Annotated in this window: 45 protein-coding genes and 1 tRNA gene; 22 read left to right on the top strand and 24 right to left on the bottom strand. The window is 33.0% G+C overall.

All coding sequences use genetic code 11. The features are described from left to right. Positions 1–137 precede the first annotated feature (137 nt). From YW9_RS0104135 to YW9_RS0104110, 6 genes are all read right to left on the bottom strand, one after another. Positions 138–527, bottom strand: coding sequence for an HU family DNA-binding protein (locus tag YW9_RS0104135; RefSeq protein ID WP_013997442.1), 390 nt, complete (start codon positions 525–527; stop codon positions 138–140). Positions 528–663: 136 nt separating this feature from the next. Further along, positions 664–1917, bottom strand: a complete 1254-nt coding sequence (locus tag YW9_RS0104130) for a pyridoxal phosphate-dependent aminotransferase (RefSeq protein WP_018278925.1) — start codon at positions 1915–1917, stop codon at positions 664–666. 60 nt (positions 1918–1977) lie between these two features. Then, on the bottom strand, positions 1978–2409 hold the full coding sequence (locus YW9_RS0104125) for a hypothetical protein (RefSeq protein WP_155848723.1): 432 nt from the start codon (positions 2407–2409) through the stop codon (positions 1978–1980). A gap of 18 nt (positions 2410–2427) precedes the next feature. Then, positions 2428–3849, bottom strand: coding sequence for a DUF389 domain-containing protein (locus YW9_RS0104120; RefSeq protein WP_018278923.1), 1422 nt, complete (start codon positions 3847–3849; stop codon positions 2428–2430). 15 nt (positions 3850–3864) lie between these two features. After that, positions 3865–4743 (bottom strand): mechanosensitive ion channel family protein, encoded by an 879-nt coding sequence (locus tag YW9_RS0104115; protein ID WP_018278922.1) that lies wholly within the window; start codon positions 4741–4743, stop codon positions 3865–3867. A gap of 33 nt (positions 4744–4776) precedes the next feature. Further along, positions 4777–5622 carry a transketolase gene (locus YW9_RS0104110; protein ID WP_018278921.1) on the bottom strand — a complete coding sequence of 282 codons (846 nt, stop codon included), beginning with the start codon at positions 5620–5622 and terminating at the stop codon, positions 4777–4779. A 211-nt stretch (positions 5623–5833) separates the two neighbouring features. On the opposite strand from YW9_RS0104110, the gene YW9_RS0104105 reads away from it, so the two are divergent. From YW9_RS0104105 to YW9_RS0104075, 7 genes are all read left to right on the top strand, one after another. Then, complete coding sequence (locus YW9_RS0104105; RefSeq protein WP_018278920.1) at positions 5834–6316, top strand: hypothetical protein; 483 nt, start codon at positions 5834–5836, stop codon at positions 6314–6316. Between the two features lie 60 nt (positions 6317–6376). Beyond that, positions 6377–6449, top strand: a tRNA-Pro gene (locus tag YW9_RS0104100). Positions 6450–6616: 167 nt separating this feature from the next. Next, positions 6617–7666: a tRNA preQ1(34) S-adenosylmethionine ribosyltransferase-isomerase QueA gene (queA, locus tag YW9_RS0104095; RefSeq protein ID WP_018278919.1), complete on the top strand. Its 1050-nt coding sequence runs from the start codon at positions 6617–6619 to the stop codon at positions 7664–7666. Positions 7667–7910: 244 nt separating this feature from the next. Then, the gene (gene rpsA / locus YW9_RS0104090) at positions 7911–9665 is read left to right on the top strand and encodes a 30S ribosomal protein S1 (RefSeq protein WP_018278918.1); all 1755 of its coding nucleotides are present in this window, start codon (positions 7911–7913) and stop codon (positions 9663–9665) included. 176 nt (positions 9666–9841) lie between these two features. After that, complete coding sequence (locus tag YW9_RS0104085; RefSeq protein WP_018278917.1) at positions 9842–11116, top strand: glycosyltransferase family 4 protein; 1275 nt, start codon at positions 9842–9844, stop codon at positions 11114–11116. A gap of 1 nt (position 11117) precedes the next feature. After that, on the top strand, positions 11118–12434 hold the full coding sequence (locus YW9_RS0104080) for an MATE family efflux transporter (RefSeq protein ID WP_018278916.1): 1317 nt from the start codon (positions 11118–11120) through the stop codon (positions 12432–12434). A 40-nt stretch (positions 12435–12474) separates the two neighbouring features. Continuing rightward, positions 12475–13017: an RsmD family RNA methyltransferase gene (locus tag YW9_RS0104075; RefSeq protein ID WP_018278915.1), complete on the top strand. Its 543-nt coding sequence runs from the start codon at positions 12475–12477 to the stop codon at positions 13015–13017. Between the two features lie 56 nt (positions 13018–13073). Here YW9_RS0104075 and YW9_RS0104070 read toward each other — a convergent pair whose 3' ends face one another. From YW9_RS0104070 to YW9_RS0104005, 14 genes are all read right to left on the bottom strand, one after another. Continuing rightward, positions 13074–14354: a Glu/Leu/Phe/Val family dehydrogenase gene (locus YW9_RS0104070; protein WP_018278914.1), complete on the bottom strand. Its 1281-nt coding sequence runs from the start codon at positions 14352–14354 to the stop codon at positions 13074–13076. A gap of 182 nt (positions 14355–14536) precedes the next feature. Continuing rightward, positions 14537–15340: a CPBP family intramembrane glutamic endopeptidase gene (locus YW9_RS0104065; protein ID WP_026193797.1), complete on the bottom strand. Its 804-nt coding sequence runs from the start codon at positions 15338–15340 to the stop codon at positions 14537–14539. Positions 15341–15370: 30 nt separating this feature from the next. Beyond that, positions 15371–17722 (bottom strand): TonB-dependent receptor, encoded by a 2352-nt coding sequence (locus tag YW9_RS0104060; protein ID WP_018278912.1) that lies wholly within the window; start codon positions 17720–17722, stop codon positions 15371–15373. Between the two features lie 287 nt (positions 17723–18009). After that, on the bottom strand, positions 18010–19146 hold the full coding sequence (locus YW9_RS0104055) for a helix-turn-helix domain-containing protein (protein WP_018278911.1): 1137 nt from the start codon (positions 19144–19146) through the stop codon (positions 18010–18012). Positions 19147–19272: 126 nt separating this feature from the next. Continuing rightward, positions 19273–20331: a nucleoid-associated protein gene (locus tag YW9_RS0104050; RefSeq protein ID WP_018278910.1), complete on the bottom strand. Its 1059-nt coding sequence runs from the start codon at positions 20329–20331 to the stop codon at positions 19273–19275. Positions 20332–20430: 99 nt separating this feature from the next. Further along, positions 20431–20940 carry an IS1096 element passenger TnpR family protein gene (locus YW9_RS0104045; protein WP_018278909.1) on the bottom strand — a complete coding sequence of 170 codons (510 nt, stop codon included), beginning with the start codon at positions 20938–20940 and terminating at the stop codon, positions 20431–20433. Positions 20941–20948: 8 nt separating this feature from the next. Further along, positions 20949–21827 carry a bifunctional methylenetetrahydrofolate dehydrogenase/methenyltetrahydrofolate cyclohydrolase FolD gene (gene folD, locus YW9_RS0104040; protein ID WP_018278908.1) on the bottom strand — a complete coding sequence of 293 codons (879 nt, stop codon included), beginning with the start codon at positions 21825–21827 and terminating at the stop codon, positions 20949–20951. 74 nt (positions 21828–21901) lie between these two features. Then, positions 21902–22324, bottom strand: coding sequence for a DUF2750 domain-containing protein (locus YW9_RS0104035; RefSeq protein WP_018278907.1), 423 nt, complete (start codon positions 22322–22324; stop codon positions 21902–21904). Positions 22325–22381: 57 nt separating this feature from the next. Next, positions 22382–23713 carry a signal recognition particle protein gene (gene ffh, locus YW9_RS0104030; RefSeq protein WP_018278906.1) on the bottom strand — a complete coding sequence of 444 codons (1332 nt, stop codon included), beginning with the start codon at positions 23711–23713 and terminating at the stop codon, positions 22382–22384. A gap of 162 nt (positions 23714–23875) precedes the next feature. Then, entirely contained in the window at positions 23876–24415 is a 540-nt protein-coding gene (locus tag YW9_RS0104025; protein ID WP_018278905.1) for a DUF4199 domain-containing protein, read from the bottom strand. A gap of 91 nt (positions 24416–24506) precedes the next feature. Then, a complete protein-coding gene (locus tag YW9_RS0104020) occupies positions 24507–26909 on the bottom strand; it encodes an efflux RND transporter permease subunit (protein ID WP_018278904.1) in 2403 nt (800 codons plus the stop codon). 174 nt (positions 26910–27083) lie between these two features. Next, positions 27084–27614 (bottom strand): DUF4136 domain-containing protein, encoded by a 531-nt coding sequence (locus YW9_RS0104015; protein WP_018278903.1) that lies wholly within the window; start codon positions 27612–27614, stop codon positions 27084–27086. A gap of 126 nt (positions 27615–27740) precedes the next feature. Continuing rightward, the gene (metK, locus tag YW9_RS0104010; RefSeq protein ID WP_018278902.1) at positions 27741–28991 is read right to left on the bottom strand and encodes a methionine adenosyltransferase; all 1251 of its coding nucleotides are present in this window, start codon (positions 28989–28991) and stop codon (positions 27741–27743) included. A 235-nt stretch (positions 28992–29226) separates the two neighbouring features. Beyond that, positions 29227–29760 (bottom strand): hypothetical protein, encoded by a 534-nt coding sequence (locus tag YW9_RS0104005; RefSeq protein ID WP_018278901.1) that lies wholly within the window; start codon positions 29758–29760, stop codon positions 29227–29229. Positions 29761–29928: 168 nt separating this feature from the next. Between YW9_RS0104005 and YW9_RS0104000 the strand changes: the two genes are divergently transcribed. Then, positions 29929–30696 carry a murein L,D-transpeptidase catalytic domain family protein gene (locus tag YW9_RS0104000; RefSeq protein ID WP_018278900.1) on the top strand — a complete coding sequence of 256 codons (768 nt, stop codon included), beginning with the start codon at positions 29929–29931 and terminating at the stop codon, positions 30694–30696. A gap of 53 nt (positions 30697–30749) precedes the next feature. On the opposite strand, the gene YW9_RS0103995 is transcribed toward YW9_RS0104000, so the two are convergent. Next, positions 30750–32429: a L,D-transpeptidase family protein gene (locus tag YW9_RS0103995; RefSeq protein WP_018278899.1), complete on the bottom strand. Its 1680-nt coding sequence runs from the start codon at positions 32427–32429 to the stop codon at positions 30750–30752. Between the two features lie 45 nt (positions 32430–32474). Further along, complete coding sequence (locus tag YW9_RS0103990; RefSeq protein WP_018278898.1) at positions 32475–33878, bottom strand: aromatic amino acid ammonia-lyase; 1404 nt, start codon at positions 33876–33878, stop codon at positions 32475–32477. A gap of 158 nt (positions 33879–34036) precedes the next feature. On the opposite strand from YW9_RS0103990, the gene YW9_RS0103985 reads away from it, so the two are divergent. Then, on the top strand, positions 34037–35398 hold the full coding sequence (locus tag YW9_RS0103985; RefSeq protein WP_018278897.1) for an MFS transporter: 1362 nt from the start codon (positions 34037–34039) through the stop codon (positions 35396–35398). A 57-nt stretch (positions 35399–35455) separates the two neighbouring features. Next, a complete protein-coding gene (locus YW9_RS0103980; protein WP_018278896.1) occupies positions 35456–36103 on the top strand; it encodes a hypothetical protein in 648 nt (215 codons plus the stop codon). Positions 36104–36172: 69 nt separating this feature from the next. On the opposite strand, the gene murB is transcribed toward YW9_RS0103980, so the two are convergent. After that, on the bottom strand, positions 36173–37192 hold the full coding sequence (murB, locus tag YW9_RS0103975) for a UDP-N-acetylmuramate dehydrogenase (RefSeq protein WP_018278895.1): 1020 nt from the start codon (positions 37190–37192) through the stop codon (positions 36173–36175). Between the two features lie 251 nt (positions 37193–37443). Between murB and YW9_RS0103960 the strand changes: the two genes are divergently transcribed. The 5 genes from YW9_RS0103960 to YW9_RS0103940 all read left to right on the top strand — a co-directional run bounded on the left by YW9_RS0103960 (position 37444) and on the right by YW9_RS0103940 (position 41847). Then, positions 37444–37758, top strand: coding sequence for a YbaB/EbfC family nucleoid-associated protein (locus YW9_RS0103960; RefSeq protein WP_018278892.1), 315 nt, complete (start codon positions 37444–37446; stop codon positions 37756–37758). A 57-nt stretch (positions 37759–37815) separates the two neighbouring features. Continuing rightward, positions 37816–38583, top strand: a complete 768-nt coding sequence (locus YW9_RS0103955) for a ParA family protein (RefSeq protein ID WP_018278891.1) — start codon at positions 37816–37818, stop codon at positions 38581–38583. A 9-nt stretch (positions 38584–38592) separates the two neighbouring features. After that, positions 38593–39534, top strand: coding sequence for a ParB/RepB/Spo0J family partition protein (locus YW9_RS0103950; RefSeq protein WP_018278890.1), 942 nt, complete (start codon positions 38593–38595; stop codon positions 39532–39534). Beyond that, the gene (locus tag YW9_RS0103945; RefSeq protein WP_018278889.1) at positions 39527–40135 is read left to right on the top strand and encodes a DUF5683 domain-containing protein; all 609 of its coding nucleotides are present in this window, start codon (positions 39527–39529) and stop codon (positions 40133–40135) included. Before YW9_RS0103950 ends, YW9_RS0103945 begins: the two co-directional genes overlap by 8 nt. 65 nt (positions 40136–40200) lie before the next feature. Further along, positions 40201–41847, top strand: coding sequence for an OstA-like protein (locus tag YW9_RS0103940; RefSeq protein ID WP_018278888.1), 1647 nt, complete (start codon positions 40201–40203; stop codon positions 41845–41847). A gap of 390 nt (positions 41848–42237) precedes the next feature. Here the strand turns inward: YW9_RS0103940 and rlmD are convergent, their stop codons facing one another. Next, positions 42238–43647 (bottom strand): 23S rRNA (uracil(1939)-C(5))-methyltransferase RlmD, encoded by a 1410-nt coding sequence (rlmD, locus tag YW9_RS0103935; protein WP_018278887.1) that lies wholly within the window; start codon positions 43645–43647, stop codon positions 42238–42240. Positions 43648–43934: 287 nt separating this feature from the next. On the opposite strand from rlmD, the gene bshA reads away from it, so the two are divergent. The 7 genes from bshA (at position 43935) to YW9_RS0103900 (ending at position 51744) form a co-directional block, all read left to right on the top strand. After that, positions 43935–45071, top strand: coding sequence for an N-acetyl-alpha-D-glucosaminyl L-malate synthase BshA (bshA, locus tag YW9_RS0103930; RefSeq protein ID WP_018278886.1), 1137 nt, complete (start codon positions 43935–43937; stop codon positions 45069–45071). Between the two features lie 21 nt (positions 45072–45092). Next, positions 45093–45353, top strand: a complete 261-nt coding sequence (locus tag YW9_RS0103925) for a thiamine-binding protein (protein WP_018278885.1) — start codon at positions 45093–45095, stop codon at positions 45351–45353. Continuing rightward, positions 45337–46011, top strand: coding sequence for a nicotinamide riboside transporter PnuC (gene pnuC, locus YW9_RS0103920; protein WP_018278884.1), 675 nt, complete (start codon positions 45337–45339; stop codon positions 46009–46011). The genes YW9_RS0103925 and pnuC overlap by 17 nt, the downstream gene beginning before the upstream one ends. Continuing rightward, a complete protein-coding gene (locus YW9_RS0103915; RefSeq protein ID WP_018278883.1) occupies positions 45975–46541 on the top strand; it encodes an AAA family ATPase in 567 nt (188 codons plus the stop codon). The genes pnuC and YW9_RS0103915 overlap by 37 nt, the downstream gene beginning before the upstream one ends. After that, positions 46534–48081 carry a DUF4301 family protein gene (locus YW9_RS0103910; RefSeq protein WP_018278882.1) on the top strand — a complete coding sequence of 516 codons (1548 nt, stop codon included), beginning with the start codon at positions 46534–46536 and terminating at the stop codon, positions 48079–48081. The genes YW9_RS0103915 and YW9_RS0103910 overlap by 8 nt, the downstream gene beginning before the upstream one ends. 102 nt (positions 48082–48183) lie before the next feature. Beyond that, positions 48184–49227, top strand: coding sequence for an endolytic transglycosylase MltG (mltG, locus tag YW9_RS0103905; protein WP_026193793.1), 1044 nt, complete (start codon positions 48184–48186; stop codon positions 49225–49227). A 96-nt stretch (positions 49228–49323) separates the two neighbouring features. Beyond that, positions 49324–51744 carry an alpha-ketoacid dehydrogenase subunit alpha/beta gene (locus YW9_RS0103900; RefSeq protein ID WP_018278880.1) on the top strand — a complete coding sequence of 807 codons (2421 nt, stop codon included), beginning with the start codon at positions 49324–49326 and terminating at the stop codon, positions 51742–51744. The last annotated feature ends 107 nt before the right edge of the window (positions 51745–51851 follow it).

The following is a 51851-nucleotide window of genomic DNA, read 5'->3' as shown; positions in this document are numbered from 1 at the left end:
TATATATAAAACTTAGTCAACTTGTATATATATTTTTAGAAACTTATATATACTTTTTTGATAAGATATATACATATAATTTTAAGAATATATCTATCTGTATAACAACAATTTTATATTTCTTTCCGAAAAGAAAACTATTTTTTATATTTTTCGTACTTGATAACGCGTTGCATTTCCTTTAAATCTATTCCAGGGGTAAACTGAATTTTATTGCTTTTAATTAAAGCAGGATTGAATTTCTCCGCGGTTTCTGCTCCCTCGCTCGAAATAGTAATTCTAAAACTTCCGAAATCACCCAAACGAACAATACGTCCTTCTGAAAGATGTTTTACTAATACTTTAGTTAAATCATTGAGAACCGCCAAAACATCTGTGTCCGATACGGTTGATGAACCTGTGGCGATTTCTTTGGCAAGAGCACGGAAAGATATTTCACCATCTGCCTTCGCACTTGCATAAAATTTAGGTTGAGCTTCTTTATCTAATAGGTTTTTTCGCTCTACGATGTTGTATTTTACTGCCATAATAAATAAATTTTTTAGTGATACAATATATATAAGGTGTAATATTTCTATTTTTATAATAAAGCAAACAAACCGAGCAAAGCCTGATTGCTTGTATTTTTCTTTTTAGACTTTACTCTATTTGTTGCTTATCCTTTTATTTTAGTTCGCTCAAAGCCTTCTCTAATCTTGGGAGAACGTCCTTAATATCTTGCAAAGAACATCCACCTGCAGAAGCTCTAAACCAAGGCATTGTTCGGCTATTTCCGAAGGCAGAAAACGGAACTAATGCCATTCCTGCTTCCTTAATAAGGTAGAAAACCAAGTCAGTAGTATCGTTAAGTTTGTCGCCTTTCGGTGTAGTTTTCCCAACATAATCCAACTGAATGGTCAAATACAAAGCTCCCATCGGACGAATACTCTCCACCGCATATCCCTTTTGTTTCAATGCCTGAATGCCTTCGTGCAGGGTTTCTAAGCTATGCTTAATCTTCCCTTTGAAATCATTTACGAACGCGTCAACCGCTTTTGTGTTAGTAAGGAACTGAGCCATCGCCTGTTGTTCAGGTTTTGGAGCCCACGCCCCAACGTGCGTAAGTAGAGCCGCCATCTTTCCGATGATTTCCGAAGGACCAAAAGCCCAGCCCACGCGAACGCCCGTAGCCGCAAAACATTTGGAAGAACCGTCAATAAATATCGTATAAGGCTTCATCTCAGGGACTAAACTTACCGGATTAAAGTGTTTTTCTCCAAAGGTAAGCATCGCATAAATTTGGTCATACATTAAGTAAAGAGGCTTTTCGTCGGCTCCACGTTTGCGGTTTTCTTCCACAATAAGTTCACAAATTTCTCTGAGTTGATGCTCGGAAAACATCGTCCCTGTCGGATTAAGTGGCGAACAAAGTGCTAACAGAACGGCATCTTTCAGGTGCGGACGTAGCTCTTCCGCCGTAGGTAAGAAGTTGTTTTCAGGCTTAACTTCCAATTCTACTTTCTGAGCAGAATTCAAATACGAATAGTGATTGTTATTCCACGAAGGTACGGGATAAATCACTTTATCGCCCTCATCTACAATGGTTTTAAAGGTTGCGTAAATCAACGGACGCGAACCTCCCGCGATAAGAATATCTTTCGCTGAGTACTCCAATGCATAACGTTGTTTGAGATCTTTTGAAACATTTTCCCGAAGCGAAAGGATACCACTCGCAGGAGGATAGTTCGTAAGATTGTCTGCATACGCTTGTTGAATCCCTTTTTTAAGCTCATTGGGAATGGGATAAATATTCGAATCCAAATCCCCAATGGTTAAATTTGTGATTTTTTCGCCTTTAGCTTTGAGGTCGTTTACTTCGTTTCCAATCTTTACAATCTCAGAACCGATTAAATTTTGTGCTAATTTTGATACTTTCATAATGTTTTGATATTTTAAAGTTAAGGTTTTACAAATAAATATATAACCTAAAATGTTTTGCTATTTACAATACGGAACGGTGTATTTTCCTTCGGCTTTGTGCCCTAAAATTGTTTTTGCTTCTACCCAAATGGTTATCTGTTCACCATTATGCTCGTAACGAATTTTGCTGTTTAGAGCATTCATTGGAATACTACCTTTACGTCCGAAAACAACATTATAACCTTCCGTTTTTGAATTTTTCGGAATTTCAACATTCAAATAATTTTCAAAACTATATTCCTTAGATGAACAGTCACTCTGATGTGGAGTTACAAACACCGAAATAGAATTTCCATTATCGAAAGCCTTTCCTCCTTGTGCTGTGAAACGTTGTCCTTCCATTTCCCAATAAAGTTGTTGTGTGTTATCGTTTTTGTCCTCGTTTTTTGAACAAGACATCACTAATGTAGCAGTAGCAACACAAATAATTGTTGTTAATTTTTTAATCATAATTACTTTTTTTACATTTTAATCTTCTTGTTTTACTATAACTTTTTTGCTATCCAAGCGAGTTGAAAGCCATTTTTTTAGTTTTTCTGTTTCAGCTTTTTTATCAACTTTTTTTGAATCTTTTTTCCATTGAATACGAAAAACAGGAATTGTATCTATCTTTTTGAAATTACTTTTTAATTCATTTGCAAATGAAACAGAAGCAATATCCTCATAATTAACCGCAATTTCTTTGGTAATTTGCTGAAATTTGGAGGCTTCTCTGTTGTATTTTCCAAGAGTTTCTACTTGGTCTTGTAACAGCTTTATTTTACTTTGGCTAGAGATAAGTTGTTCTTTATTAGTATTATACAATTCTTGAACGTACTGGCTTTGGTCACGTTCCTTACTATCACTCACAATGTGTAATTCTGCATTTTTAAGATATGGATAGGTATCTTTTTGATTGTTCCATAAATTTCTCATTTCAGCTGAAATAGGCGTATCTCCAAAGAAAACAAGTTCAATGTAAGGCTTTCCGTCATTGTATTCCACTTTTGAGAGGTCTTTCAAAAAGCGTATTCCCTCAATTTCTGATTTTTCGATACTAGTTTCAATAAAAGTATTTGCATTATTCTTAAATTGAGAAACTTTCCAAACTTGGTAAAAAGTATATCCAGCAGGAATCATTACCAATGTAGCACAAATGTAAGCTATATTTGAAATTCGTTTACGTTTGGAAGAGTTTGCATAAACTACCATTGGCAAACGCAAAAAACGAAGTACCAAAAATGTAGCCAGTCCGATAAAAATAGTATTAATTAGGAATAGATACAACGCTCCTAAAGCTAATTTCCAATTCCCAACAGCCAAAAAGAAACCAACCGTACAAAGTGGAGGCATCAAAGCGGTAGCAATCGCTACACCAAAAATAACACTCGCTACAGTTCCTCGTTTGGCTCGAGCAATCACTAAGGCTAATCCTCCAAAAAAGGCGATTAATACATCCCGAATATCGGGAGAGGTACGTGCTAAAAGTTCTGAAGAAGTATCACGAAGAGGAAATAGCCAGAAAAATACAAAAGCTGAAGTAACACTCAAAACGACCATAACTCCAAAGTTCTTTACGGCTCGTCTTAACAAATCTACGTCATTGATAGCCAAGGAAAGAGCCATTCCTAAAATAGGTCCCATTAGCGGAGAAATTAACATCGCTCCAATGATTACGGCTGTTGAATTGGCATTCAACCCTAATGATGCAATTACGATAGAACAAATCAAAATCCAAGAAGTATGTCCTTTGAAAGAAATATCGGCTTTTATACTTTCGATAGCTGCTTCTCTGTCAGTATCTTGACGGATATTCATCAATTCAGAAAGAAATTCCTTTATTTGCTCCCAAATGCTCTTGGAATTCTCACTTAATGTTGATTTTTCATTTGTGTTATTAATTTCACTCATAGTTACTTGTTTTTTTTAATCTTTAATAGTGTTTAATCCTGAACGGATGTGCAAATCGCGTTGTGGAAAAGGAATTTCAATGTTATGTTTTGTGAATTCTTTAAAAATTTCGTAGTACAACTCGCTTTTTAGAACTACAGGTTTTTGAATGTATGTAGATGTCCATACCACTAATTCAAAATTCAGAGAATTATCTCCATACTCCACAAACCAGAAAGCGGGGGCTGGGTCTTTCAATACACCAGAATGATTTTTAGCAATTTCTAGGACGATATCTCTTACTTTTTCTGGGTCTTCTTTGTAGGCAACTCCCACGGGATAATGAAACCGAACAAGTCTATCGTTATGCGACCAATTGGTTACATTTCCATTAATAAACTGAGAATTAGGAACAATTACTGAAATATTATCATTAGTGACGATTGTTGTAGAACGCATCGAAATAGAAATAACATCTCCTGAAATATCTCCTACTTGAATTCTGTCGCCTACTTTTATGGGGCGTTCAAATAAAATGATAATTCCTGAAATGAAGTTATTGGTTATATTCTGTAAACCAAATCCCAAACCGACTCCCAAAGCTCCTAAAAGCCAACTAAAAGCTCCTAATTCAAAACCGGCGGATTTAAAAATGAATAAAAATCCAAAGACTAAAATTAAGTATCTGATAATAGTAACAATAGCAGACCGATTTCCTCTTTCTGCAATACGACTTGCGAAGAATTTATGCTCTAAAAAGTGTGTAATCTTCTTAGAGGCGAAAATTAGAATAGTAATAGAAATAACCAAGTATATCAATGTCAGCAAAGTAAAATTACTCCCCTGAACATCGAAAATAACATAGTTCATTACTCCTTTCAGTTTTTCTAAAAACTCGAATGTTGTTTCTTTCATTTTAAATGGAACTTGTATAAAGTAGTCGAGTTTTTAGTAGTCCCCTAATGTTTCAGGATTTTGTGCGAGAGCTTTGGCAAGTTGCTCATCGTTTGGAGCTTTTCCGTGCCAAGCGTGAGTTCCCATCATAAAATCAACACCATTACCCATTTCGGTATGCAAAAGCACACACACAGGTTTTCCTTTGCCTGTCAATGATTTGGCTTTTTTCATTCCTTCCAAAACAGAAGTGATGTCGTTTCCTTTTTCAATATCAATTACTTGCCAACCAAAGGCTTCAAATTTAGCCCGTAAATCGCCCAAAGGTAAAACGTTATCGGTGCTTCCGTCGATTTGCTTTTTGTTATAATCAATGGTAGCAATCAGATTATCAACGCCTTTTCCTCCAGCATACATTGCGGCTTCCCAGATTTGTCCTTCTTGCAATTCGCCATCACCGTGAAGAGTGTACACCAAATGCGTATCACCATTGAGCTTTTTGGTCAGTGCAGCTCCAATCCCAACTGAAAGCCCTTGCCCCAAAGATCCTGAAGCAATACGAACACCTTCCAATCCTTCGTGTGGCGTTGGGTGTCCTTGCAGACGAGAATCTAGCAAACGAAATGTGTTTAATTCGCTAATAGGGAAGTAACCTCTTCGAGCTAAAACGCTGTAAAATACAGGAGAAATATGCCCGTTTGAAAGGAAAAAGAGGTCTTCGTTTTTGCCGTCCATTGCAAAATTTGTGTTGATTTCCATCAATTCGTTATAGAGGCAAACTAAAAATTCAGTACAACCTAACGAACCGCCTGGGTGTCCTGAATTTACTTTATGAACCATTCTTAAAATATCTCTACGTACTTGCGTAGTTAAATCTGTAAGTTGTTGAATATTCGACATAGTTATTTTAAATTTATCCGCACAAATGTATATCTTTTTATTATCGTGTGCAAGAAGATTTAAAAAAATGGAAATACAGCAAAATCAAAAAACTACTTTCTAAACAAGGTGAATTTCATTTTATTATCTATAAATATAATTAATACGTAAAAATATTGTAACTTCGCACCCCAAAAGGTTTTACTTTTAACATACTAAAACAAACAAAGCAATGTACGTAGATTTCAATGAATTACCAGAAAATTCACGGATTTGGATATATCAGAGTAATCGCAGTTTTACTGAAACAGAACAAACAAAATTACACCTTAAAATTAAAACATATTTAGAAAATTGGACTGCTCACGGCATAGGGCTAACTGCTTCGTATGAAATACGTTACAATAGATTTATCGTAATAGGAGTGAACCAAGATTTACACGCAGTTTCAGGGTGTTCGCTAGATAATTTGGCTCAATTCATTCAACAGTTAGAAAAAGATTTTCAGGTAGATTTACTCGACAGAATGAACGTAAGCTATCGACAGGGTGATTTTATAGCATACAAAAACTTAGCTGACTTTAAAAAGATGGTAAAAGAGAAAGCTGTTTCTGCCAAAACAATTGTATTCAATAATTTAGTAAATACAAAAGTTGAATATGAAACAGATTGGGAAATTCCAATGGAGGAGAGTTGGCATAGTCGTTTTCTATAAAAAACTTATCAAAATTGTTTTCATTTTTAGAAAAAGATGTAAATTTGCATTCGAAAAAATCGGGGTGTGGCGCAGTTGGTAGCGTACACGTATGGGGTGCGTGTGGTCGCTGGTTCGAGTCCAGTCACCCCGACTTTTATTTTTCTTCTTCATAAATAGTCTTCTCTTTTTGAAATATAACTTGTTTGTTTATAGTGTTTTATAAAATAACATTCGAATTATTTTATAAATTACTTGACAACGCCTATTTGTAAGATGTATATTTGCACGCTTTTACAAAAAAATATACACTTAACTGAGATGAAATTATCTAATTTTAACTTCGAACTTCCAAAAGAATTATTAGCAGAGTACCCGAGTGAGAATCGTGATGAAGCTCGTTTGATGGTTTTGCACAGAAAAACTGGAGAAATTGAACACAAACTATTTAAAGATGTTATCGATTATTTTGATGACCAAGATGTTTTTGTTCTTAATAACACCAAAGTTTTTCCTGCTCGATTATATGGAAATAAAGAAAAAACGAAAGCAAAAATTGAGGTTTTCTTACTTCGAGAACTCAATGCTGAACAACGTTTGTGGGATGTTTTGGTTGACCCTGCCAGAAAAATTCGTATAGGAAATAAACTTTATTTTGGAAAAGATGATAGCTTAGTTGCCGAAGTTATTGATAATACTACATCAAGAGGAAGAACGCTTCGTTTTCTGTACGATGGTTCCTACGAGGAATTTCGTGATAAATTAACAGAATTGGGGCAAACGCCTCTACCTAAGTATATTTCACGTGCCGTAGAACCTGAAGATGAGGAAAGATATCAAACTATTTATGCAAAACACGAAGGAGCTGTTGCTGCTCCAACGGCAGGTTTACATTTTTCTAAACATTTGATGAAGAGACTTGAAATCAAAGGAATAAATTTTGCAGAAGTAACATTACACGTAGGATTGGGAACATTCAGTCCTGTAGAGGTGGAGGATCTTTCAAAACACAAAATGGATAGTGAGGAAGTTTTTATTCCTGAAGATCAAACCAAAATCATCAATAAGGCAAAGCTTAACAAAAAAAGAGTTTGTGCTGTCGGAACAACCGTAATGAGAGCTCTGGAAAGTTCTGTTTCATCAGAAAATACAGTTAATCCATATATCGGTTGGACAAACAAATTTATTTTCCCTCCGTACGATTTTAGCGTTGCTAATGCAATGATTACCAATTTTCATACTCCAAAATCAACTCTTTTGATGATGGTTTCTGCCTTTGGAGGTCACGATTTGGTGATGAGAGCCTACAAAGAAGCTGTAGCTGAAAAATACAAGTTCTATTCGTATGGCGATGCAATGCTGATACTTTAATATGTAAATATCTAACGAGAAGATTTTTTATAAGAAATCAGACATAGGAAAAAGTCAGGCTAATCTCATAATTTTCATTGGTGAAAACAAAATAATTTGGTAGATAACAAAATTATTTGTAATATTGCACTCCCTTAGTGAGCGTTTGAAGAGCAAAGGGATAATTTTGATGTTTAATTCTTTCTGATGAAAATACGCTAAGCTCTTTATTTTCAAAAGAAATACAAATTTAATTTATCAGCAAATGGCTGAACAAACACACACACAAGACGAGTTCTTGAAAAATTTTGATTGGACAAAATACGAAGAAGGTATTGAAAGTGTTCAAGAAGATAAGTTGAAAAACTTTGAGGATTTAGTAAAAAACAATTTTGTTGATACTCAAGACAATGAAGTTGTTGAGGGAACAGTTGTTAGAATTACTGACAGAGAGGCGATTATTGATATAAATGCCAAATCAGAAGGTGTTATTTCTTTGAACGAGTTTCGCTATAATCCAGGATTAAAAGTAGGTGATAAAGTAGAAGTTTTGATTGATATCCGTGAGGATAAAACAGGACAATTAGTACTTTCTCACAGAAAAGCACGCACGATTAAAGCGTGGGATCGTGTGAATTTAGCTCACGAAAACGGAGAAATTGTAAACGGATTTGTTAAGAGCAGAACAAAAGGTGGTATGATTGTTGATGTATTTGGAATTGAAGCATTTTTACCAGGTTCTCAGATTGATGTAAAACCAATACGTGATTACGAGCAATATGTAAATAAAACGATGGAGTTCAAAATTGTGAAAGTAAATCACGAATTTAAAAACGTAGTTGTTTCACACAAAGCTCTCATCGAAGCTGATATTGAAGAACAGAAAAAAGAAATCATCGGACAACTTGAAAAAGGTCAAGTTTTAGAAGGTGTAGTTAAAAACATTACTTCTTATGGTGTGTTTGTTGATTTAGGAGGTGTTGATGGATTAATCCACATTACAGACCTTTCTTGGTCAAGAATTAATCATCCAAACGAAGTGGTTGAGTTAGACCAAAAATTGAATGTAGTTATCTTAGATTTCGATGATAATAAATCTCGTATTCAATTAGGACTAAAGCAATTAAGTAAACACCCTTGGGATGCTTTAGCTGATGATTTAAAAGTTGGGGATAAAGTTAAAGGAAAAGTAGTTGTTATCGCTGATTACGGAGCTTTCGTAGAAATTGCAGAAGGTGTTGAAGGTTTAATTCACGTATCAGAAATGTCCTGGAGTACTCACCTTCGTTCAGCACAAGATTTTGTAAGTCTTGGAGATGAGGTTGAGGCAGTTGTGCTAACATTGGATAGAGATGAGCGTAAAATGTCTTTAGGAATCAAACAATTAACATCTGATCCTTGGGCTAGTATTGCTACAAAATATCCTGTTGGTTCAAAACACGTGGGAACAGTACGTAATTTCACAAACTTTGGTGTTTTTGCTGAGTTAGAAGAGGGAATAGATGGATTAATCTATATTTCAGATCTTTCTTGGTCTAAAAAAATCAAACATCCATCAGAGTTTGTTAATGTAGGAGACAAGTTAGATGTAGTTGTACTTGAGTTGGATGTAGAAGCTCGTAAACTTTCTTTAGGACACAAACAAACTACTGAAAATCCTTGGGATAAATACGAGGTAGAATTTGCAGTAGGAACTGTTCATAACGGAACTATTTCCAAAATGGTAGACAAAGGAGCAACAGTTGAGTTTAATGAAGATATCGTTGCATTTATCCCCACACGCCACTTGGAGAAAGAAGATGGTAAAAAACTAGGAAAAGGCGACACAGCCGATTTCAAAGTGATTGAATTTAATAAAGAATTCAAAAGAGTTGTAGCTTCTCATACTGCTATATTTAGAGAAGAAGAGGAAAAGATTGCTAAAGAAGCATCAAATTCTACAACAGCTGTCGAAAAATCAACTTTAGGAGACTTAGAAGCTCTTCAAGAGTTGAAAGACAAAATGGAAAGAGGAAAGTAATTTAGTTTTTTTCATAATTTTTTGTTTTAATGAGGAAAAGCCGTTGCTGGGAAGTGACGGCTTTTTTGTATTTCAAGTTTCAAAAAATATTTTTTACAAATTTATTATAAAGTTTATGGTTTGATTTATTATATTTTCTTATATTTCTGACTATAAATCTAGATAATTAAACAAAAATGAAAAAAGTTTTAATCATTACATATTATTGGAAACCTGCAGGTGGTCCGGGAGTACAGCGATGGATTAAGTTCGTGAAATATTTACGTGATTTCGGAGTTGAACCCATTGTATATGTGCCTGAAAACCCAATGTATCCTATGATAGATAAACAAATGGGAGAAGATTTACCCACTAATATTCAGGTAATAAAACAACCTATTTGGGAACCATACGGATTAGCTTCTTTACTTTCTAAAAATAAAACACAAAAGATAAGTTCAGGAATTATTCCTCGCAAAAAGGTGTCTTTCATAGAAAAAATGATGCTTTGGGTTCGTGGAAATTTATTTATTCCTGATGCTCGTAAATTTTGGGTAAAGCCTTCCGTAAAATTTCTTTCAAAATTTATACAAGAAAATGAAATTCAAACAATTATAACTACCTCACCACCACATAGTATACACTTAATAGGCTATCATTTAAAGAAAAAATTTCCAAAGCTAAAATGGATTAGTGATTTCCGTGACCCTTGGACAACTATTGGTTATCATAAGGATTTACGATTAACCAAATGGGCAGCAAATCAACATAAATTTTTAGAAAAAGAAATTCTACAGACATCTGATTTGGTAATTACTACAAGTTTTAAAACAAAGAAAGAATTTTCATTATTAACAAATAAACCTATTCATACCATCACTAATGGTTATGATATTCAGACATATACAAAAAGAAATCTTTCTGAAAAGTTTTTAATATCTCATATAGGTTCGTTACTTTCTGATAGAAATCCAAAAATATTATGGAAAGTATTAGCTGATTTAGTCTCTAAAAATGAATCATTTGCACAAGATTTTGAATTATGTTTTGCAGGAAAAATAAGCAATGAAATATTAGAATATTTAGTTACTTTAGGTTTAGGTAATTATATAACTAACAAAGGTTATATTTCTCATAAAGAGGCAATTGAATTACAAAATCAATCTCAAATACTTTTACTTATAGAGATAAACTCGAAAGAAACTGAGGGAATTATTCCAGGAAAATTATTTGAATATATGGTTTCCAGTCGTCCTATTTTAGCTATTGGTCCGGAGCATTGGGACGCAGCACAGATTGTAAAAGATACCAATACAGGAGAATTTTTTAGATATGATGACTATCAAGAAATAAGAGAGACTATCCTAAAATGGTACAATTTTTATAAAAGAGGTGAATTAAAGTCTAACCCAATAGGTTTAGCACCCTATAGTAGAAAGAATTTAACTCAAAAATTAGCTGAATTAATATAAAATGTCGAGAGTTTCTTTAAAAGAAATAAATCGTTTGGCTATTCCTGCAATTATTTCGGGAATTATAGAGCCTATAATTTCATTGACTGATACAATTGTGGCTGGACATATTCCTCTAAATACACAAGAAATTCTTGGTGCAGTAGGGATTGTAGGCTCTTTTATAACTGCAATTATATGGATTTTTGCACAAACTTCCTATGCAATAGCATCGCAAGTTGCTCAAGGATATGGACAAAGCCGGCTAAACAGATTAAAAAGCTTGGTGGCTCAGATTTTTTGGTTCAGTGCAATCATTTCGTTGTTTGCTTCCGGAATAAGCTTTTTCTTTGGTGATGTTATTTTCAAACTTTATGGGGCAGAACAGAAGTTATTGGATATTTGCTTAACATATTTCAATATTCGAGTTTGGGGATTTCCTATAACACTCTTAACAATAACACTTTATGGAGTTTTTAAAGGGCTTCAGAACACATCTTGGGCAATGATTATCAGTGTTATAGGAGGTATTTTAAACGTTATTTTGAATTTGATTTTTGTTTTTCAATTTCAACTTGGTGTAGAAGGACTTGCCTGGGCAACATTAATCTCACAAATTACGATGTTTGTGTTAGCTTTAATATTCTTATATCGAAAAACTAATTTTAAGTTATTTTATTTCAGTAAGCTACACCCTGAATTCTTTCGTAACTTATTAATGAGTTTTAATCTTTTAATTCGTTCACTTTCATTGCAAATCACATTATTTTTTGCTTTTCGAGTGGCAACTAATTTAGGGAGTGAAACGGATAATGCATTTGTAGCAACACACACATTACTTGCTCAAATTTGGTTGTTCTCGGCTTTTTTTATTGATGGCTATAGTAGTGCAGGAGGGGTTCTTTCGGGTAAATTATATGGAATGAAGCGGTTTGATACGCTTGTTCTTTTAGTAAAGGATTTGTTGAAAATTACAATTTTGATAGGATTACTCTTGGCATTATCTTACTCTATTTTATATTTTCCAATAGGTCAGATTTTAACCAAAGATGAACGCGTACAATCTTTATTTTTTGCAACTTTCTGGATAGTTGTATTAATGCAACCCATCAATTCTGTTACATTTCTGCTTGATGGCGTTTATAAAGGTATTGGATTTACGAAAATTTTACGAAATGTATTGTTAATCGCTTCTTTCGGAATATTCTTACCATTTTTATACTTATTTCAAAGTTTTGAATGGGAATTGAAAGGTATTTGGTTTGCCTTTTTTGCTTGGATAACTACTCGAGGATTACTTTTGGCTCTTCATTTCAGAAAAAATTTTATTCAAAAATAGAATTAAATTAGTTATTTTTGCAAGTAGAAATTAAGTAAAAATGCGAATCATTTCAGGAAAAAACAAAGGAAAACACCTCATCGCTCCAGCCAAATTGCCTGTGCGTCCTACAACGGATTTTGCAAAAGAAGCATTATTTAATATATTGAATAACAGTTACTATTTTGATGAAATTTCAGTTCTTGACTTATTTTCAGGTACGGGAAACATCAGCTATGAGTTTGCAAGTAGAGGATGTCAAAGCATCATTTCGGTAGATAATCATAGTGGTTGTATTCAATTCATAACAAAAATTGCTAAGGAATTAGAATACTTTATAACACCTTTAAAATCAGATGTGTATAATTACCTAAAAAAAACAAATCAAAAGTTTGATATTATTTTTGCAGATCCTCCTTATGAATTTACTCAGGAAAAATTTTCTGAAATAGTAAGTTTGGTTTTTGAAAGAGAATTGCTAAATGAAGGAGGAGTTCTTATTATAGAACATTCAAAACAAACCGATTTAGAAGAAGTACCAAATTTTTCATATTCAAAAAAATACGGAGGAAATATGTTTAGTTTCTTTGAATTAGAAAATTAAAAATAAAAAAAGTCACTCTTAAAAGAGTGACTTTTCATTTTCAAAAACATTATCTATTAAGGGAAAACCCCTCTTTCTTTGTATACTTGTTCTATTTTCGCCAAAGCAACAATATATGCCGCAGTTCTGTAATCTGTTTGATATTTTTCGGCTGAAGCTACTACAGCATCAAATGCAGTTTCAATTTTTTGTTTGAGCTTAACTAGTACCTCATCAATTTCCCAAATTTCAGCACGTTTGTTTTGTAACCACTCAAAATATGAGCCTATTACACCACCACTATTACAAAGAATATCAGGGATAATAGCAATACCTTTTTTCATCAAAATTTCTTCTGCAGCACTATCTGTAGGTCCGTTAGCGCCCTCAGCAATTAGTGAGGCTTTGATATCATTGGCATTTTCTGTGGTAATCTGATTACCTAACGCAGCAGGAACTAAAAGGTAACAATCTGTTTTCCAGAATTCTGAATTATCAATAGCTTTTGCTTTGCTGTATCCGCTTACACCACCTTTATTCGTTTTTGTGTAAGCCAACAAATCTTCTGAATCAATTCCTTCTGTATTAAGAATTGAACCCGTATGGTCTTGAACAGCAATAAGTTTAGCTCCCAATTCTTGAAGAAAATGTGCAGCCCAGTAGCCTACATTTCCAAAACCTTGAACAATAAAAGTTTTTCCTTTTAAATCAACATTATTTTTCTTAGCCCATTTTTGAATGGAAACAACAACACCAAACCCAGTAGCACGATCTCTACCTTGTAATCCTCCTGACAATACAGGTTTTCCTGTAACTACGTGTAAATTTACCGAACGATTAGCAGGAGACTTAGCAGAAGCATAGGTGTCTGAAATCCACGCCATTATTTGAGCATTTGTATTTACATCTGGAGCTGGAATATCATAATCAGGTCCAATATTATCTCCCAAAGCGTATGTAAACCTACGTGTAATTCTTTCTAGTTCGCCTTTTGAATATTTAGAAGGGTCTAATTGAATTCCTCCTTTTCCACCACCATAAGGAAGCCCAGCAATGGCAGATTTCCAAGTCATCCAAGTAGCCAAAGCTCTTGCAGCATCGATATCTACAGTTGGGTGGTAACGCAATCCTCCTTTGTAAGGGCCTAAAGCATTATTATGCTGAACACGATACCCAGTAAAAACCTCAATAGAGCCATCATCCATTTTTACAGGGAAATGCACCACAATTTCGTTCTGAGTAGAAGCTAAAATTTTACGCACTCCAGTATCTAAATTCATTTTATCAGCAGCTTTGTTGAACTCGTGCATCACGTTTTCATACATTCCAGTTCTTTTCTTTTCTGTATTGTTACTCATAATTTGTAAATGTAATAAAATAAGGGTAAAAGTATGTATTAAAATTGATATAAACAAAATTTACAGACAACATTTTTTTCATTTTAATAAAAATATACTGACAATTATCATATTATCAATAGCTTATAAATGCATAAAAACGAAAATAAACGAAAATAAAGTCTATCAAAACGAAATTATTTTCAACTACTAAAGAATAAACTCTTTTCTTTAACTAATATGTAAACGACTAATATCAGTAAGAGGGAAGTTTGAATAATTTTGCTGTCAGGGTGTGTTGCAAAAATTTCATTAGAAATATTGCCTACTAAATGAAAAAGTATAGTAATAGAAACATTTCTACCAGATTTGTAATATAACCAATTCATTATGAAAACAAAAACGAATAAACTCATTACAAAATTCAATGTATAAATTAATCCCTCAGCTTGTACATTATTTTGATAATAACCTTTTACAAAAAATAAAGGTAAATGCCAAAATCCCCAATAAACTGCAAACAGGACAGAGGTTATAAAAACAGAAAAACGTTGTCGTAATGCGTCCGTTCCATAGGAATGCCACGCTAACTCTTCCACTATAGGAGCGATAAATAACAATAGCCAAGGAGAAAATGGTTTTGATGTAAATGAGGGTTGCCCTGAAATGTAAAATTGTTCAAAACTATGTCCAAAATCTACTGAAAGTAATTGAGCCATTACGATAGAAATTGGAGGGAGTAACAACGCTACCCAAAAATATTTGTTTGATAACAAGTTTTTACCCCAAAATCGTTTTTTAAGGTCAGAAAATAAGTATTCATCCTTCAAAAAGAAACTTCCCGCAACTAACATTGGAGCAAATAGTCCTGCAAGTTGTAAAAATCCTTGTAGAATAATACTTTCATTATCAGTTTTATGGCTTAAATAAGCTGCATAAAACCACAACAACCAAGGAATTATCAATGCCAAACTGAAAAAAACAAAAGGTTTATCGTATTTTTTTATGATGTGATTCATTTTATCTAATTTTTATCATTAAAATTCAATTTTATAACTTAAGTTTGGAATAACTAACGTGCTTTTACTTAGTTTAATTTGTTGATTTTGAAAGTTATAATTGTGTCCTTCATAGATAGGAGCTCCCAAAATATTTTTCATTTGAAAGGAAAAAACACTTGAACTTTTACGATGATTGATGCGATAATTTAATGTTAAATCAGCATATATCAATGTTGGAAAAGATTTTTCGAATGCTCTGCTTTCATCTTTGATAATTATTTTATTATCAATAGATTTATTTTCTATAATGGGACTATAACGTTCACCTCCAGTAACGGAAATCCGAGCATTTACATCAAGCACACGACTATTATTTTTAAAGAAAAATTCTTTTCCAAACAAAGCATTTAACACGTAATTTTTGTTGTAACGTGTGTTATGCCACACATTGTCTCCAGCTTTATATTTCGTATCAAAGAGAGAAGCTGTTAGCAAATAATAATAATTGTTATTCAAGAATCTTTCGAGTGTAATGTCAATACCGAAATTTCTCCCTATAGTATTGTTTATTAAAGTTTTATGAAGTGCGTAATCTTGTTTAAAGTTAATAAGCGAGTATGAAGAATTTGCTTCCCCTGGCACGTCATAAATGTGTTGGTAATAGAGTTCTGTTTTCAATCGTAAATTTGAATTCAAACGCCAATCGTGTCCTACAATGAAATGATGTGCTTTGGAGAGTTTCAAGTTTTTATTAGGTTGTTGTTCATTGATTTTCAACATATAAATATTGATAGCTTCAGGACGACTATGTTTTCCATATCCTAAATTCAAACTATGTTTTGGAAGAAAATTCCATTGAAATCCTAAACGGGGTTCTATGACAAATTCGTTACTCAAATCAAAATATTCAGTATGCAATCCTGTATTAATAATCATTGATGGAGATAAATTGTATTGCATTTGTGCAAAAAATTCTGATACATTAGTAGTTCCCTTATCATCAATAAGTTGAGCATACGTCAGAGGTAGATTATGGTCTTGAGTACTGCTTAAATTGTATTTGTAAAAAAGTTGCTTGTGAGTAATCCCAGTTTTAAATGTAGTTTTTGAAGAAAAACGATGGTTAAGAGTTGTTCCGAAAGTAAATGTACCTGTAATATTTTTTAAATCCATATCTGGTGTGAAATTTTGTAAATCATCTGTAATTCTTTTAGTTATAATCGTAGTATTTACACCAGAAAGAGCCAAATTCGATTGTAAAAAAGAGTTTTTTCCTGTTTTAATTCGATGTGAAATTCCCGTTGCTCCCAAGTATGTTTCCCATTTGTTTTCAATGCGATCAAAATCAATTTTCCATTCTGCTGGATTAGTTTCAGCTTTTTTGCTGGTATTGTCTGTCCCACCAATTCCCCAAAAGGAAAAAGTTCCTATCCGTTGAGTTGGAAAATTCAGTTTAAAAGAAAGGTCTTGATATTTTAATCGTTGTTTAGACGGAATAACATCCAAATCACCCAATAGCCCAAAAGTGGAATATCGATAATTGAATAAATAAGATGATTCTCCTGTTTTAGAAAAAGGTCCTTCAGAGGCAAAATCAATTCCCAAAACACCAATTTGAGCTGTATGTTCTCGTTTAGAAGTATTTCCTGTGCGTAATTTCATATCAAAAATGGCAGCCGTAGCACTTCCGTATTCAGCTGGAAATGCTCCTGATAGAAAGTCAGAATTTCCCAAAACTTGATTACTAAAAAGCGTAACAATACCGCCACCAGCTACATTTCCTCCCGAAAAGTGATGTGGAGTAGGGATTTCAACACCTTCTAATCGCCATTGCACACCTTGTGGGGCGTTCCCACGAACGATAATTGAATTATCTTGTAAATTACCTGTGGTGACTCCTGCATAAGCAGAGACCATACGCGCTGGATCATTCATTCCTCCTGCATAACGAGAAGTTTCTTCTACTGAAAATGACCTCGCACTTACTGTTGCCATTGTATTTAATGGACGTTCCTTTTGGAGTGAAGCTTTTACAACTACTTCATTAAGAACAGTAACATCTTCTTTCAAAGCAATTTCAATCACAACTTCTTTTCCTGAAGTAACCATTACTTGAGTCAAAATAGTTTCATAGCCCACGAATGATATTTGTAAATTATGTCGTCCAACAGGAAGATTTGAAATAACAAAATTTCCGTTTTCATCAGTGCTTGTCCCGATAGCAGGATTTGAATTTTTTATCAAAATAGTAGCTCCCATTATTGGTTCGTGGGTGACTTGGTCAAAAACTTTTCCTTTTAAAGTCTGCTCTATGGACTGACCTTTCACAGAAAAAGAAATCAATAATAAAAAAGTGAATGCGTAAAAATGTGTAAAAAAAGTTTTCATTTGTTCTTTGTTTTAGAATTCAATGCAAAGATGAAACAATAGTTTACACATATCGTCCAAACCCATATAATTGGACAATAAATAAGTCCTAACCGATAGGCTTATACAATTAATATTCAGTTAATCAGTTAAATATGATTTTTATTGAAATAAAAAATAATTAGGAAATTTTTTAGAAATATTCTTTTATTCGTATTTTTTTATAAATTCAAAGTGGAATACAAGTAGGGAAGGAGAGAATTATGATTAGAATCGTCCTAACTTTATTGGAAAGAATTATAGAATTTTTAAACATTTCGTGATTTTATAAATTCGGAAGGCGTTTCACCTGTAAATTTTTTAAATACCTGATTGAAAGAAGATTTGGAATTAAATCCTGAATCGAAAGCTATTGCTAAAATATTTAAGTTTTTATTTTTAGGGTCGTTAGTGCGTTCGATAAATTCTTTTATACGATAGGAATTCACGAAATCATAGAAATTTTTTTCTTCGTATTGATTGATAACTTGTGAAAGGTTGTTTGTTGATACTCCCACTTGTTCAGCCAATTGCCCCAAAGTGAGTTTAGGTTCAAGATACAATTTCTCGTTATCCATTATCGCAAGTAATTGCTGATGTATTGCTTGTGCTTCAGTCTGTTTTAATCCTGACTTTCTGTATTCAGTAGGTTTACTTTCGATAATAATATCTTGAGGTTTTACATTTTTTCCACCAAAAATCCCTTGCTGACGAATGCCTAAAAATCCCATTGAAGTAACAAGTAACACTATCAAAACAAAACCAATTAAATCGGAATTAAAACCAAAATTTAAATTAAAAACATATTGTAACAACAAAATAATCGTTACTGACAGGAAAATAATTCCAATACCAAGAATAATGAAACGAAGCCATTGTAAACTTATTGTATCTTTATAAGCAAAATTCTGACTTATAAGATTCTGGTAATTAGTGATTTTCTTATAAGCTAAAACAGAATACACAATTCCCAAAATAATATAAAGCAGAAATGTAGCTACAAAAAAATATTGATACGAACTATTAAAATTTTCATTATCAATTATTTGTTTTTGTTCAGCGGTATATCCAAAGAAAAAGGGAAACATACAAAGGTACGTTACTACAAAAGGCACAAAATGAAGATAATCTCTTAAGTGAAAACGTTGGTCAGCACGTAGGGAAAAAACAACGTAGAGATATAAAAAAGGAGCATAAAGCAACGGAAAAGGATGTGTAATTCCTACTAAATGAGGATATTTTTGCCAGTATCCTAAATAGTACAAATAGTAACTAAGCAAATGCATAGATATAAATATCAGCCAAGTGCCTAAAATACTATCTGACAGAGTTTTACCTTTCTTTGTAAATAGCAAAATTGACAAAAAAGAAGAAAGAAAAATTCCAATAGTGAAAATTGTATTCATCTTATTTACTGATATATTTTGAAATCATCAAAAGCAACAACAGAGAAAGGGCAAACAAAACTACAAAGTTACCTTCATCAAATTTTAATTTTGTTTTGATAAAGGTAACTTATTGATAATTAGAGTTTAATTTTTCTGTTCTCGATTGAAATAAACCAAATAGTAATACATTTGCTTTTCCTCGTCCCAACCTTTTTCAATAAATTTTTCAGCTGATTCGGGGTTGACAAAATCCATTCGTATTTGAATATTAGTATCTAAATCAATTACATTTTTAATTTTTTTCCGAACATCTGAAACTGCTTTATTTGCTATCGGAAAGCTCGAAACATCTTCAATCTGATATTTGGGACCTTTTTCAACTTTATAATGCTTAAATTCAGGAATAAGTTCTGGATTATCGATTACTTCGTTTACAAAAGAAGTTTCTTCAAACTCATCGTTTTTTGCAAAATAATTAATTGCCCGATTCATAAACATTACTTCTTGTTTTTTATCTTCTGCTGGAAGAATTACGTCTTTTGCAAAATCTTGACTGAATTTCAGATATTTTTTTGTGTAAAAATTCTCATCAATTAAAGCATCTACACCAAGAAAATTTTCGAGCCAGTATTTCGTATCATAACGATTACTATCTACCGAAAGCAACTTGTAACCATCTTCTTTATTGACGTTGAAAATGATGCAACCTTTATCTAATTTATGAATATTTACACCTTCTTGAATGATGATATCCAACTGATTTTGATTTTCTTCGAACTGCAAAAAGCTGTGTTTCATTTCCGATTTGAAAATCCCCACAGCAGTTACTTTATTGTTATCCAAATAAATATCGTGAAGAAGTGTAACATACAGCTCTCCACTTTTAATGTGCGGGTGATTAGACTGATTATAAAGATGTTGAGCTATTTTTTTTGAAACGGAATGTATATTATTTTCATTTTCAAAAATTTCAGAAACTAACTGATAAAGTTCATTGAATTCCACATCTACATCGTGTGTAAATCGGAAGTAGTTTTCTTCTTTTTCCCGAAAGGGTTTGAAGAAATACTCTTTAAGCAAACCTACTATTTCATCATTGAGTGAATAAGGTTGCTCGGAGAGAAATAAAGGTTCGTTTTTACTCTGATTTCCAATACGATGAATAGATAAACTATCTATGTGTGTGGTGTAAAGATTTAGCATAAATTTTTAATACTTTTTCTAAAAGAAAATTGATTTTCCGATTAATAATTATTTATAAAATAGCCAAATATTGCTTTATTTTTTGTTCAGTTAGGAGAATTAATAATAATCTTCTTCTCTGAAATTGTCGTAATCCTCTTCGTCCATATCAAAATCGCTGAACTCATCTTCAAATTCATTAAAATCATCAGATTCGAAGTTCTTTTCGGGAGCTTCAGCAGGAATTGAACCGTGTGCAAAAAGTAGGGAAGGGTAGGTAACTCCACTTTCTTCTTCGGCAATTTCTACGAGTTCCACAAAGAAAGTCCACATTGAGAAGAAGTCATACACATACAATAATTTAGGCTCTTCCTCACTTACCACAGAATCAATAGAGGTTTCCTCCATCAAACGAATTTCACCACTTTCTGAAAGGTCAAAAAGCGTGATTTCCTCACCTTGATTCCAATCATCATCGGTTAAGTAAAACGATGCCATTTCGTCACCCGCAAACCCAAATGATTGTACGATAACGTTGTGGAAGTCTTCTAATGAAGCCTCTCCTTGAATTACGATGTCACGGAAAACGTCTTCTTTAACATCAAGTATAACTCTGAATTTATATATCATTTCAAATTTTATTTATCTTTCCATTTTCTTGCTAAAAGTGTGTTTTTCAGTAGCATAGCAATTGTCATAGGTCCTACACCACCAGGAACAGGGGTGATATAATCTGCTTTTTCTTTAACTTGCTCAAAATCAACATCTCCTACAATTCGATAACCTTTCGGAGCATTTTCATCTTTCAAGCGAGTAATTCCCACATCAACTACTGTAACCCCTTCTTTAACCATATCAGCTTTTAAAAATTCAGGAATTCCCAAAGCCATAATGATGATATCAGCCTGTTGTGTAATTTCTTTTAAATTAGGCGTATAGCTATGTGTAAGTGTCACAGTTGCATTCCCTGGATTTCCTTTTTGGCTAAGTAGAATACTCATTGGGCGACCCACAATATGCGAACGACCAACTACCACCACGTGTTTGCCTTTGGTTTCTACATTGTGTCGTTTCAAAAGTTCCATAATTCCGAAAGGAGTGGCAGGAATGAAAGCCTCCATATCCAATGCAATTTTCCCAAAGTTGGCAGGATGAAAGCCATCTACATCTTTTTCTGGGTCAACAGCCATCAAAACTTTTTGACTATCAATATGTTTTGGCAAAGGAAGCTGAACTATATATCCATCAATTTCTGGATTTTTGTTCAGTTCCTCAATTTTTTTTAGTAACTCTGCCTCAGTTATTTCGGCTGGAAGTTCTATTAAAGTAGAATCAAAGCCAACCTTTTCACAAGCTTTTACTTTGCTACCCACATACGTAAGACTTGCTCCATCTGTTCCTACCAAAACCGCTGCTAAGTGAGGAACTTTTCCGCCTTTGGCTTTAATTTCTTTTACTTCTTCAGCGATTTCTTGCTTAATTTGCTCCGAAGTTTTTTTTCCGTCTAATAGTTTCATATCATTAAATATTTATATTATCAGTTTGAGGTTAGTTAGTTATTTATCAATTTCTTATATTTAGAATTTTAAAGTTATTCTTCAGTTTCCAAATAGTTCTTTAAATGCTTGATTGATTTAAAATTTTTGAAAGTTATTTTTGTATTGCTTTTTTCAATTTCATTAATTATTTTTTTTAGTAATTCCATTGGATTTTCCTCTTGTCCGTACAAATTTTCATCAAAATTGATTCCAGCAACGATGCTATCTTCATACATTCCTAAACACCAAAATTCTATGAATTCTGAAAGTGGAATTTCAGAAACTTGATAGCTTTTCCATTCTTCTTTTTTACAACTCTCAGCTAATGATTTATCCGACCAAAAAGGAAAAACAGCGAGTGCCTCTCCCGTCTGTTCTATAATAAAATCATTAGAGGAACAAACTGCCTGTTCTTCATTTTTTTTTAATGTAAAAAGTAGTTTATTTTCAATTATTTTGTGGATAAAATCGTGCATTATTTGAAATCGTAATTTTATAGATTTATTCAAAATGATTAAGATATTTCAACAGAATTATCGTCGCATTCCTTGCATCATTTGCATCATTTTTCTGCCTCCACCACCTTGCATCATTTTCATCATTTTGCTCATTTGCTCAAATTGTTTCATCAACTGATTTACTTCTTGAATTTCTCTACCACTGCCTTTTGCAATTCGTTTTTTTCTACTTGCATCAATAATAGAAGGCGTACTACGTTCTTTTGGCGTCATCGAATAAATAATAGCCTCAATATGTTTGAATGCATCATCATTGATATCAAGGTCTTTGACAGCTTTTCCAACTCCAGGGAGCATTCCTAAAAGGTCTTTCATACTTCCCATTCGTTTAATTTGCTGTATTTGTTCAAGGAAATCATCAAAACCAAACTGATTTTTAGCGATTTTTTTCTGTAATTTTCGTGCTTGTTCTTCATCAAACTGCTCTTGTGCTCTTTCCACAAGTGAAACCACGTCTCCCATACCCAAAATACGGTCAGCCATACGTTCTGGATAGAAAATATCAATAGCGTCCATTTTCTCGCCCGTACCAATGAATTTGATAGGTTTGTTTACGACAGATTTAATAGTTATGGCAGCTCCACCTCGTGTATCACCATCTAACTTTGTAAGGATAACTCCATCAAAATTAAGTACATCGTTGAAAGCCTTTGCTGTATTTACAGCATCTTGCCCAGTCATTGCATCAACTACAAATAATGTTTCTTGTGGATTGATTGCCTTATGAATGTTTGAAATTTCATTCATCATTTGCTCATCAACCGCTAATCGACCTGCTGTATCGACAATCACAACGTTATGACCATTGGACTTGGCGTACTGAATTCCTTTCTGAGCAATATCAACAGGATTGTTATTTCCTTTATCAGAAAAGACCTCTACACCAACTTGTTCCCCAACAATATGAAGCTGGTCAATCGCAGCAGGACGATACACGTCACAAGCAACGAGCAATGGTTTTTTATTTTTTTTCTTTTTAAGGAAGTTAGCCAATTTACCCGAAAAAGTAGTTTTACCTGAACCTTGCAAACCTGACATTAAAATAACAGACGGATTCCCTGATAGATTTACCCCAGAGGCATCTCCTCCCATAAGTTCAGTAAGTTCGTCCTTAACGATTTTGACCATTAACTGGCCTGGTTGTAAAGACATTAATACGCTTTGCCCAAGTGCTTTTTCTTTTACTTTATTGGTGAAATCTTTTGCTATTTTGTAGTTAACATCGGCATCAAGCAAGGCTCTACGTACCTCTTTAAGCGTTTCAGCAACGTTAATTTCGGTAATTTTTCCGTGCCCTTTAAGGTTGTGTAGGGCTTTTTCTAACTTATCACTTAAATTATCAAACATAATTTCCTATTTATTGAATATGCAAAGATACTAAAAAAGTGAAAATGAGAAAGTGAAAAATGAAAAAGTTTTGAAAGGCAGAAAATCGTGATAAATTACGACAAAAAAATAAGCAACAAGTAATAAACTTATTGCTTATTTATATGTATAAAGCACGTTACTTTAGTATGTTTGTTCTTTTTTCTGCATTACAGCTCCTGCAATGAGAGATATGATTAGACCTAAGAATAGATTCCAAACAATTGAAATTGGTAAGGCAAATACAGGGGACATAAATTTCCTACTTATTTCGATAGCTCCATCTAACTGCTGTTGTGTTAAATTTGGATTTGCTTCAATCATAGCAGCTCTCTGAACATCAAGTATCTTATTGTTAAAATCTGGTTCAATTACCGTAGTGAAAAGTAGGGAATAAACAGCTTCAATAATAGCCATAACAAGTGCAATTCCAACACCTACTTTTAAAGCCTGACTTAATTTTAAAAAATCTGAATTCTCTGTCCTAAATTGTTTTATCCCCAATACAATAAAAAATATCATCAAGGAGAATTTTAGTATTGTACTAATTATTCCCATTAATGTATTTCCAGAGTAAGTCATTCCTGAAACATACATAATGACGTTGACAAGAACCATTGCAAGTCCTAAATACAATCCATTTTTAATCATAATGTTTTTGCTGTTTACTACATTTGTTTCCATAAAAATAAAATTTTAGTTAAAAATCATTTGCCAAATGTATAAAAATAAATTTCAGTTACAAATTATTCTTAAAAAATGTTTTAGATTATAATTATTCAGATTTTGTTTCTTCTTTTTCTTCCTCTGGAAAAATTTCTATTTGAGGTTCTTTCAAAGTTTCCTTGTTTGCAATGCTTCTCTCAAGAGCTAACAACAAACTTGGTAAAAATAACAAATTCGTAGCCATTGCAAAAAGTAGCGTTACAGAAACTAACCCTCCAAGAGCTTTTGTCCCGCCAAATCCTGATAGCAAAAACACTGAAAATCCGAAAAGTAACACCACAGATGTATAAAACATACTAACCCCCGTTTCACGTAATGCTGCATAAACCGATTTACTAATTTTCCAATTTCGAGCAACCAATTCCTGACGATATTTTGCTAAAAAGTGGATTGTATCATCTACCGAAATCCCAAATGCAATGCTAAAAACTAATATTGTAGAAGGTTTCAGTGGAATTCCCAAAAATCCCATCATTCCAGCTGTTATTAATAATGGTAAAATATTTGGTATTAAGGATACTACAATCATTTTGAATGAACGGAACATATAAGACATTATCAATGCAATTAGGAAAATTGCCAATGACAATGAATAAATCAAGTTTGTTACTAAATACGTTGTACCTTTGGTAAATAAGTACGCTTTTCCTGTAATTTTCAACTCATATTTATCCTCAGGAAATAGTTTTCTAGCTTTTGTGTAAATACTTTCTTCAATCTGTTGCATCTTTTTCTCCGTACCAATGTCTTTCATAAAAGTTGTGATACGAGCTGTTTGTCCTAAAGAATCTATGTAAGACGACAACATTTGCGTATTTCCTTTGGAATTTCGTACGTATGACATTATAAAATTCTGCTCCTGTGTGGTAGGCAATTCGTAATAGTCTGGATTTCCGTTATAGTACGTTTGTTTCGCGTATTTTACCAAATTTAGAATTGAAATTGGTTTTGAAATTTCTGGAATTTCGTTAATGTGTTCACAAAGCTCTTCCAATCGTTTGAGAGTGGGTAAGCGTGTCACTCCATTTTTTTGTTTTGTGTTTATAACAATTTCCAGAGGCATAATTCCGCCAAATTCTTTTTCAAAAAAGAGAATATCATCAAAAAATGCAGCCGATTTTGGCATATCCTCAATCAAACTACCTGATATTTTTATTTTGTAAATTCCGATAATACTTGCCACTAGCAAGGTCACTGCAACCGAGAAAACCGCAAAACGATGATGTTTTACTGTGTTTTCAAGCCATCGAATAAGTCCACTAATCCAATTCCTATTCAAGTGACGCAAATGCTTAGCTTTCGGAATCTTCATAAAACTATAAATAATCGGAATAATAAGTAAAGAAAGAATGAAAATTGAAATAACACTTAACGAGGCGATTATCCCAAATTCTTTCAATAAATCACTTTCTGTAAATATGAAAGTAGCAAAACCGATGGCTGTTGTTAAGTTCGTCAAAAGTGTTACATTACCTATATTACGTATGACACGTTGCAATGATTTGGCTTGATTTCCATGTTTATTTATTTCTTGTTGATATTTGTTAATCAAGAAGATACAATTTGGAATTCCGATAACAATTACCAACGGAGGAATTAGTCCTGTTAATATAGTAATTTCATAATCAAACAATCCAAGAAAGCCAAATGTCCACATAACTCCGATAGATACCACCGTCATTGAGATGAACATCGCTCGGAATGAACGGAAAAACAGAAAGAAAATAAAAGAAGTCGTAAACAAAGCCGCCGCAATGAACAAGCCTATTTCGTCAATGATACTTTGAGCACTGAGTGTGCGTATGTATGGCATTCCCGAAGTATGAACTTTTAATTTAGTTCGCTGCTCAAACTTTTCTATTATAGGAATAAAATTATTGATAATAAAGTCTTTACGAGCTTTAGTGTTTATGATTTTTTTATCCATATACACCGCAGTTTGTAAAGTTCCTGTTTCTTTGTTATAAATTAGTCCTTCATAAAAAGGTAATTTTTCCGCAAGAATTGTTTTTATGCTATCAGCTTGTTTTTGAGTTTCAATTTTGCCGTTCAGAAGCAATTCTGTAGTAAAACTTTGTTTAGCAGTATCTTTTGCCAGAATTGGAAGATTCTCAACGGAGATAACAGCATTTATTTCTTTAAAACGTTTCAATTCTCTGCTTAACTCATTCCATTGATTGAGTACGTCAGGAGTATATACGTTTTTATCTTTGATAGCTAAAAGAATTAAATTACCTTCCTCTCCGAATTTAGATAGAAAATCTTTGTATTCCAAATTCACAGGGTGGTCATTGGGGAGCATATTTGCTTCTGTAAAAGTAAAACGAATGTTTCTCCACTGAATTGCTAAAAATATAGTAATCAATGCTATACCTATCAGAAGCGTAATTCTGTTTCGTAGTATTAAACGAGCAATGGTTGTCCAAAATTCTGCTTTAAACCATTTAATCATCAGTAAATTTTTAAAATATTCGTGCAAAATTAATAATTAATTTCCAGACTCAGAATTAAAATTCTTAATTTGCTTAAAAAAATAATTAACTTTTATAAGAAAAGTCAAAAAAGAAAAAAGAGGTGATGAACTAATTCAATCTACCTCTTTTTTTTAAAAATTTTGACCAACATTTTATTTCTTCAGTGGTGGATATTTTTCCAAGATTTTATTTACAAAATTGGCAATGGCCTCTTCCTTAGCTTCTATACTTCTGGGAATGTAGCCAGTTCCCTTACCTTGCCAAATGAGTTCCTTTTTTTGGGCATCAATGATTTCAATGTAAAGTGTTCCTTCCGCACTTGAACTTACATTATAGTAAGAACCTCCCCAAAAAGGTCCCCAGCCCCAACCCCAATAATAGGGGGAATTGTTGTAAATATTGATATTTTCACGCTCTTTTGTGAAAATATTTACCAAAAAATCAGGATTGTCAGAAGCCACCATTCCTTTTGTGTTCAGATTGTGTTCAATGGCACGTAAAATTCGCTTCTTGTCCAAATCCGAAATCTGAGCTTTGTCCACTCCCTCCTTAAAGAATGCATACGATTTGTAGGTAGAAAAATCCGCTTTTCCATCATAATCTACTGCAACCATTACACTCGCACACGAAAAAGAGGTTAGAGCAACAAATAAAACAATGATAATTGATACTGCATTTTTCATATTTTATACTTTTTATTGATTGAACAATTTATACAAAGTTAATAGCAAAATTCATACCGAAAATCATTATTTCTGTCAGCTAAGTGAACAAAAAATATAAAATGAAGGAATAAAATACCTAATACACTAAATTCCAAATTCAGTTTTTATTTTATCCACAAAATCCAATTTTTCCCAAGTAAACAATTCTACTTCAATCGTTTTGGTTTCATTGTAAGGTGATGTAAAAACTTTGGTTATAGTTTCAGGTGTACGCCCCATATGTCCGTAAGCAGCTGTTTCACTGTATATTGGATTACGAAGTTTGAGTCGTTGCTCAATATCATAAGGTCTTAATTTAAAGATGTTTTGTACTTTTTTAGCGATTTCTCCATCTGTTAAATTCACTTTTGATGTACCATACGTATTTATGTACAGACCTGTAGGTTCAGCAACTCCAATAGCATAACTTACTTGTACCAAAATTTCGTCAGCAACCCCAGCGGCGACCATATTTTTGGCGATGTGACGCATTGCGTAAGCAGCACTTCTGTCCACTTTACTTGGGTCTTTTCCTGAAAAAGCACCGCCTCCGTGAGCTCCTTTTCCGCCATACGTATCAACAATAATTTTTCTGCCCGTTAAACCTGTATCACCGTGTGGTCCTCCAATGACGAAAATTCCTGTAGGATTAATATGATACTTTATTTTTTCGTCGAAGAAAGGTGCGTACTGCGGATATTTTTTAATAACCCTTGGAATTAAGATAGTTACAATATCGTTTTTGATTTTTTGTAACATTTTTTCCTCTGTATCAAAATCATCGTGTTGGGTTGAAATTACAATTGTATTGATGCGAATGGGCTTATTATCATCGCTATATTCCAAAGTAACTTGGCTCTTTGCATCAGGACGAAGATAGGTAATTTCCTTATTTTCACGACGTAATTCAGCTAATTCTTTTAACAAAGCGTGAGATAAATCCAACGCCAAAGGCATATAATTTTCTGTTTCGTTAACAGCATAACCAAACATCATACCTTGGTCACCAGCACCTTGTTCTTCTGGATTTCCTCTATCAACACCTTGGTTAATATCGGGTGATTGTTCGTGAATTGCCGATAAAATTCCGCAAGAGTTTGCCTCAAACATATATTCGCTTTTGGTGTAGCCAATTTTACGAATAACATTTCTTGCAATTTGCTGAACATCAATATATGTGTTCGATTTTACTTCACCAGCTAATACCACTTGCCCTGTAGTTACCAAGGTCTCACAGGCAACCTTTGAGGTTGGGTCAAAAGCTAAGAAATTGTCAATAAGTGCGTCACTAATTTGGTCTGCGATTTTGTCTGGATGTCCTTCTGAAACGGACTCGGAAGTAAATAAATATCCCATTTCTATAAAATTTTTAGAAAGGAAGATTTTAGGCGATAACTGCAATTTTCATTAATTCATTTCTTATTAAAGAAAGAATCATTTAGCAATTATAAAGCAATATAAATCACTGTTTTAGCATTTTTTTGGAAGTTCCAAAAAGAGGTTGCAATCAGTCCAAATCTTTCCTCTTGTTATTAATTCGGGTGCAAAGGTACAAAAACAAACAAAAATAGAAAAAGGAAAAAGAAAAATTTTACAACCCGATAACAATTCCCACGTTAGGAACAAATCCTGTGGAAAATATGCTTTTATTTTTATTGTAAAGTATGTTATATGAAAAGCCGAGCTGCATATAAGCTCTTCCACCTAAATGTTGCATATAACCACCTCCCACATATAATGCATTTTCTCTCACATTATACGAAGTTTTAGTAATTTTGTGTTTTTGTGATACAAAATAATGCTGAAAGGAAGAATTTAAGAAAAAATTTCGTTGTATGTAATAATTAACAGAAGGACCAAATCCTAAAAGATTATTTTTGTAAAATTCTGTATTTTGAAATGTATAATTCAGATTTGCAGCTACTTCAAAAGCATCTGTTACTTTATAACCAACTCTTGGTGTAATGAAAATTCCTAGTCCATAACTTCCTCCTGAAAGACCTATATTCCCACCAAAAGTCCAATTATTTGGGGAATAAGTTTTTGAAAATGAAGAACTTCCTTGCTGAGCTGTCAAAAAATTACAGATAAAAATAAAACCAAACGTTAAAATTAATCTCTTCATAATAAAATATTTACACTGCAAAAATAAATAAATACAAAATAGTTCAGCAATTTTTTATTTACTATAAAAATGTTAATTAACAATTTTTTATTCACTAAGCTCTTGTTTTTTAATTTATATGGACATAGCTTTGCATCGATTTTTGTTATAGTATAATAATCATATGTTATGAACAAGATATTCCGTGTAATTTGTTTATTTATTTTAAGTATTTCAACACATCTAACAAAGGCAGAAAACATTGTTTTTGAACCAATTAGTGATTCCGTTAATTCAAAAGAATATGTTACTTTGGCTCTAAAGAAAATGGAAACAAACATCAAAGATGTTTATGATGAAATTGGGGCAGAAGAATACGATTTAAACTTTGAAGCTTTCAGATACGCTTACATTGGTTATCAATCTCTCAGAAAACAGCAACGCCTAAACGATAAAGAAATCTTTTCAATTATTGACTTCTCAAAGGATTGCAACACAAAACGCTTCTACACAATTGACTTGGAAAACAAGCAAATTATCTACAACACCTATGTTGCACACGGTAAAAAAAGCGGAGAAAAAACCCCCACTTCATTTTCAAATATCAAAGAATCCAACAAAAGCAGTATTGGCTTTTATATCACAGGAAAAACCTATATGGGAAGTAGAGGATTCAGCTTACAACTTCACGGTGATGAAAAAGGATACAACAGCAATATGGCGGAACGTGGTGTGGTAATCCACACAGCTGATTATGCCAGTGAGGATTACATAAAGAAAAATGGTCGTATGGGAAGAAGTTTGGGATGTCCTGTGCTGCCTAAAGATATTTATAAACAAGTTATAGAGACTATCAAGGAAAAGACAATGATTTTTGCTTACTACAACAATCCAAAATATTTAAGTTCTTCTAAATACCTAAATGTCCTAAAATTAATAGAATATTCTATGCTTTAATATTTTAAGGTTGTCATAAAAAAATAAGATAGCAATTTTGCTATCCTATTTTTTTAATCTTGAAATTTTCTTAATTCTTTGAATTGTTCTTGATCAAATCCATATATATCATTTTTAATAATCAAATCTCCTTTTTCATCAACCCAAGCAGTTATGTAAAGCATATTTACTAAAAATTTGGTATTCAATTTTATACGTCTCTGATTTCTTCCTGAATTCATTGCTTCGACCACTTTTTCTCTTGTCCAATCATCTTGATTTTTTAGAAGAAGATACGCCAATTCTGCAGGTTCTTCCACACGAATACATCCGTGGCTTAAAGCTCTATTTTCTCTTGCAAATAGCTTAGGAGAGGGTGTGTCGTGAAGATATATACTCATATCATTTGTTAAAATAAATTTTACTAAACCTAAAGAATTTCTGGCAGATGGAGCCTCTACAAATCTGAATTTTCGTTTGTTAATATCAGAGCTTTTCCAATCAACTGTCTTTGGATCTATTTTTTTTCCATTTTCGTAAAGTGTATATCCACGTTTTTGGTATTTTTCAGGGTCGGATTGAGATACAATTTGTGGAATCATCTCGTTTTTTATAATACTCTGAGGAACAGTCCAAGTAGGGCGAAATTCAACATATTTTAACGTATCTATAAATACAGGTGTAGCCGTATATTCTTTCCCTACAATTACATTCATTTGATGAATCATAGAATCTTTATGATAGATAAACATCTTAAATTCAGGAATATTCACAACAATGTAATCATCACCTAAATCATTGTTTAGTAGTCGTATACGCTCCATATTAAGTTGAAGTAAATCACGTTTTTGAGAAAGAGTCATATTCAAATAATAAAGAGTTGATTTACCAGGGATTCCATCTGGTTTAATTCCTTTATCTTCTTGAAATTGCATCAATGCTTTCAACAAAGTACTATCTACCTGATTAGCCAAGTTTTCTGGAATTGCTTCATAGCCTTTTTGTGCTAAATTCTGTCTTAAATTTTCTACTGACTTGTGTTTATATCCCACTAAAAATTCTTTTGGTTGAGGAATTATAACCTCTATTATTGAATCTTCTTCAGTATCTTTTAATGTTTTGTATTTTTCACTCATTCGCTTATAAAGAGAATGCTGAGGATGTAAAGCGTCAACAATTTCTGATAGTTTTTCATCATCTTTTATTTTCAATAATATTTCCAAATCGTCTCTATTCTTTTTTGAACGTTTCCAAATGTGTTTTCCGTGAGCTAATTTTGTGATACGTCCACGTCCTAAATGATTGGTTAACAACAAAAAAGAAGATGTAATTTCCTTATCTAATTTTTCAATTTCTGAAAGAATAGGGGAGGAAGTGTAAAGATTTTCAACAGATTGTAACAAAAGTTTATGATTATAGGTTTCAGGATTTAATCCGTAATTTTCGGAATTTTCCAGAATTTTCATATACTCATAAAATAATTTTCCTGGCTTGGTTTCGTAAAGCCAACGCGTTTGAAATCCGTTCTGTTTATAAAAATTCTTAGTGTCATTAATAACAGATTTTCTGAGTACACTATCTTTTATAAATATCTGATTAAAAGATTTTTGCGTAGTGTCGGATAAAGAAACCATTTTAGGACTTTCATAGGTTTCTCGTTGCTTAATTTCTTCAACAAGTTCTTTGGGTGTCTGGTTTTTGCAATTTTGTAAAATTATAAATACTCCTAAAAGTACAAAAAAATAATTTTTCATTCTATTAAATTGAAAGTTAATAATATAATATATACATTGATTTATTTAAACAATTTCGTTTTCTCTAAAAAATAATAATGTTTTTTCAATATATTTTTTTAAATCCTGCTTATTTGTATCAAAATCTAAATATTTGATGTATTTTTTAATTATCTCAGAGTCATACTGGCTTTTTTCATTGAATATTATTAAAGCTACAATCAATAATTCAATGGCTAAAATTTGTTCTATGTTTTTAATCACTTCATAACATTTCACTGCTGAACTTCCGCCCATTCCTTTAATATCAGTCATTTTTTCAGTAAAAATAGGGCTTTCTACACTTACGGGAACCGATAATCGTTTATTTTCTGCCAAAATCCCCTCAGTTATACGCTGAAGAACTGGAAAATTTAAAAACATAGCCAAATTTTCTTCGTTATTCTGTGTACTTAAGGTAGAAATTAAGTAAAAAATCCTTCTTTCTGAGATATTTCCTAAACTTGTTAAAGCAATTGATAGAAAATCTAAGCCAAGTGATAAGGGTAAGGTATGCGAATTTCCTCCAAAAATAACTTGTTTTTTTTCTGGGAAGACTAAAAGATTATCTGTAGTTGAATTAATTTCGGTTTTAATAATTTTTCGTACGTGTGCAATTGTATCTTTTACTGCTCCGTGTACTTGTGGAATAGCACAAAAAGCCTCAGGAGCTGAAGAGGAAACAACTTTATTGATATTTAATTTATTACTATTCATTAAATTACGAATAGAATCCGCTGTTTGAATTTGCCCTTTGTGAGGACGTACAATCTGCACCTGTTCTGAAAAAAACAAACTATTAATTCCAAAAACTTGTACCGAAATTGAAGAAATAAAATCAGATATCTTGCATAATTTCAATGCTTTAATAAGATTACAAGCTCCATAAGCAGTCGTAAGTTGTGTGCCTCCTAATAAAGCTTCAGCTTCCTTATTTCTTAATTGTATGGGTTTCCAACCAAATTTGGCCTCCAACTCACAAGCAGAGAATACCTTTCCATTAATGCGAACTTCTCCTTCTCCGATTAAAGGTAATGATAAGTGAGCCAGAGCAATACGATCATCTGGAGTGTTTTTTGAGTATACCACAGGAAGAATGTTATTATTGAAAAAATCAAGTAAACGTTCAACAATTTCCAAACGAACACCGCTAAAACCATAGCACAGCGACTGAATTTTAAGAAACAACATAAGTTTAACAACTTCGTCAGAAATAGTCTCTCCAATACCACAAGCATACGATTTTAACAGAAAATACTGATTATTAATATCTTTTTCTTCAAATTGCTCTGAAATATCTTGGCTCAGAAAGACGTTACATTTTTGGACATTAATTATTGCTTCTTCCGATAATTTTAACTTTACATCATTAATTAGTAGCGACTCGATATGCTCCAAAATAAGCACATCATTAGATATATAGTGAATCATACTCATTCATTATTTCGAAGTACAAATATATATTTTTTTTGAATATACAGAAAATTACCCATTTAAGTCAAAAGATATTTTTATTCTAACATAGAGAAAAAATCTTAAAAAAGTGTAAATTTGCCTCCTTGATAATTTAACTAACGAAAAAATTGCTTATGCCAACTCAATTTCCACGCGGACACAAAAAACTTCTAAAAGCTTGGATATTATATGATTGGGCTAATTCTGTATATAGCTTAACTATTGTTTCTGCTGTATTTCCTATCTTTTATGGATTGTTATTCAAAATAGCAGAAATAACTCATATTGAAATTTTCGGAATAAGTTTTAAAAATACTGCCGTTATCACTTTTGTTACATCATTGGCTTTTTTGGTGGTCGTTTTAGTTTCTCCCATACTTAGTGGAATAGCTGATTATCTGGGAAATAAAAAAACTTTTATGAAGTTTTTTTGCTACTTGGGAGCAATTTCTTGCATAGGATTATATTGGTTCTCTCTGGAAAATATATACTTCGGACTTACGTGTTATTTTTTGGGAGTTGTAGGTTTTTGGGGGAGTATCGTTTTTTATAATTCTTATTTGCCAGATATAGCCTTGCCAGAACAATATGATGAAGTTAGTGCTAAGGGTTTCATTATGGGGTATTTAGGTTGTACCACACTATTAATTTTCAACTTAGCAATGGTAATGTATCCATCTTTTTTTGGTATTGGAGGAGATGAAACACAAGCAACCCTTACAGCAATGAAAATTTCATTTGTAACGGTGGGAATTTGGTGGATTACTTTCAGTCAGTATTCGTTCAGATATCTACCTGATTTTGAGAAGGGAAGAGGTAAAATAAACAAAAATATTATTTTCAATGGCTACAAAGAATTGCGAGGTGTCTGGAGAAGATTAAAAGAATCTAACAGATTGAAAATGTTTCTATTCGCATTTTTTGTTTATAGTATGGGAGTACAAACTATTATGTTAGTTGCAACCTATTTTGGAGAACAGGAAATCCGTTGGAAAGGTACAGAAGAACGAACATTAGGCTTAATTATAAGCATTTTGATAATCCAAATTGTAGCTATTTTTGGAGCAAGGCTAACGGTTGTCGCTGTCAAAAAAATGGGACAAGTTCCTGTACTAATTATTTTAAATTGCATTTGGATTGTAATTTGTTTGGTAGCTTATTTTATTTACCTTCCAGCACATTTTTATATAACAGCAATGCTTGTAGGAATGGTAATGGGTGGAATTCAAACACTTTCTCGTTCAACGTATTCAAATTATCTACCCGAAACAAAAGATACAACATCTTTTTTCAGTTTTTTTGATGTTGCCGAAAAAATTGGCATTGTTATTGGTATGGGAATATATGGCTTTATTGACCAATTTACGAACAATATGCGAAATTCAGTAGTTTTTTTAGTTCTGTTTTTCGGTTTTGGCGTATTTTTGTTGTTGAAAGTCTTAAGGATGGAAAGAAGAAAAGCGAAATTAGAAAAGCTTCAGTCCAATTGTGATTAATCAATGAAACTCATCAAAGTTTAAATTTATTTTTTGATGACTTAATATGAATTTGTTATGAAAAAAAGTATTTTTATTTGCTTTTTGTGTTTAGCTATTAATTTTGCCAAAGCACAAACTTTTGAAACTTCAAAAAAACAAGTTCCCGTTGTAGTTCCACTTGAAAATGCTCCCGAACTTAATTCATCTGATAATCTATTTTCTTTACCTTTATCTACAAAAAAAGACGAATCAGGTTCTCTACTAAAAACACCAGAAAAAGAGATTAATTTCACAAAAAAAAGTGATTTGATACGACGAAAAATAGACTTTAAGCCTAATTATGGCGTTTTAAACGACCATAAAAGGGAAGAATATAATGCTCCAAAAGGGAATCAATTTTTTGGAGATTTCGTAAGTAATGGCGGATTTGTGAATGTGTACTGTAGAGATTATCAAGCCATTGATGGTGATAGAGTTAGCATTTTAGTAAATGACAAAGTTGAAATTCACGATATTCTTCTATTAGGAGAATATAATGGCTTTCAAATTAATTTAAAACCTGGATTCAATAAAATTGAATTTTTAGCTTTAAATCAGGGAGAATCAGGTCCTAACACAGCAGACTTCAGAGTTTTGGACGATAGTGGAAAGGTTATTGCCCAAAATCAATGGAATTTAGCAACAGGTTCTAAAGCTCAGTTTGTTATCATAAAAAATGAATAGCAAATACCTATTTACTAAGATTCAAATTGAAAAAATCATAACAATTGTTTTTAATTGAAAATCAATTTTTTAAAAAATATTGACTTCAAACTCTAATTCTATATCAAAATTTTCCTTTACCTTATTTTTAACAAAATGAGCAATTTCGAAAATTTCTGAGCCAGTAGCATTTCCATAATTCACTAAAACAAGGGCTTGTTTTTCGTGTACGCCCGCATCACCTTTTCTGTAACCTTTTAATTTACAAGTGTCTATTAACCAACCTGCTGGTATTTTTACCTCTTCCTGATTTAATTCATAAAAAGGCATTTTAGGATATTTTTCTTGAAGTTTCTTAAATTTCATCTTTGTCACAATAGGATTTTTAAAAAAACTTCCGCTATTTCCTATTTTTTTAGGGTCAGGCAATTTGCTTTCGCGAATAAAAATAACCGCTTCTGAAATGTCTTTTGGGGTTGGATTTTTAATTTCTCTTTGAGATAAAACGTCTTTTATAGCACCATACTCTGTATGTAAAACGTGATTTCTTTTGGTAAGTTTGAACGTAACAGAAGTAATTATATAATTATCTTTTTCTTCATTTTTAAATATAGATTCACGATACGCAAATTTGCAATCAGCATTGGAGAAGGTTTTCTTTTTATATGTTTTCACGTGAATCGCTTCACAATTCTCCATAACATCTTTGATTTCAATACCATAAGCTCCTATATTTTGTATGGGGGTAGTCCCCACATTACCTGGTATGAGCGACAGATTTTCAAGTCCTCCAAACCCTTGATTTAGCGTATGTAAAACAAATTTGTGCCAGTTTTCACCTGCCTGAGCTTTAATCCAAACGAAATCTTCTGTTTCTTTTTCTATAAAAATTCCTTTGAGTTGTATGTGAAATACAGGTTTTTCAATATTTTGGGTCAAAAGCATATTACTACCACCTCCTAAAATAAAGGGATTAGGAAATTGTTGTAATGCATTAATTAATTCTTCTTCAGTTTGAATTTTAATAAAATCATTTGCTTGAACATCTATATTAAATGTATTGTAAGGTTTTAAAGATAATTTCTTTTGTGAATATACTTTATTTACCATAATTGTATTTTTTATTATGATTTTTGTAAAATTTCTTTTTGCAAAAATACGAAATATGCAAAGAATTCACACGTATTTTTTACTTAAGATTGAAATGATTTTTCAGTATTCTAAAACAAAAAATGTAAAATGTTAGAAATCTGTACACTTTCAAAAAAATATAAATTGATTTTACATACCCCTAATTTTGCAAACTTGTTACTTCAAAAAAAATTACTACTTTTGTCCACACAGAAAAATTAAAATAAAATATGTTTGGAGATCTTATGGGAATGATGGGTAAATTAAAAGAAACCCAGCAAAAAATTGAAGAAACAAAACAACGTTTAAATAATGTTTTAATAGATGAAGTTTCATCAAATGGTGAAATAAAAGTTACCATAACAGCCAATCGGGAAATAAAATCTATTCAAATCAATGAAAGTTTACTTTCTGATAAAGAAGAATTGGAAGACTACTTGGTGCTCACACTAAATAAAGCGATTGAAAAAGCTACACAAATCAATGAAAATGAGTTAGCTGCAGTTGCCAAACAAGGAATGCCTAACATACCTGGTCTTTTTTAGTAAAGAGCTTTAATCACCAATAAAATATTACTTTCAAGATAATTAAAATTTAAGATTATGGGCAAAATAATTGCTGTTGCAAATCAAAAAGGGGGAGTAGGAAAAACTACAACTTCAGTGAATCTGGCAGCTTCTTTAGGAGTACTTGAGAAGAAGGTGTTACTTATTGATGCTGACCCTCAAGCAAATGCTACTTCAGGGTTAGGGGTTGATATTGATTCAATTGAGCACGGAACTTACGAGCTTTTAGAGCATACTGTGGAAGCAAAGGATATGATTATCCACACAGAATCTCCTAATTTAGATTTAATCGCAGCACATATTGACTTGGTTGCTATTGAGATTGAGCTAGTTGATAAGGAACAGCGTGAGTTTATGCTCAAAAAAGCTTTAGAACCTATCAAAGACCAATATGATTATATTTTAATTGATTGTGCTCCTTCATTGGGCTTAATTACACTAAATGCACTTACAGCGGCTAACTCTGTTATTATCCCTATTCAGTGTGAATATTTTGCTTTGGAAGGGCTTGGCAAACTCTTAAATACGGTTAAACAAGTACAAAAAGTATTCAATCCGAATTTGGATATTGAAGGACTTCTTTTAACAATGTATGACGCTCGTTTGCGTCTTTCAAATCAGGTAGTTGAAGAGGTTCAAAAGCACTTTAGTGATATGGTTTTCAAAACGATTATCCAGCGAAATGTACGTTTGAGTGAGGCTCCGAGTTTTGGTGAAACAATCATAAACTATGACGCAACTAGTAAAGGAGCTACAAACCATATTAATTTGGCACAAGAAATTATTGATAAAAATAAAGTTTAAATCGCATAAATGGCTAAAACATTCAAAAAACAAGCCTTAGGAAGAGGTGTTTCTGTCATATTTGGAAATAACCCAGATAATGACATTAATTCAGCAAAAGATAAAAACGCTGAAAAAATAGTAGGTAACATCATTGAATTGGAGCTTGATTTTATAGAAGTAAATCCTTTTCAACCCCGAACTTCTTTTAATGAAGAAGAACTTGAAGGGTTGGCTTCATCTATTCAGGAATTAGGTGTTATTCAACCAATTACTGTTCGGAAAATTGGATTTAATAAGTTCGAATTAATTTCTGGTGAGCGTCGTTTTAGAGCTTCAAAATTGGCTGGACTGAAAACCATTCCTGCTTATGTTCGTATCGCAGATGATAACGAATCCTTGACGATGGCTTTGGTTGAAAATATCCAACGCCAAGATTTAGACCCAATTGAAATAGCACTTTCTTACCAACGACTAATTGAGGAAATTAATCTCACTCAAGACCAAATGAGCAAACGTGTTGGTAAAAAACGCTCTACAATCACTAATTACCTAAGACTCTTAAAATTAGCTCCTGTAATCCAAACAGGAATTCGTGATGGTTTTATTTCTATGGGACACGGACGTGCCATAATTACCATTGAAAATCCTGAACAACAGGTGGATATTTATCAAGAAATTATTTCGCAAAATTTGTCCGTTCGTGAAACAGAAGATTTGGTTCGCAGAATTCAAAATCCTGATTTGCAAACTACTGAAGGTAAAAAGTCAGAAATTGAAACCTCTAAGAGCCAAAATCTAAAAGCAGGAATTCCTTCATATATTCAGGAAAATTTGGACAATTTTAGTCACTTTTTTGGCACTAAAGTTTCTGTGAAAGTTGCTAAAAATGGTAAAGGATCATTAACAATTCCTTTTTCTTCGGAAGAAGATTTTAAACGTATTCAAAGTTTGTTGAATAAAAATGTCTAAATCAATTGTTTTCATATTTATAATGTGGCTTGGCCTGTATGTATCTTATGCACAATCAGCTGGTTTGCAAGATACAATACAGGCTAAAGCTGTAAAAAGTGAATTTAAAACGATACAACAACCTACTTGGAATACAGACCCTCTTTCTCCTGCTAAGGCAGCATTTTATTCCGCAATTCTTCCAGGTTTGGGACAAATTTATAACAAAAGTTATTGGAAAGTTCCTCTCGTTTATGGAGCCATTGGTACAGGAGTTTATTTCTACATTCGCAATACGAAAGAATTTAACAGATATCAAACGGCTTATAAAAGGCGAATTGCAGGACATACCGACGACGAATTTTATGGAAATAGGAGTGATGGTCAGCCTCGTTTAAGTACAGATGGTTTGCGTAGGGCTCAGCAATTTTACAGAAGAAATCAGGAGTTGTCCCTGTTAATTACGGCAGGTTTGTATGCTTTGAATATCATCGAAGCCAATGTAGATGCACACTTAAAGCAATTCAATGTAGATGAGCGTCTTTCTTTTGAACCTTTCTTTGAATCAAATGAAATAAATGCAAAGCCTATGTTTGGGATAACAATGCAATATCGTTTTTAATACTTTCTTCTTAAAGAAAAATCAGAAATAATTTTTTTAAAATACGTGTATCAAATCCTGTCCGAATGAGATATATTTTATTTATCATCAGTTTGTTAGCAATTTCTTTACCTTCTTTGGCTCAAAATAATGACCCAAAAATAAAACGTATTGAGATTGTCTACGGAGGTGAATTCACTATTGATAACGCAAAATATCCTGGAGCTACCATTTTCAAATCCGACGGAAATAAAGTTCAGTTCAGGCATCAAGGATTGGATATTTGGTGTAATCTGGCAGTACTTTATGAAGAAAAAAATCTTGTGATTGCTCACGGAGATATATTTGTACAGCAAGGGGATACCTTACAAATGAATAGCCAATACATTTCCTACAACGGAAACCTTAAAACAGCTGTAGCTAAAGAAAATGTAGTACTGAAGAACGAAACAATGACTCTTGAAACAGAAGAGCTTTTCCTCGACAGAAATACACAAGAAGCCTATTATAACAACTTCGGTAAAATCACCGATGTGGAAAACGAACTGACCAGCAAAACAGGCAAGTACTTCATTACCAAAAAGAAAAATCAATTTACTAATTCAGTAAAAATTGTAAATAAAGATTTCGTGGTTGACTCGCAAATATTGGACTACTATCACCCCACAGGAAATGCTTACTTCTACGGAGCGACAACAATTACAGGGCAGGACTATAAAGTTTATTGTGAACGAGGCTTTTACGATACACGTAAAGAAGAAGGGTACTTTATGAAAAATGCAACTATCGATTACGACTTAAAAACACTGAAAGGAGATAGTTTGTACTTCGATAAGAAGAAACAATTTGCCTCAGGGACAAATAATATTGTTGTGATTGATACCATCAATAATACCATTGTTAAGGGACATTATGGCGAAATTCACAAAGCGAAAGACTCTATGTTCATCACCAAAAAACCTGTAATCATTTCATTGATTGAAAAAGATTCAATGTATATGCACGGAAAGAAGATACTGGTTACAGGAAAGGAACAGAACAGAACAATCAGAGTGTTCCCCGATGCTCGTATTTTTAAATCGGATATGCAGGCAAAATGTGACTCTATCCATTCCAACGAATTTAGTGGACTTACTCAACTTATAGGTAAGCCTGTGGTTTGGACAGGGGAGAGCCAAATGACTGGTGATAGTATCCACCTGATAGCCAATACAAAAACTGAACAGTTAGATTCGCTCAAAGTGTTCAATAATGCCCTCGTGGTTGAAAAAGATACGCTGAGCGACGGATACAATCAAGTAAAGGGAAAAGTTCTGTATGGCAAATTCAAGAAAAATCAGCTCAAGCAAATTGATTTCCTCCAAAATACGGAATCTATCTATTACGTCTACAATGACAAAAAAGAAATGGTAGGCATCAACAAGCTCACTTGTAGTCACATCAAACTGCATTTAGATGAGCAACAACAAGTTGAGAAGGTCGTATTTATCACACAACCTGTAGGAGATTTATATCCAGAAGACAAACTTCATAAGAACGACCGCAAGTTCCGAGAATTTATATGGCGAGGCGACGAACGAATCGCAAGTAAAGATGAAATTTTTAGCGAGGAAGAAAAGAAACAACAACCTATTAAAATTCAAGGACCTAAGGAACCTGAAGAAGTTGATATAGAAGAAGCGAAACTAAATGCTGAGCAAGATGAAGAAGCTTCTACCGAAACTGAAAAATAATTCGCCTGACAATGATTAAAAAACATACGGCAAACTAAAAACACTTTGCCTGTAAACTGAAAACACTTTGACGTCAAAGTTAAAATACTTTCCAGTCAAAGTGTTTTTGATTTTCACAACAAAAATAAATCTGAAAACGTGTAACTTGTAATTTCTTTCCGTTAGAAAATAAAAAGATGTACTTATAAAACATTAGCTTCGTTGTACAATTATCAACAAATAAAAATGATGTTTATAATTAAATGAACATCAGGAATCTAAAAAACGTACGTCAATTTGAAAAAAAACTGACGTCAGAAAATAAATTTCTTGACGTCAGAAAATTTTCAAACGCACGTCAATCTTTTTTAAAGTGTACGTACGTTTCTGTTTGGAACGTATTTTCGGCTCTTATCGTTTTTCCAAAAGTACTACATTTTCTACGTGGTGCGTCTGCGGAAACATATCGACAGGTTGCACTTTGGTGACCTTGTACATTGCGTCCATCAACGCCAAATCACGTGCTTGCGTGGCGGAATTACAACTCACATACACCACTTTAGGCGGAGCAATGTTGAGGATTTGTTGCACCACGTCCTTGTGCATTCCGTCGCGAGGTGGGTCGGTAATGATAAGGTCAGGTACTCCGTTTTCAGCTATAAACGCCTCATTGAAAACGTTTTTCATATCTCCCACAAAAAAACTTACGTTCGTAATATTATTGTTTTGGGCATTGACTTTGGCATCTTCAATAGCTTCCGGAACTGCCTCTACACCAACTACTTTTCGGGCTTTCTTTGCCACGAATTGAGCAATAGTACCCGTTCCGGTATAAAGGTCGTACACCAATTCATTTCCCGTTAGCTGGGCAAAATCACGAGCCACTTTGTAAAGTTCATAAGCCTGTTCGGAATTAGTCTGATAGAAGGACTTAGCATTGATTTTAAACCGCAAACCTTCCATTTCCTCATAGATATAATCGCGTCCTTTGTAGCAAATAATTTCTTGATCGTAAATAGAATCGTTTGCTTTTCCATTGATAATGTATTGAAGCGATGTAATTTGCGGGAATTTTTCTGACAGAAAATCGAGCAGCAACTCCCGTTGAGTTTTATTTTCCTCAAAAAACTGAATAACCACCATAAGCTCACCAGTGGAAGCAGTTCGTATCATCATCGAACGTAAGAAACCTGACTGATTACGAGGGCTATAGAAAGGCATTTCGTGTTTCAAAGCGAACTGCTTTACCGCCAAACGTATGGCGTTGGAAGGGTCGGCTTGTAGATGGCATTTTTTAACGTCAAGAATTTTATCCCAAGCCCCTGAAATGTGAAAACCTAAGCCGTTGCGATTGTCAATACTTTCTGAATCTTTTATCTCTTCAGGCGTAAGCCAACGCGTATCCGAAAAAGAAAATTCCATTTTATTGCGGTAAAAATAGATTTTTTCCGAGCCTAAAATAGGTTGTATTTCAGGGAGTTCTATTTTTCCTAAGCGTTTGAGATTATTTTCAACTTCTTTTTGTTTGTAAAAAAGTTGATGTTCGTAACTCATATTCTGCCATTTGCACCCCCCACAATACCCGAAATGTTCACAAACGGGTGCGGTACGCCTTTCTGATGATTTGTGAAGTTTTGTTACAAATCCTTCGTAATAAGCGTTTCTTTTTTTAGTAGTCTGCACATCAACTACGTCACCTGGAACAGCATCTGACAGGAAAATAACCCGTCCGTCAGGAGCTTTGGCTACACTTTTGCCCTTTGCCCCAGCATCGATGACTTCTATATTTTCAAATACTAACTTCTGATTTTTCTTTCCCATAATTGTGTGCAAAGATAATTCTTTATTGATAAAGAGCAAAAAATGCTGACTTGTCAGTCAATCATAGCTGATATTTAAAAAACTTCTGACGTCAATTTAAAAAAGATGTAAAAGCAAAATATTATGAGATATCATTTATATGTTGGTTTACAATGATTTAATTATTTTATATTTTCAAAACGATATTTTAAAGAAGAACTTTTTGTTTTTTTTCAGTTGATTATTCATTTTTTTTATATTTTTACGAATTGAATATTTGGTGGTAAGCCAACAAAAATCAATTTTAGATGAATATAGCAATTGTTTGTTACCCTACCTTTGGTGGAAGTGGGGTAGTAGCAACCGAATTAGGACTTGCCTTAGCTCGAAAAGGACATCAAGTACATTTTATAACATACAGCTACCCAGTACGTTTGGACTATTTGGAAATGAATATTCACTTTCACGAAGTACACGTGGAAGAATATCCATTGTTTCATTATCAGCCGTATGAATTGGCACTTTCCAGTAAGATGGTTTCCGTAATAAAAGCCTATAAAATAGATATTTTACACGTACATTATGCCATTCCACACGCTTATGCAGGTTATATGGCCAAGCAAATGTTGAAAAAGGAAGGTATTGAAATTCCGATGATTACAACTCTGCACGGAACAGATATAACTTTAGTAGGAAATCATCCGAATTACAAACAGGCAGTTACTTTCAGTATTAATGAATCAGATGTAGTTACTTCTGTTTCAGAGAGTTTAAAACAAGATACATTACGTTTGTTTGATATTGAAAAAGAAATCTATGTAATTCCGAACTTTATTGATATAGGAAAAGACACGCACACAGCCCCGTGCAAACGTTCTATAATGGCACAAAAAAACGAACGAATTGTAACTCATATTAGTAATTTCCGCAAAGTAAAACGAATTCCTGATGTGATTGAAGTTTTTTATCAAATACAACAAAAAATTCCTTCGAAACTTATATTAGCAGGAGATGGACCTGAAAGAGAGTTTGCTGAGAATAAATGTAAGCAATTAGGCATCAAAAATAAAGTGCTTTTCTTGGGAAATACTTTAGATGTGGATAGACTACTTTGTGCTTCTGACCTATTTTTATTACCATCAGAATCAGAAAGTTTTGGGCTTTCAGCTCTGGAAGCAATGGCATCAGGCGTTCCTGTAATTTCTTCAAATGCAGGAGGTTTACACGAAGTAAATGAAAATGGTTTTTCAGGATTTTTAAGTCCTGTTGGAGACATTAGGGAAATGAGTAAAAACGCTATTTACATTCTGGAAGATGAAAACCGCTTAGCTCAATTTAAAAAACAGGCAAAAATTTCTGCCAAAAGATTTGACGAGTGCAAAATCATTCCGATGTACGAAAATCTTTATGAAAAAACTATAGAAAAATATATTGAAAAACATTAACCATTCTAAACTATAAAATTTATGAAAATATCAGTAGAACTGACATTCAGTCCATTACAAGATGATTTTGAACAACCTATTATTCATTTTATTAAAAAGTTACGAAATTCAGGTTTAAAAGTACTTGAAAATCCGCTAAGTACACAAGTTTATGGTGATTATGATAAGGTAATGCATATACTCACTGTTGAAATAAAAGAAGCTATGGAGCTTGTTGAACGTGGATTGATGTACATAAAAATAGTAAAATCAGACAGATACGACTATGAACCACATTTTTGATTGGTTTTTTGCTCAATATAAGGGTGTAGAAACGCATCTTATTGTGCTGGAAATCATCGGTGTGATTTTTGGTCTTCTGAGTGTTTATTTCAGTAAGAAACGAAATATTCTGGTCTATCCCACAGGCATTATCAGTACAATTATTTTTGTGTATTTACTTTGGATTAGTCGGCTTTTTGGAGATATGCTTATTAATTTTTACTATACAATAATGAGTATTTACGGATGGATTCTTTGGGCAAAAAGTAGTAAAGACAATGTACATATTGAAGTTTCAAAAACTACTCGGCGTGATTGGCTTATTAGTTTTGGATTAGCTATGTTCAGTTGGGTATTTGTAACGGGAGTGTATTTGTTAAAGCCTTACATCAATAATGGATTTTCTTCTGAAGGTATTTCCTTTGGTTTTCAATATTTTACCTGGATAGATTGGATTGATATTTTTACCACTTCAATATTCTTGGTTGGAATGTGGTTGATGGCTAAACGAAAAATTGAAAATTGGATTTGCTGGATTATTGGCGATATTATTTCGGTGCCCTTGTATTATCATAAAGGACTTGTATTCAGTTCATTTCAGTATTTTATTTTTACTATAATCGCAATTGCAGCCTTTTTTGAATGGAAAAGAAGTTTAAACAAATTGAAAGTGATATAATTCGCGTGGCTTTTGTAGGACCTGAGTCTACAGGAAAAACTACACTTAGCAAAGCTCTCGCCAAGGATTTCGAAACAAAATGGGTTCCTGAGTTTATGCGAACGTATCTACAAAAAAAATGGGACGAAAAACGTAAAACCTGTACTTGGGACGACCTCGAACCCATTGCATTAGGGCAAATTTCATCGGAAAATGAACTTATACAAAAAGCAAATAAAATTATTTTTTGTGATACAAATTTGCTTGAATTGATGATTTATTCGTATATTTACTACGGAAAATGCTCGGCTGAAATTGAAGAATATGCACTTGAAAATCATTATGATGTCGTTTTCTTGACAGATATTGATGTTCCTTGGCAAGCAGATGATTTGCGTGATAAACCCAACGAACGTGAATTTATGTTTGCTCAATTTAAGCAAATTCTTGACAAACAAAATATTAAATATGTAATAATAACAGGCGACCTTGAAAAACGTTTGAAAACTATAAAAGAGGTTGTTAATAAAATATTGAAAAACAATGACTAAACTTACATCAAAAGACCAAGAGTTATTGGCTAAAAAAGGAATTTCAGAGGAAGTTCTTGAAAATCAGTTAGAACTTTTCAGACAAGGTGTCCCTCCAATTGAGTTAAAGGCTGCTGCGACCATTGGTAATGGAATTCTATCTTTCTCAAAAGAAGAAACCGCTAAATATGCAGCACTTTATCAAAAGAAAAAGAAAGGTATTTCAATCTTGAAATTTGTACCTGCATCAGGAGCTGCCACTCGGATGTTCAAATCACTTTTTGCTTTTAAAGATAATTACAATCCTGAAAAAGAGTCATTTAAAGCATATATCAATCGAAAAAGTGATAAAGAAATTGAAGCTTTTTTTGAAGGTCTGGAAAAATTCGCTTTTTATCCTATTTTAATGGATTATATAGCAAAAAATATTCCCGATTTTCACATACAAAATGAAGACAATCAAAAACATATGATTGTATCTGTTTTGCTTGGAGAAAACGGATTAAATTATGGAAATTTACCTAAAGGGCTACTTCCTTTTCATAAGCATTCCGAAAAAATTGTCACTCCTTTTGAAGAGCATTTTCGTGAATCGGTAATGTATGCTTCGGGTGAGGATACATCTCATTTGCATTTTACTATTACTGAACAACATACAGAAGCATTCAACAAAGAATTAAATGAAATCAAAGAAAAACTTGAAAAGAGATATAACACTAAATTTGATGTAAGTTTTTCGTATCAGAAACCAAGTACAGATACCGTTTCTGTTACCGAAGACAATGAATATTTCCGAGATGAGAATGGAAATCTTTTGTTTCGTCCGTCGGGTCACGGGGCTTTGCTTGATAATCTTAATGAAGTTGATGCTGATGTAATTTTTATAAAAAATATTGATAATGTTGTAGTTAAAAAATACACAGATGAAACTGTTTTTTATAAAGAAGCCTTAGCTGGAAAATTACTTGAGATTCAATCAGAAGTTTTCCACATCTTAAAACGTATCGATAACGATAAAGTTAAGAAAAAAGAAGTAAAAAAAATATTGAATTTTCTTAAAGAAATCAATATTTATGTCCCTGATTATCTGTATAAATTCAGAAGGCGTTATGCTTTGGAATTCATTCAAGAACAACTCAATCGACCAATTCGTTTGTGTGGAATGGTTAAAAATGAAGGGGAACCTGGTGGAGGTCCATTTTGGGTAAAAGATATCAATGGAAACTTAAGCTTACAAATTATTGAATCTGCACAAGTAGATTTGAGCAATGCTGAACAAAAAGAGATTTTCCAGCAGTCTACACACTTTAATCCAGTTGATTTAGTTTGTGGAACAAAAAACTTCAAAGGGGAAAAATTTGATTTACAAGAGTTTAAAGACCCTAAACAAGCTTTTATTACAGGAAAAACCTATATGGGAAAACCACTGAAAGCTCTTGAACGTCCAGGACTTTGGAATGGCTCTATGGCAAACTGGATAACTATTTTTGTTGAAGTTCCATTGATTACTTTTAACCCAGTAAAAACGGTAAACGATTTACTGAAAAAAACACATCAGTAATTAATTGATTATAAAATGATTTGGAAGTTTGTAAACTAATGAATTTTCCTGACTTTGTTCTTAAAACTTCCAAATCATTTGATTTTTAAATATAAAAAAACTATGTATCTGAAAAGAATTATACTTGTCGCATCTGTTATTGGAGTAGTTATTCTGGGGATTTTCTCTTATTTTGTATACAACGCCGTTTTAAGTCCGAATACGAATTTTCAGGAAAAGGAAGTGACTATCTATATCCCAACAGGTTCTGATTTTAATGAGGTTATTCATAAAATAAGTCCGTACCTTTCTGATATAGAAACTTTTAAACGAGTTGCTATTCAAAAAAAATACGCTCACAATGTAAAAGCAGGAAAGTATATTATAAAAAGAGGAAGTAATAATAATGATATTGTCAATACATTGAGAAGCAAAAATGTACCTATCAAATTGACTTTCAACAATCAAGATAGATTACAAGATTTGGCAGGACGTATCAGTCAGCAAATTGAGGCTGATAGTCTTTCTCTATTGAAATCTTTTTTAGAAACTTCTTTTTTATCTGAAAATCAATTTAGTGATAAAGATGCCATCACAATGTACTTACCTAACACGTATGAGTTTTTTTGGAATACATCAGCAGACCAATTCAGGGACAGAATGCTAAAGGAATACAATCGTTTTTGGACAGAAGAAAAAAAATTAAAAGCTGAAAATCAAAATCTTAGTCCGAAACAAGTGAGTGTTTTAGCTTCTATAGTACAAAAAGAAACAGCTCAAGTATCAGAGCGGAGTAGGGTAGCGGGAGTATATCTTAATCGGTTGAAATCAAATATGTTACTACAGGCTGACCCAACCGTGATTTTTGCAATAAAAGAACATTCAGGAAATTACGACACGATAATAAGAAGAGTCTTAAACCGAGATTTAGAGATTGATTCTCCCTACAACACTTATAAATATGCAGGATTACCTCCTGCACCCATTGCAATGCCTGATGTTTCATCTATTGAAGCTGTTTTAAATCCTGAAAAACACGATTTTTTCTATTTTGTAGCAGATATAGAAAAACCAGGTTTTCACAAATTTGCACGAACTTATAATCAACATCTTATCAATAGTAAAGCTTATCATCAGTGGATAAATTCACAAGGAATTAGAAGATAAATTTACTATATCATATTCATAACCTTAATTTTTCATAATTTTTTGGTTATTTGACAAAAAATTAATACATTTGAAAACTTATTATAACTTTAATCTATGACAAAAAAGAATACAACCTCCAAGCATTTGCTTAACAACACGTTAAAGAGCTATGCTTTAGAAGATTACAAAACCGCTCTCATCAGTAGAGAGTGTAGTGCCTTAGGCAGAATAGAGGTTCACACGGGAAAAGCTAAATTTGGTATTTTTGGTGATGGAAAAGAATTACCTCAGTTGGCAATGGCACGAGCCTTTAAAAATGGTGACTTCCGAAGTGGATACTACCGAGATCAAACCTTTATGATGGCGATAGGGGCTTTCACCATTGAGAATTTCTTTGCAGGACTATATGCCCACGCTGATATCCAAGCCGATCCAACCAGTGCTGGAAGACAAATGGGAGGGCATTTTTCAACTCATAGTTTAGATGAAAACGGAAATTGGAATAATTTATTAAAACAGAAAAATAGTAGTAGTGACATTTCGTGTACAGCAGGGCAAATGCCTCGTTTACTTGGATTGGCACAGGCTTCAAAAATATATAGAGAAGTAGCTGGTATACAAAACGATAATTTTTCTGATAACGGAAACGAAGTAGCTTGGGGAACTATCGGTAATGCAAGTACCAGCGAAGGGCATTTTTTTGAAACAATCAATGCGGCAGGGGTAATGCAGGTACCAATGGTGATGTGTGTATGGGACGATGATTACGGAATTTCTGTACCAGCAAAATATCAAACTACTAAAGAGAATATATCTGAGATTTTAAAAGGATTTCAACGCGATAAAAATTCTAATAATGGACTTGAAATTTTTGTTGTCAATGGTTGGGATTATCCTGCTTTGATTGAGACTTTTGAAAAAGCTGGAAATATAGCTCGTACTGAGCACGTTCCTGTACTTATTCACGTAAGAGAACTCACACAACCTTTAGGACATTCAACTTCAGGTTCACACGAACGCTATAAAACAAAAGAACGCCTCGAATGGGAAAAGGAATTCGATTGTAACCGCAAAATGCGTGAATGGGTCTTAAAGAGCGAATTTGCTACAGAAGAAGAACTTGTTCAGATGGAACAAGAAGTTAAAAAAATGGTAGCGGGAGGAAGAAAACGAGCTTGGGAAGCGTATACCAATCCGATAAAAAGCGAAAGAAGTGAGTTCATTTCTGTAATTGATGAGCTTATTAACAAAGCTACCAATCATAAAGCTGAAATTCAAGAAATTAGAAATGAATTAGTTAGCATAAAGGCTCCTATACGCAAAGATATTGTAAGTGCGGGTCGTAAAATACTTCGAAATTTACGTTACGAACAACCTTCAATCACCAAAAATTTACGTAAATGGATTCAGAATTACTCAATTGATACTCAACCTAAATATAGTAAATATTTATATATTGAAAATGATAGTAATCCTGTTTCAGTAAAGGAAGTTCTACCTGTTTATGACAAAAATTCAAACTTGGTAGATGCTCGTATTGTTTTGCGTGAAAATTTTGATGCTCTATTTGCAAAGTATTCTAATCTACTCATTTTTGGTGAAGATACTGGAAATATTGGCGATGTAAACCAAAGTTTAGAAGGCTTACAGAAAAAATACGGCGAGTTACGTATTGCTGACGTAGGAATTCGTGAGGCGACCATTGTGGGGCAGGGAATAGGTATGGCAATGAGAGGATTGCGTCCTATTGCTGAAATTCAATATTTGGATTATATACTTTATGGTTTACAGACACTTAGCGATGATTTAGCTTCATTACATTATCGTACATTTGGTCGGCAAATGGCACCTATGATTATCAGAACTCGTGGGCATCGATTAGAAGGGATTTGGCACTCAGGTTCACCAATGGGAGTTTTATTACATTCATTAAGAGGAGTTTATATATTAACACCGCGTAATATGACCAAAGCTGCAGGATTTTATAACACCTTGTTAGAAGGAAATCAACCTGCGGTTGTAATTGAATGTTTGAATGGATATCGCCTTAAGGAAGAGCTTCCTGTAAATCTTGGAGAATTTAAAACGCCTATTGGAGTTGTTGAAACGATAAAAGAAGGAAAGGATATTACTATAGTTTCTTATGGGTCAACCTTACGTATTGTAAATCAAGCTGCTGAAGAATTAGAAAAATTTGGTATTAGTGCAGAAATAATTGATGCTCAATCACTTTCACCATTTGACCTAAATCACGATGTTGTAAAAAGTGTAGCTAAAACTAATCGTTTATTGATTGTAGATGAAGACGTTTCAGGAGGTGCTTCAGCTTATATTTTACAAAGAGTTTTGGAGGAACAGAATGCGTATCAGTATTTGGATAGTGCTCCGCAAACGCTAACTGCGAAAGACCACAGAACCGCATATGGCACTGATGGGGATTATTTTTCAAAACCAAGTGTAGATGACGTTTTTGAAAAAGTATATGGAATTATGCACGAGGCAAATCCTAATAAATACCCAAACTTTTTGAAGTAGATTATTCTATCAAAATTATATTTACAAAACCTCTATAAAGTTATATATAGAGGTTTTATTTTTTATACAATGAAAAAGAAGATTTTTTTTATAATTTCTATTTTACA

This window comes from Capnocytophaga cynodegmi DSM 19736, from assembly GCF_000379185.1.
GTDB classification, from domain to species: Bacteria; Bacteroidota; Bacteroidia; order Flavobacteriales; family Flavobacteriaceae; genus Capnocytophaga; species Capnocytophaga cynodegmi.
Note: the sequence above shows the minus strand (reverse complement) of the source record. Positions and strands in the feature narration are given on the sequence as shown.

What these genes read in the sequence shown, in the direction of transcription:
- YW9_RS0104105 (WP_018278920.1), top strand. Translation starts at nt 5,834, where the DNA reads ATGTACGTAGATTTCAATGAATTACCAGAAAATTCACGGATTTGGATA.
- YW9_RS0104070 (WP_018278914.1), bottom strand. Translation starts at nt 14,354, where the DNA reads ATGAGTAACAATACAGAAAAGAAAAGAACTGGAATGTATGAAAACGTG.
- YW9_RS0104005 (WP_018278901.1), bottom strand. Translation starts at nt 29,760, where the DNA reads ATGAAGAGATTAATTTTAACGTTTGGTTTTATTTTTATCTGTAATTTT.
- ffh (WP_018278906.1), bottom strand. Translation starts at nt 23,713, where the DNA reads ATGTTTGATAATTTAAGTGATAAGTTAGAAAAAGCCCTACACAACCTT.
- YW9_RS0103950 (WP_018278890.1), top strand. Translation starts at nt 38,593, where the DNA reads ATGGCTAAAACATTCAAAAAACAAGCCTTAGGAAGAGGTGTTTCTGTC.
- rlmD (WP_018278887.1), bottom strand. Translation starts at nt 43,647, where the DNA reads ATGGGAAAGAAAAATCAGAAGTTAGTATTTGAAAATATAGAAGTCATC.
- YW9_RS0104120 (WP_018278923.1), bottom strand. Translation starts at nt 3,849, where the DNA reads ATGAGTGAAATTAATAACACAAATGAAAAATCAACATTAAGTGAGAAT.
- pnuC (WP_018278884.1), top strand. Translation starts at nt 45,337, where the DNA reads ATGAACCACATTTTTGATTGGTTTTTTGCTCAATATAAGGGTGTAGAA.
- metK (WP_018278902.1), bottom strand. Translation starts at nt 28,991, where the DNA reads ATGGGATATTTATTTACTTCCGAGTCCGTTTCAGAAGGACATCCAGAC.
- YW9_RS0104045 (WP_018278909.1), bottom strand. Translation starts at nt 20,940, where the DNA reads ATGATATATAAATTCAGAGTTATACTTGATGTTAAAGAAGACGTTTTC.
- YW9_RS0103915 (WP_018278883.1), top strand. Translation starts at nt 45,975, where the DNA reads ATGGAAAAGAAGTTTAAACAAATTGAAAGTGATATAATTCGCGTGGCT.
- YW9_RS0104115 (WP_018278922.1), bottom strand. Translation starts at nt 4,743, where the DNA reads ATGAAAGAAACAACATTCGAGTTTTTAGAAAAACTGAAAGGAGTAATG.
- YW9_RS0103900 (WP_018278880.1), top strand. Translation starts at nt 49,324, where the DNA reads ATGACAAAAAAGAATACAACCTCCAAGCATTTGCTTAACAACACGTTA.
- YW9_RS0104025 (WP_018278905.1), bottom strand. Translation starts at nt 24,415, where the DNA reads ATGGAAACAAATGTAGTAAACAGCAAAAACATTATGATTAAAAATGGA.
- YW9_RS0103925 (WP_018278885.1), top strand. Translation starts at nt 45,093, where the DNA reads ATGAAAATATCAGTAGAACTGACATTCAGTCCATTACAAGATGATTTT.
- YW9_RS0104035 (WP_018278907.1), bottom strand. Translation starts at nt 22,324, where the DNA reads ATGCACGATTTTATCCACAAAATAATTGAAAATAAACTACTTTTTACA.
- YW9_RS0103955 (WP_018278891.1), top strand. Translation starts at nt 37,816, where the DNA reads ATGGGCAAAATAATTGCTGTTGCAAATCAAAAAGGGGGAGTAGGAAAA.
- YW9_RS0103990 (WP_018278898.1), bottom strand. Translation starts at nt 33,878, where the DNA reads ATGATTCACTATATATCTAATGATGTGCTTATTTTGGAGCATATCGAG.
- queA (WP_018278919.1), top strand. Translation starts at nt 6,617, where the DNA reads ATGAAATTATCTAATTTTAACTTCGAACTTCCAAAAGAATTATTAGCA.
- YW9_RS0103995 (WP_018278899.1), bottom strand. Translation starts at nt 32,429, where the DNA reads ATGAAAAATTATTTTTTTGTACTTTTAGGAGTATTTATAATTTTACAA.
- YW9_RS0104060 (WP_018278912.1), bottom strand. Translation starts at nt 17,722, where the DNA reads ATGAAAACTTTTTTTACACATTTTTACGCATTCACTTTTTTATTATTG.
- YW9_RS0103980 (WP_018278896.1), top strand. Translation starts at nt 35,456, where the DNA reads ATGAAAAAAAGTATTTTTATTTGCTTTTTGTGTTTAGCTATTAATTTT.
- murB (WP_018278895.1), bottom strand. Translation starts at nt 37,192, where the DNA reads ATGGTAAATAAAGTATATTCACAAAAGAAATTATCTTTAAAACCTTAC.
- YW9_RS0104015 (WP_018278903.1), bottom strand. Translation starts at nt 27,614, where the DNA reads ATGAAAAATGCAGTATCAATTATCATTGTTTTATTTGTTGCTCTAACC.
- YW9_RS0103945 (WP_018278889.1), top strand. Translation starts at nt 39,527, where the DNA reads ATGTCTAAATCAATTGTTTTCATATTTATAATGTGGCTTGGCCTGTAT.
- YW9_RS0104055 (WP_018278911.1), bottom strand. Translation starts at nt 19,146, where the DNA reads ATGAATACAATTTTCACTATTGGAATTTTTCTTTCTTCTTTTTTGTCA.
- YW9_RS0104135 (WP_013997442.1), bottom strand. Translation starts at nt 527, where the DNA reads ATGGCAGTAAAATACAACATCGTAGAGCGAAAAAACCTATTAGATAAA.
- YW9_RS0104020 (WP_018278904.1), bottom strand. Translation starts at nt 26,909, where the DNA reads ATGATTAAATGGTTTAAAGCAGAATTTTGGACAACCATTGCTCGTTTA.
- YW9_RS0104050 (WP_018278910.1), bottom strand. Translation starts at nt 20,331, where the DNA reads ATGCTAAATCTTTACACCACACACATAGATAGTTTATCTATTCATCGT.
- bshA (WP_018278886.1), top strand. Translation starts at nt 43,935, where the DNA reads ATGAATATAGCAATTGTTTGTTACCCTACCTTTGGTGGAAGTGGGGTA.
- folD (WP_018278908.1), bottom strand. Translation starts at nt 21,827, where the DNA reads ATGAAACTATTAGACGGAAAAAAAACTTCGGAGCAAATTAAGCAAGAA.
- YW9_RS0103985 (WP_018278897.1), top strand. Translation starts at nt 34,037, where the DNA reads ATGCCAACTCAATTTCCACGCGGACACAAAAAACTTCTAAAAGCTTGG.
- YW9_RS0104110 (WP_018278921.1), bottom strand. Translation starts at nt 5,622, where the DNA reads ATGTCGAATATTCAACAACTTACAGATTTAACTACGCAAGTACGTAGA.
- YW9_RS0104000 (WP_018278900.1), top strand. Translation starts at nt 29,929, where the DNA reads ATGAACAAGATATTCCGTGTAATTTGTTTATTTATTTTAAGTATTTCA.
- YW9_RS0103940 (WP_018278888.1), top strand. Translation starts at nt 40,201, where the DNA reads ATGAGATATATTTTATTTATCATCAGTTTGTTAGCAATTTCTTTACCT.
- YW9_RS0103960 (WP_018278892.1), top strand. Translation starts at nt 37,444, where the DNA reads ATGTTTGGAGATCTTATGGGAATGATGGGTAAATTAAAAGAAACCCAG.
- YW9_RS0104075 (WP_018278915.1), top strand. Translation starts at nt 12,475, where the DNA reads ATGCGAATCATTTCAGGAAAAAACAAAGGAAAACACCTCATCGCTCCA.
- mltG (WP_026193793.1), top strand. Translation starts at nt 48,184, where the DNA reads ATGTATCTGAAAAGAATTATACTTGTCGCATCTGTTATTGGAGTAGTT.
- YW9_RS0104085 (WP_018278917.1), top strand. Translation starts at nt 9,842, where the DNA reads ATGAAAAAAGTTTTAATCATTACATATTATTGGAAACCTGCAGGTGGT.
- rpsA (WP_018278918.1), top strand. Translation starts at nt 7,911, where the DNA reads ATGGCTGAACAAACACACACACAAGACGAGTTCTTGAAAAATTTTGAT.
- YW9_RS0104125 (WP_155848723.1), bottom strand. Translation starts at nt 2,409, where the DNA reads ATGATTAAAAAATTAACAACAATTATTTGTGTTGCTACTGCTACATTA.
- YW9_RS0104080 (WP_018278916.1), top strand. Translation starts at nt 11,118, where the DNA reads ATGTCGAGAGTTTCTTTAAAAGAAATAAATCGTTTGGCTATTCCTGCA.
- YW9_RS0103910 (WP_018278882.1), top strand. Translation starts at nt 46,534, where the DNA reads ATGACTAAACTTACATCAAAAGACCAAGAGTTATTGGCTAAAAAAGGA.
- YW9_RS0104130 (WP_018278925.1), bottom strand. Translation starts at nt 1,917, where the DNA reads ATGAAAGTATCAAAATTAGCACAAAATTTAATCGGTTCTGAGATTGTA.